The sequence below is a fragment of the Variovorax sp. GW821-FHT09D05 genome (assembly GCF_059416325.1).
Genome location: NZ_JBWKOZ010000006.1, coordinates 112,688 through 169,881, shown reverse-complemented (window position 1 = coordinate 169,881; position 57,194 = coordinate 112,688). Strand labels below are relative to the sequence as shown.

Here is a 57,194-nt window from a genome sequence, read left to right as displayed (position 1 = left end):
GCTCTCCGGGCACGGCGTGAAGCGCGTGGTGGTCTGCGGCTATTCGTCGGAGTTCTGCGTCGACACGACAGTGCGCCGCGCTGCCGCCCTCGGCTACCACGTGGTGCTCGCGGCCGATGCGCACACTTCGCACGACAAGCCGCACGCCACGGGCGCGAAGATCCGCGAGCATCACAACGCCACGCTGTCGGACATCACGAGCTTCGGCGTGCCGATCCGCGCCGTGGCCAGCGCGGAAGTCGCCTTCGGCGACTGAACGCAGCCTGCACGAACCGCGCGCGGCACGGGCGTGCGCCCGCAGGCGAAAGAGCCTGCATCGAATGGATGCCTGAATGCTCACACCCTGCGTGACACGGCAACCTTGTGCAGGAGCTCGATCAAGATCAATTGCTCGCCCTTGGAGAGGTTGCCGAGCACATGCTGCTCGCCTTCGATCACCAACCGTGTAGCGCTGCTGGCAAGCGTTGCGCCGGTCGGGGTGGTGCGAAGGTACTGGGCCCTTCGATCCGTTGCGTGCGGGGTGCGGCGGATCAACTCTCGCCTCTCCAGCCGTTCGAGCCATGCCGCGATGTTGGGCGCCGTGACCGCGAGTGCCTTTGCCAGGCGGGCGGCCGACACGTCGGGATTTTCATGAATCAGGCACAGCACCGTGAACTCGACGGGGCGAAGGTCGAAAGGTGTGCCTACTCGCTCGGCGAACACTGCGTCGGTGACGATCGTCGCCTGCGCGAGCTGATAGCCGAGCACGTGATGCAGGGACGCTTCGACCAGCCGGCCGGCTGGTGTGGCATCTACCGGATTGCTTCTGTTCTTGGGCATTCCGGGCATTGTCGTTCTGCCTCCAAGTGATTCACTGCCTGATCTAACTGGCTCGGGGGATCGTCGCGGGAGTGCAAACTGCTTAATGGAAAACCATAACTGGTTATCTTTGATAGTTAAGTAGATTAACTATAGGCGCTGCATCCAGGCGTCGAAGGAGACATTCTTGAAGACCCCCGCATCCCTGATCTTTGTCGCTTCATTGCTGACCGCCTGCGGCGGAGGAAATGGTGGTGGCGGCTTCGTCGGCTCGTTCCCGACGACTGGCACGTCGACGAGCGCCCCGCCGGCCGGCAACGGCAATCCCGTGACTCCTCCCGACAATCCGCTGCCGCCTGTCGAGACACTGCCGGTGCTCGGCGCGGCCACCGGTGCGGCGCTCATCGATTGCGCCTCGCTCGCCGGCTTCACCTTTGCCAACACGACGATCACTGCAGCCAATGCGATTGCCGCCGGCACCCTGAGCGTCGCCGGCAAGCCGGTGGGGGCGCATTGCCAGGTGCGCGGATCGATGTATCAGCGCACAAGCCCGGTCGACGGCCAGAGCTATGCGATCGGCTTCGAGATGCGCTTACCGGTGAACTGGAACGGGCGGTATTTCTATCAGGCCAACGGGGGGCTCGACGGCAGCGTCGGCACAGCCACCGGGCCGGTGGGCGGAGGCGGCGTTCTGGACAACGCCCTGAACAAGGGCTTCGCCGTGATCAGCTCCGACGCGGGGCACCAGGCGCCCACGCCGTTCTTCGGCATCGATCCACAGGCTCGTCTCGACTACGGCTACCAGGCGGTCGGCAAGCTCACGCCGATGGCGAAGGCGTTGATCGCGTCGGCCTATGGAAAGGGACCGGACCGCTCCTACATCGGCGGCTGCTCCAACGGCGGGCGCCACACGATGGTTGCCATGTCACGCTATGCGGACGACTACGACGGCTTCCTGGTGGGCGACCCCGGTTTCCGGCTTCCCCTTGCGGCCTCCGCAAACATCGTCGGTGCCCAGAACTACAACGCCCTGGCAACCACCCCGGGCGATCCGGGCACGGGCTTCACGCTCGCCGAACGCACCCTGGTCTCCAATGCGGTCCTTGCCAAGTGCGACGCCCTCGACGGCACCACCGACGGCATCGTCCAGGACACCGGCGCATGCCAGGCGGCTTTCTCGCTCGACCGCGACGTTCCCACCTGCAGCGGCTCGCGCGATGGCACTTGCCTCTCGGCCGACCAGAAGCTTCGCATCGCGCAGCTCTTCGCGGGTGCGCTCGACGGCGGCGGAAAGAAGTTCTATGCGAGCTTTCCGTTCGACGCGGGCCTGAACACCACCGGCTGGTCATCGTGGAAGTTCTCGAATTCATTGAACCTCGACTCGGGTGCGGTCGCCTTCGTCTGGCAGGTGCCGCCCGAGAACCCGACCGGCTTCAATGGTCCCAATTTCACGCTCACGGCCAACATCGATTCGATCCTCTCGAAGATCACGTCGACCGACGGGCTCTACACCGAGAACTCGCTTTCGTTCATGACGCCGCCGAACCCTACGGATCTGAGTCGCTTGAAGAAGCGCGGCGCCAAGGTCATGGCCTACCATGGAACGAGCGACCCCATCTTCTCGAGCGACGATACGCAGCACTGGTATGACCAGCTGACGGCGGCCAACGGCGGCGATGCGTCCAACTTCGCACGGTTCTATCGGGTGCCCGGAATGAACCACTGCGCCGGCGGCCCGACCACCGATCAGTTCGACATGCTCGCACCGCTCGTCAATTGGGTGGAGAAGGGCGAGGCCGCCGATTCCGTCGTCGCCTCGGCGCGCGGTGCGGGCAACGCAGGCGGCGTGAACGGGGATGTTCCCTCCGGCTGGTCGCCCACCCGCAGCCGGCCGCTCTGCGCCTACCCGAAGGTTGCGCGCTACAAGGGCACGGGCGATATCGAGAAGGCCGAGAGTTTCAGCTGCCAATGAAAGGCTTCGCGCCTGGTAGCACTCGGCCGCGAGCGAACTGCGTGGCTATACTGCGCCCGTCACGCCGAATGAGGCGTGATCGGGTTTAGCAGCCCGAAGCAACCTCTGCGACGCAAGCCGCAGTTTCCCCGCAGGACCTGCGGCTTTTTCGTTCGCGCCCCCAGTTTTGGCGGCTCGGATGGGAGGGCTCGCGCCCTGCCGGTTTCTCGCAAGAGGTTGCCCGGTCTGCTAACCCGTCCGAGCTGCCGCCTCGTTTAGCAGCGGGTGTGGCGGTTTTTGCAAATCGCAACCTCTGGAGGTCGCCCGTGACCAAGTCTGCTCGCGTGCTCAAGCACGCGCCGAAAACCGATACCGCCTCAACGCCGAAGTCGGTTCATCCCCATTCAAATGCCGAGTCGGTTGCCCTGCAAGCAGGCGACGACGTCGAGGGCATTCGCCAAGTGCACAGCGCCTACGTATGCCTCGAAAAGCTCGTCGTTCCGATGCAGGTGAATGAGCGCGAGGAGATCTATCCAACCCGATCCGAATTCGGCGCACTGTTCCGCCTGGTCAATGAGGAGCTGCAACGGCGGATCGACGCTGCGGACAGCACGATCGGCTCCTTGCGCGACGCTTTGAGCAAGCAAGTCTGCGAACCTGATCGATGAGTGGCTGGGGGCAAGCGCCGGTCAATCCGCCCCAGGCCGCCACACCCGCGCCAGTGCGGCCATCTTGCCCCTGAATCCCAGCCGGTCGTTCGACAGCGCATCGATGAAATCCGACAGCCGCTGCGACTTCACCATCGTGTAGATCGTCAGCCACGTCGTCGCGACGAACACCACGCCGAACCACACTGCCTTGCGCCACAGCGGCGCGTCGGCCTCAGCCAGCAGGTTCATGCCGAGGAAGCCGGTGGTGATGGTGCCGATGAGGCCGAACAGCGTGACCACCGTGAGCCGCACGACAGTGCTGGCCTGCCTGCGCAGGCTGTCGGCGTCGAGATACGTGTTCATGTCGGCGATGCGTGCCTTGACTTCGTCGTAGAGTGGGTCGAGCCCGAGGTGCGTGGCGCACATGTGCGAGAGCGCGCGCACCTGCGCCTGCTCTGAAATTTCGTGGAACCAGTAGCGGTGCGTGAAGCGCAGAAAGCGCTCGAAGCTTGCGCGGATGGCGCGCTTGAACTGCTTCACGCTCGGCGTGCTGCGGATGTCCAGCCGCTTGAGCGCCTCCACCAACTGATCGGAGAACATCAGCAGCGAGGCCTTCTGGAAATGCGCAATGAGGAACAGCAGGAAGTGCTGGTGCCTGAACTGCGCGAGCACGCCGCGGTCGCGGCAGCAGAAGAATTCGGAGTTCGCATCGCCCACCACGATGAGCGCATGGCCGTTGCACAGGTAGCGCGTGTTGGGCGCTGCTCCTGCGTTCACCCAGAAGCGGTCGTAGCAGTACTTGTGCTCGAAGTCCGCTAGGTGATGCTCGGCGTAGGGCAGGTGGGCGTCGGTGGCGCCTGCGCCGGTGACCAGCGCGAGCCGCACGAAGTCGTCGCGCGTGAGGCGGCGCGGGTCGTCCAGCGAGAGATAAGCCATGACCGGCATGCGGTAGTACTCGATCTGCCGGTAGCGCAGCACGCCGGGGTCTTCCGAATGGTCGCTTACCAGCGGCTGCATCAGGTAGGCCCAATGGGCGGAGATGCGTGGCGCCCGATGCTGCGCCACATGCGAGAGAAAGGCCTCGCGTTGCTGCGCGTCGGAACTCGCGAGCACATGGCCGTCGGCGGCCAGCCATTCGACGCTGGCCATGCAGTGCAGTGCCGAGCCGTCGGGTTCCCAGCCGGAAGGGTAGGCGCGGCCGAAGCGGTAGAGGATGTCTTGCGCCTGCGCAAGGCTCAGGTTGTTCGCACCGACTTCGAGGTTGAGCAGCACCACGTCGATGTCGAAGAAGAAGTACAGGTCGCAATGGATCACATCGAGCGTGACCGGCGCGTCGCCTGGCTGCGCCACCAGGCGCACGGCCGCAATGTCGTGGCGGCGGAAGATGCGCATCGGCGAATCGCCGTCGCCGCCCATGCCATCGCCACGCGAACGGCCTTCGCCGTACAGGAAGCGCTGCACGTACGGCAGGAAGCTCACGAACTCGTTGTAGTGCCGCTCGTGAAAGCGGCTGCTGTCGCCGGTGTATTCGTCGACCTCTTCGCGCCATGGCGAGGCATCACCCATCTCGCGCAGCACGTGCCAGGGCCCGTGATGGTGCGCGGGGCTGGCGTGCGGCGCAGGCATCAGCCGCAAGGGCCAGAGAAGGGCCTGGCGGAAATGCTGCACGGTGGGGGCGCCCGTGGGGGGCGTGTGTGCCTCTGTGGGCATGGTGGCCGCGGGTGGGTTCAGCATGGACTTCAGTGTAGGCAGAAGGTGAGACAAAACGACCACCTAGGGGAATCCCTATATGAGCCTGAAACCGGTTTCATATAAGCTGCAAGCCTTGCTTTCGGGGCACGCACGCGCCCACCCGGCGCGCATTCGGGTCCGCCCACCATGAACTACCAGTTTCAATTCGACGCCGTCTTTGCCGCCTGGCCGCTGCTGCTCAAGGGCACGTGGATCACGGTCCAGCTCTCGCTCATTGCCACGGTGCTGGGCCTGGTGGTGGCCATCTTCTGTGCCTGGGGCAAGACCTCGGGGCCGGGCTGGCTGCGCTTTCTGGTCAATGCCTACATCGAGGTGATCCGCAACACGCCGTTCCTCGTGCAGCTGTTCTTTTTCTTCTTCGCGCTGCCGGCCATCGGGCTGCGCTGGTCGCCGCAGACGGCCGCGCTGGTGGCCATGGTGGTGAACCTGGGTGCCTACGCCACGGAAATCATCCGCGCGGGCATCGAGTCGATTCCCAAGGGGCAGATCGAGGCGGGCAGGGCGCTGAACCTCAAGCCTTGGGAAATCTTCCGCTTCGTCATCATCAAGCCCGCGCTGAAGGCCATCTACCCGGCGCTCACGAGCCAGTTCATCCTGCTGATGCTGAGTTCGGCGGTGGTGTCGGTCATCTCGGCCGACGACCTGACCTCGGTGGCCGCCAACCTGCAGTCGCAGACTTTCCGCAGCTTCGAGATCTACATCGTCGTGGCCGCCATCTATCTCGCGCTGGCGCTGGCCTTCTCGGCCATGTTCAAGCTGATCTACAAGCGCACGCTCAACTACCCGGACCGCCGGTAAGAGACGACGGACGGAGACATCAACATGCGCACCTTCGGCTTTCCCGAATTCCTTTTCATCCTCGAAGCGGCCAAGTGGACGCTGGCGCTGTCGGCCATCGCCTTTGTGGGCGGCGCGATCCTGGGGCTCATCATTGCGCTGATGCGCACGTCCGAATCGACCTGGGCGCGGGCCGTATCGACCACCTTCATCCAGATCTTCCAGGGCACGCCGCTGCTGTTGCAGCTGTTCCTGGTGTTCTTCGGCGCGCCGGTGCTGGGGCTGGACATCAACCCGTGGGTTGCCGCCGGCGTAGCGCTCATCCTGAACAGCGCGGCCTTCCTCGGCGAGATTTGGCGCGGCTGCATCGAGGCCATTCCGCGCGGACAGTGGGAAGCGGCCGAGGCGCTGAGCCTGAAGTACAGCTCGCGCATGCGCGACGTGGTGCTGCCGCAGGCCTTCAAGATCGCGCTGGCGCCCACGGTGGGCTACGTGGTGCAGATCATCAAGGGCACCTCGCTCGCGGCCATCATCGGTTTTGTCGAAGTGACGCGTGCGGGGCAGATCGTCAACAACGCCACCTTCCAGCCGCTCATCGTGTTCTCGGTGGTGGCAGCCATCTACTTTGCCATCTGCTGGCCGCTTTCATTGCTGGCCGCGCGCATGGAGCGCCGCCGCGCCCGCGCTCTCGCGCGCTGACCCTTTCCGTTGTTCTTTTTCTTTCTCGTCGCTTCCTTCCCTTATTCAGGAGACACATCCAATGACCGTCATCACCTCCCGCCGCGCAGCGCTCGCAGCCCTCGGCCTCGGCGCCGCCCTCACCGTGTTCGCACCCTTCGCCTCGGCGCAAACCGTGGCCGACATCAAGAAGAAGGGCGAGATCACCATCGGCATGCTGGTCGACTTTCCGCCCTACGGCACGACCGACGCGAAGAACCAGCCCGACGGCTACGACGCCGACGTGGCCAAGCTGCTGGCCAAGGACTGGGGCGTCAAGGCCAACATCGTGCCGGTGACGGGCCCGAACCGCATTCCCTTCCTGCTGACCAACAAGGTCGACCTGCTGGTGGCTTCGCTGGCCGTCACGCCCGAGCGCGCGAAGCAGGTGCAGTTCTCGCAGCCCTACGCTGCCGCCACCATCGTGCTGTACGGCGCGACCAAGACCTCCATCAAGGCGGCAGGCGACCTGAAGGGCCTGCGCGTGGGCGTGGCTCGCGCTTCGACGCAAGACGTGGCCGTGACCAAGGCCGCACCGGAAGGCACCGAAATCCGCCGCTTCGACGACGATGCATCGGCCATGCAGGCGCTGATCTCGGGCCAGGTCGATGCCATCGGCTGCTCGGTGACCGTGGCAGCGCAGATCGCCAAGCGCGTACCCGCCAACACCTTCGAAAACAAGTTCACGCTGGTGCAGCAGTCGATGGGCATCGCGATGCGTCCGGGCCAGGAAGAGCTGCACAAGGCGGTGAACGAGTTCGTGCAGAAGAACACCGCCAACGGCGAGCTCAACAAGCTGTATCAGAAGTGGCTGCAGGCCGACCTGCCCAAAATGCAATAAGCAACCCCCGAGGCTGAAGGAATCCTGGCATGACGACGGAATCGATCATCCGCATGGAAGCGGTCAACAAGTGGTACGGTGAATTCCAGGTGTTGACCGGCATCGACCTGTCGGTGCGCCAGGGCGAGCGCATCGTGATCTGCGGGCCTTCGGGCTCGGGCAAGTCCACGCTCATCCGCTGCATCAACCGGCTCGAGACGGTGCAGAAGGGCCGCATCGTGGTCGACGGCATCGACCTCACGGCCGGCGGCAAGAACATCGACGCGGTGCGTGCCGAGGTCGGCATGGTGTTCCAGCAGTTCAACCTGTTCCCGCACCTCACCATCCTCGAGAACTGCACGCTCGCGCCGATGCGTTCGCGCGGCATGACGAAGGCGCAAGCCGAAGAGGTAGCCATGAAGTACCTCACGCGCGTGCGTATTCCGGAGCAGGCTGGCAAGTATCCGAGCCAGCTCTCGGGCGGGCAGCAGCAGCGTGTGGCGATTGCTCGCGCGCTGTGCATGACGCCCAAGATCATGCTGTTCGACGAGCCCACTTCGGCGCTCGACCCCGAGATGGTCAAGGAAGTGCTCGACACCATGATCGGCCTGGCCGAAGACGGCATGACCATGCTGTGCGTGACGCACGAAATGGGCTTTGCCCGCAGCGTCGCCGACCGCGTGATCTTCATGGCCGAAGGCAAGATCGTCGAGCAGGCGCCGCCCGAAGAGTTCTTCGGCAACCCGAAGGACGAGCGCACCCGCCAGTTCCTCGGCCAGATTCTCAGCTCCCACCAAGCCCACTGAATGTCCTTCTCCGTTCTGATTTCTCTGTCGTCCTTCGGCGCGGCCGAGGTGGGGCGGCATGGCCAGCTCTGGTGTTCGCAGCTGGCACGCACGGCGGGCGCCGATTCGGTCGAAGTGCGCGGCGAGATGCTGCGCGACGCCGATGCTGAGTTGCCTGCACTGAACGGGCTCGCCTCCGTGTATTCCAGCCCCGAGGGCCTTTGGGCCCAGGGCGGCTGGCTCGACAGCGCCGCGCTCAAGCGCGGCATCGCTGCCGCCACGCGCGTGGGCGCGAAGCGGCTGAAGATGTCCATCGGCGACTTCCAGGCTTCTTCTCACGGCTCACTCTGGGGCCTGAAGGTGGAGCTTGCCGAAACCCGCGTCGAGCTGCTCATCGAGAACGACCAGACCGTGCACGCCGGCACGCTGCCCGCGCTGCAGACCTTCTTCGACGTGGCCGACCGCGCCGGCGTGCCGCTGGGCATGACCTTCGACATGGGCAACTGGCACTGGCTCGGCGAGTGCCCGCTGCAGGCGGCGCAGGCGCTCGGCCACCGCGTGCGCTACGTGCATTGCAAGGGCGCGCAGCGCCTGCCGCACAAATGGGTGGCGGTGCCGCTGGGTGACTCCGTCGCGCCATGGCGCTCGGTGCTGCGTGCGCTGCCTGCCGACGTGCCGCACGCCATCGAATACCCGCTCGTGGGTGACGACCTGCTGGCCGTTACCCGCGCGCAGATCGACTTCATCCGCGCCGCGCGGGCGTAGGAACAAACACATGACAGAACCAACCGCCTTCGACGTCGCACTCTTCGGCGAAGCCATGCTGCTGCTCGTGGCTGACCGCCCCGGTCCGCTGGAAAACGCAGAGGCGTTCCACAAGCGCACTGCCGGCGCCGAGACCAACGTGGCCATCGGCCTTTCGCGCCTGGGGCTCAAGGTGGGCTGGGCCAGCCGGCTCGGCACCGATTCGATGGGCCGCGCGCTGCTGGCCGCGATGCGCGCCGAAGGCATCGACTGCTCGCACGTGATCACCGACGCGACGCAGCGCACCGGCTTCCAGTTCAAGGGCCGCGTCACCGACGGCAGCGACCCGCCGATCGAATACCACCGCAAGGGCTCGGCCGCGAGCCACATGGGCCCGGCCGACGTCGACGAAGCCTGGCTGCGTTCGGCGCGCCACCTGCATGCCACCGGCGTGTTCGCCGCCATCTCCGACACCAGCCTGCAGGCTGCGCTCAAGACCATGGACGTGATGCGCGCCGCTGGCCGCACCATCTCGTTCGACACCAACCTGCGCCCCACGCTGTGGTCGTCCACCGAGACCATGCGCCACTGGATCAACGAACTCGCCTCGCGCGCCGACTGGGTACTGCCCGGCATCGAAGAGGGCCTGCTCCTCACCGGCCACGACAAGCCCGAAGACGTGGCGAAGTTCTATCGCGATCGCGGCGCGAAGCTGGTGGTCGTCAAGCTCGGCGCCGAGGGCGCCTACTACGACAGCGATGTGGCCGGCACCGGCCGTGTCGACGGCTTCCCGGTGAAGGAAGTGATCGACACCGTGGGCGCGGGCGACGGCTTCGCGGCCGGCGTGGTGAGCGCGCTGCTCGAAGGCAAGAGCGTGCCCGAGGCAGTGCGCCGTGGCGCATGGATCGGCGCGCGTGCAGTGCAGGTGCTGGGCGACACCGAAGGCCTGCCGACGCGGGCGCAACTCGAAGAAGCGGGGCTCTGAACACCATGACGAATGTGTCGAAGAAGAACGTGCTCGTCTTCCGGCCGTTGCCCGAAGACCAGTTGGCGCGCCTGCAAGCCGTGCACCACGTGGTCGTGGCCGATCCGCGCAAGGAACCCGAGGCCTTTGCCGCCGCGCTGCGCAGCGCGCACGGGCTGATCGGGTCGAGCCATACGGTCGATGCCGCGCTGCTCGACGGGGCGCCGCAGCTCCAGGTGATTTCGAGCGTGTCGGTCGGTGTCGACAACTATCCGCTGGCCGAGTTGCACAAGCGCGGCATCGTGCTGTGCCACACGCCCGACGTGCTCACCGAAACGGTGGCCGACACGGTGTTCGCGATCCTCATGGCCACGCAGCGCCGAGTGGTCGAACTCTCTACGCTCGTGCGCGAAGGCCACTGGACGAAGAACATCGGCGAAGAGCTCTTCGGCACCGACGTGCATGGCAAGACGCTGGGCATTCTCGGCTTCGGCCGCATCGGGCAGGCCGTGGCGCGCCGTGGTGCGCTGGGCTTCGGCATGCCGGTGCTGTATCACGCACGTCGCCCGGTCGACCTGGCCACGCAGGCGCCCGAATTGCAAGGCCGCGCCACGCACACGCCGCTGGGCGACCTGCTCGCGCGCGCCGACATCGTGCTCGCGATGCTGCCGCTGACCGACGCGACGCGCGGCATGATCGACGCCGCCTTCTTCGCGCGCATGAAGCCCGGTGCAGCCTTCATCAACGGTGGCCGTGGCGCCACCGTGAACGAAGACGCGCTGCTCTACGCACTCGACCACGGCACACTGCGCGCCGCCGGCCTCGACGTGTTCGCGAAAGAGCCGCTGCCGGCCGATTCGCCGCTGCGTACGCACCAGCGCGTGACGCCGCTGCCGCACATCGGCTCGGCCACCCACGAGACGCGACACGCCATGGCCGAGCTCGCCACGACGAACCTGCTGCAAGTGCTGGCTGGCGAGAAGCCGACTGCGCCGTACGACACGGCGAACGCATGAGCACGAGCCGGTTTTTCTCCCTCCCCCGCAGGGGGAGGGAGGGAGCAAAACCATGAAGCCGACCGGCCGCGCCACCATCGCCGACGTCGCCGAAGCCGCCGGCGTCTCCAAGGCCACCGTCTCGCGCTTCCTCAATCACCGCGAGCGGCTCCTGAGCCCCGACATCGCCGCGCGCGTCGAAGTCGCCATCGCGGCGCTGGCCTATTCGCCGAGCCCGATGGCGCAGGCGTTGAGCCATGGCCGCTCACGGCTCATCGGGCTGATCGTGGCGGACATCACCAATCCGTACTCGGTGGCGGTGCTGCGCGGCGCCGAGAAGGCCTGCCAGGACGCCGGCTACCTCGTGATGCTGTTCAACCTCGGCAACGAGAGCGAACGCGAGCGCGAGGCCATCGACGCGCTGGCGGGCTACCAGGTCGACGGCTTCATTCTCAACACGCTGGGCCGCGGCAGCAATGTGGTCGACGCGGTCACGCTGCACGGCAAGCCGGCGGTGCTGGTCGACCGGCGCCACACCGGCATGCACACCGACTTCGTCTCGCTCGACAACCACGCCGCGATGCAGGCCACCTGCGGTCATCTGGTCGAAGGCGGGTATCGCGAGCTGCTCTACGTCACCGAGCCGCAAAAGGGCGTGAGCTCGCGGCGCGAACGCACGGCCGCCTTCGGTGCCTGCGTGGCCGCGCACGAGCCGCGCGTGGCGGGCGAGGTGTTCGAGTGCGTCGAGGGCGAGAGCGATGCGCTCGACGAGGCCTTGCGCGCCCTGCGCCAGCGCGCCAAGCGCGGCCGCCGGGCCGCGGTGGTCGCGGGCAATGCCGTGGTCACGCTGCGCATCGCGCAGGCCATGGCGCGGCTGGGTTGGCAGTTTGGCGCCGACCTCGGCTTTGTCGGCTTCGACGATCCCGAATGGGCCTCGCTCATCGGCCCCGGCCTGAGCACCGTGGCACAGCCTACCGACGCCATCGGCCGCACGGCCGCTACCTGCCTGATCGAGCGGCTGCGTGGGCTGGATGCGGCGCCGCGCCAGTTGCTGCTGCCTGGAGAGTTGGTGGTGCGGGGTTCGTCGCAGGCGCTCTAGCGTCCTGCTGCGCGCGGTCGAAGGTGATCGGCCCGCGCATCCAGTCGGCCGCGCGTTCGGCAATCATGATCGTCGGCGCGTTGGTGTTGCCGCCGATCAGCGTGGGCATGATCGAGGCATCGACCACGCGCAGGTTCTCGATGCCGTGCACGCGCAGCTTTGCATCGACCACCGCCATCGCATCCGTGCCCATCTTGCAGGTGCCCACGGGGTGGTAGATGGTGTCGGCGCGCGCGCGAATGTGCTGAACGAGTTCTTCGTCGGTGTGCGCGTCGGCCGTGTAGAGCTCGCGGTGGCGGTACTTTTCGAGCGCCGGCGCGCGCAAGATCTCGCGCATCTTCTTCACGCCTTGCAGCAGCAGCGCCATGTCCTCGGGGTCTGACAGAAAGCGCGGATCGATGCGCGGCGGCGAGCCTGGGCTGGCATCGTTCAGGCGCACATCGCCGCGGCCCTTGGGGCGCAGCACGCACACGTGGCACGAGAAGCCGAAGCCCGCGTGCAGCTTGCGTGCATGGTCGTCGGTGATCGCGATCACGAAGTGCAGTTGCAGGTCGGGCCGCCGCAGTTCGGGCGACGACTTGATGAAGGCGCCGCCCTCGGCGAACGGCGTCGCGATCATGCCCTTGCCGCTCTTGCGCCACTCGGCAATCGCCTTCACCAGGTGCAGGCCACCTACCACGCCGATGCCGAACAGGTCGGTGTGCTTCGAGGTGTAGGCGAGGATGAAGTCGGTGTGGTCCTGCAGGTTCTGGCCGACGCCCGGCAGCGCATGCTGCACGGCAATGCCGTGGCGGCCCACCTCGGCCGGGTCGCCGATGCCCGAGAGCATCAGCAACTGCGGCGAGTTGAATGCGCCGCCGCACAGCGCCACCTCGCGCCGCGCGTGAAGGGTCTCGATGCTGCCGTCTTTGCGCCGCACCTCCACACCGGTGGCGCGCCGGTCTTCGAGCACCACGCGCAGGGCCTGCGTGTCGGTCAGCACCGTGAGGTTGGGGCGCTGGTTCATCACCGGATGAAGATAGGCAGCCGCCGCCGAGCAGCGCTCGCCGTTGCGCGCGCCATCGTGGAACTGCGTGACCTGGTAGAGGCCCGCGCCTTCCTGTTCGGCGCCATTGAAGTCGTCGTTGCGCGGAATGCCGCACTCCGCCGCGGCCCGTACGAAGTCTTCGGCAATGGGGCGCGGGCTCTGTTGCTCCGAGACCTGCAGCGGCCCGTCGGCACCGTGCAGTGCGCTCGCGCCGCGCTGGTTGCCCTCGGCGCGCTTGAAGTAGGGCAGCACCGAGTCGAACGACCACCCGGTGCAGCCCGCGCGCTCCCAGTCGTCGTAGTCGTCGCGATGGCCGCGCACGTAGAGCATGGCGTTGATCGCGCTGGAGCCGCCCAGGCAGCGTCCGCGTGGCTGGTAGCCTTTGCGCCCGTTCAGGCCGGGCTGCGGCACGGTCTGGTAGGCGTAGTTGTTGATGCGCGGGCGGCCCGGCAGCATCGCTACCGTGGCGGCAGGCGCCCGCACCAGGATGCCGCGGCCGTCGCCGCCGGCCTCGACCAGGCAGACCTTCACGGCGGGGTCTTCGCTCAGCCGCGAGGCCAGCGTGGCGCCGCCGGAGCCGCCACCCACGATGACGTAGTCGAATTCCATGGCGCTTCTTCCTTTTGTTCTGTGCTGCCTGCGTCCGCGCGGACGGATTCGACTTTAGGAATGAACGTGCAATCAGGGCTTGGCGTTTTCCCTTGTCTCCGAAGTCAGGTCGAGGTCATGCCGAGGTCGTGCAGATACCCCTCCAGCTCTTCGATGTGGGCGGAGTCGACGATGGCGCCGACATAGCCGTCCGGGCGCACCAGCACCCAGTCGCCCGACGCGAGCCCATAGGCTTCGCGGAAATGGCCGCCATGGTCGCGCAGATCGCCTCTTTCGCCGAAGGTGTGGATGTGCAGGCCTGGGCGCGGTGCCACGTCGCGACGCTCGACCTCGCAGCCCAGCAGCGTCCAATGCGCGCCCTTGAACAGCTCGAACAGGCGCGTCGGTTGCCCGGCGGCGCCGGTGACCGGCGCATCGGGCGCGCGGTCACCCGCACGCAGGCCGTCAACGCGCGCCGGCTTTTCCATCGCGAGGGACGATTCGGCGTACCCGAGGTCGAGCTGATGCACTTCCCGCCCGCGCCGCATCTCGCCGCGCTTCGCTTCGCCGAGCAACTTCGTGGCAAGCCCGAGCATGTCCGCGGCAATCGGGCGGCGCTCTTCCTCGTAGCTGTCGAGCACGGTACCGGGTGCGCCGGCGGCAACTGCCGCCAGCTTCCAGCCAAGGTTGTAGGCGTCCTGCACGCTGGTGTTGAGCCCCTGGCCGCCGGTGGGGGGATGGACGTGTGCGGCGTCGCCGACCAGCAGCACGCGACCTGCCCGGTAGCGATCGGCCAGACGCGCGTTCATGTTGAAGGCCGAGGCCCACGAGACCGAGTGGATACGGATGTCGTCACGGCCGGTGCGTTCGGCAACCATCGCGGCCAGTCCCTGCGCGCAGAGGTCGATGTCGCCCTCCAGCGGTATCGGTGCCTGCAGCTGGAACAGCTCCGTTCCGGCGAGCGGGCACAGGGACATCTGTGCATTCATCTCGCCTTCGTTGAAGCGGTGCCATGCTTCGCGCCCCAACCCTGACAGGACGACGTCGGCCACCACGGCACGCACGCCCAGCGTCTTGCCCGGAAAGCCGATGTCCAGCGAATGCCGCACGAAGCTGCGGCCACCGTCGGCGCCGACGAGAAAGCGCACGCGCAGCGTTTCTTCACCCGCCGCGCTGGCCAGCCGTGCCGTCACGCCGTCCTGGTCCTGCTCGAAGCCGATCAGTTCGCAGCCGAACGCGGGTCGATGCCCGAGCTCGGTCAGGCGCTCGCGCATCACGCCCTCGGTCAGGAACTGCGGGACCATCAAAGGAGAGCCATAGGGTTCAGAAGGTGTCGGTGCTTCGTGCGCCATCACCAGCGAATCGGCATGGCTGCCGTCAGCGCGGTATTCCCGCGAGGGCGGATACAGGCCGCCGGCCGCGACGATCCGCTCGAGGATGCCCAGATCCTCGAAGACCTCCTGCGTTCGCGGCTGGATGCCCTTGCCGCGCGAGCCCCGGAAAGGCGTGTCCATCTTCTCGATCAGGCGGAAGGAAACACCTCGCCGCGCCAGGTCGATGGCGAGCGTGAGGCCGGCTGCGCCGGCGCCGCAGATCAGGACGTCGGCGGAAAACTGCTGTGTCATGGCAAACTCCAATATGTGTAATATGCACTCAATAGGAGCGGATGCTATGCCAAAGAAAATAAATGTGCAAGATACACATATGTCCGCGCAACTGCGGGCGCTGCACGGTGCGCTGCTGACCGTTGTGAGCGTCATGAATCGCCCGCAGCGCGACGAGGCGATGGTGCGCGAAGCGGGCATCTCGCTCGACCGCGCCTTGTTTCCGCTGCTGGTGGGCATCGAACGCGTAGGACCGATCGGCGTGGTCGAACTCGCCGACCGTGTCGGGCGCGACTACACCACGGTCAGCCGGCAGGTCGCGAAGTTGGAGAGTCTTGGCCTGGTGGAGCGCCAGGGCGGCGTTCACGACCGGCGCGTGCGCGAAGCGATCGTGACGCCGAAGGGCAAGGTCATGACCGATGCCGTGGATACGGCAAGGGAACGGCTGGGGCGCGCCATATTTGCCAAGTGGGAACAGCAGGATTTCGAGGAGCTGGTGCGGCTTCTGCAGAAGTTTGCGGTCGATATCGAGGCGGGCCCTGCAGGCGAGCGTTGATCGGGTTGAGGGGCGCTGCCTCGCTGACCTTTGAACACATGGCGCGCGACCGGGGCCTCATCGGGTTTCCTCTGCCGCTGCAGACAGGCGATTGACAGCCACCGGCGCGACACTGTCGCAACCGGTCCATCCCGCAAGACAAGGAAGCCAGGAACATGGAAGAGACAACAACAACAACGACCCCCGCCATCTCGCGCCGCGGCCTGCTGCGCCTTTCCCTTGGCGGCACCGCCATGGCCTCGCTGCCCGGCATCGGCTGGGCCGCCACCGGCGCCGCCGCGCCGGCCTTTGCCGACGGCCTGCCGCGCAGCCGGCCCGAGGCGCAGGGCATCTCGTCGGCGTCGATCCTCGCCTTTCTCGACGATGCCGAGCGCGGCGCGTTCGAGCTGCACAGCTTCATGCTGTGGCGCAACGGCCATGTGGTGGCCGAGGGCTGGTGGGACCCCTACAAGCCCGAGCGCCGGCACATGACGCATTCGCTGACCAAGAGCGTCACCGTGTGCGCGGTCGGCATGGCCATTGCCGACGGCAAGTTCGGACTCGACGACAAGGTCGTGTCCTTCTTTCCCGAGCACCTGCCGCCCACGGTCAGCGCCAACCTCGCGGCAATGACCGTGCGCGACCTGCTGACCATGCGCACCGGGCACGAGTCGATGGTGTCGGGCTCGGTGTGGCGACCCATTCGCACAAGCTGGATTGCTGAGTTCTTCAAGATCCCCGTGGTCTACACGCCGGGCAGCAAGTTCGTCTACACCAGCGCGGCTACTTACATGCTGTCGGCCATCGTGACGAAGACCACCGGGCAGTCGACGGCCGACTACCTCAAGCCGCGTTTCTTCGAGCCGCTGGGCATCACCGGCTACGAGTGGGACGTGGGCCCCGAGGGCATTTCGCCAGGCGCCAACGGCCTGAGCTGGAAGACGGTCGACTCGCTCAAGCTCGGCATCCTGCATGCGCAGAACGGGCAGTGGAACGGCAAGCAGATCCTTACGAAGGCCTGGGTCGATTCGGTGCACGCACCGCACACCAAGGACCGCTACGGCTACCAGTGGTGGCTGGGCCAGCACGGCGCGTACAACGCCGATGGTCTGTTCGGGCAGTATTCAGTGGTGTTCCCCGAGCAGAACGCAGTGCTCGCGCTCAACTCAGCGCTGCCGCCCAAGGCCGGGTTCAACGCAGGCATCCTGTATAAGCACTTTCCCGCGGCATTCGGCGCTACTGCCGTGGCCAGCGAGAAGGACTATGCCGCGCTCAAGGCCCGCACGCGCACGCTGCAACTGCTGCCGCCGGTGAAGCCGACCAGCTCGCCCGTTGCCGCGAACGTGTCGGGCCAGCGCTTCGACTTTGCTGAGAACCCGGAGAAGATCAAGTCGATGCGGCTCGACTTCTCTTCCGCGGAGTCGTGCGTCTTCACCATGGAAGACGACCGCGGCACGCACAAGGTGCAGGTCGGCTTGCGCAAGCCCTTCGAAGGCGACACCACCATCACCGGCAACAAGCTGCACCACGAGTACCAGCCCGAGGTGATGCGCGTGGTGGCCAGCGGCGAGTGGCGCGACGCGCGCACCTTCGTCATGACGTGGACCTTCGTCGAGTCGGCCTTCCGCGACACCGTGGAGTGCCGCTTCTCCGGACCGTACATGCGCTTCGACCGCAGCGTCAATGTGAACTCCAGCGCAACCGAAATGCCTACGCTCACAGGGACGCGCGCGAAGACTTAGCCCACACTTTTTGAGAGGCGCTTTTACCGGCGCTTCACTTCCCGGACAAATTGACGGGCGTGGTTCGTGGCTCAATGTCCGTCATGCACATGCTTTCGGACGCCACGATCTTCACGCAGGTGCGCTTCTGGGTGCTGGTGCTTTGCTCGCTGGTGTGCCCGGCCGCGATCTTCGTCACGCTGTTCGTGCGGCGCGAGTTCTCCAAGAAGGCCGTGCTTGCCTTCGGCCTGCTGCTGATCCTGCTCGCGGGCGTGGACATCTTCGTGCTGCGAGCGCTCTCGCTGGAGGCGCAGGCCACGCCTTCGCTGGCTGACGACATCGTCTTCTCGTCCGAGCTGTCGATTGCGCTTTACATCATTCCTGCTGCGTTCGGCACCTTCGGGCTCAACATGGTTTCGCATGTGCTCATGCATTACCTGAAGCAGAAAGAGGCGCGCTTCGAGGCCCACCGGCAACAGGTTCGGCCGCTGCCTGTCGTCAACGTGGCGCAGCGGAATCGTCCGAGGGCACTGGGCGGGCGACGGACAAGGCCGGTGCCCGCATTGCGTCGCCAGCGTGTGGGGGCGCACGTCGTCGCCCCGCGGCTGGACGCCTGAGCGTTCCCTTCGCCCGCGGCGCAAACTATCGGTTTCCCGAGGACGGTGCAAGCCGCAACGGCGCATGCACCGCAATGTCATTGGGAGCGCGCAAGGAGAACTATTTTTTAGTTCGCCCGTTGCGAAAAACGGTGCTTGGTGCGCTCGCCCCTCACTCGCAGCATTCGCCTCGCTGGCCCTCCGGATGTCCGTCTGCTGCGGGAAGGGGACGGCATGGCATCATCGTGCGCCTCTCCCACTCGCATGCCCATGTCCGCAGATTCCTTTGTCCGCCGCGTCCGCAGCCAGCTCGACCAGTTGTCCGCAACCGAGCGGCAGCTTGCCGATTTCGTCCTGGAGTTTCCGGGCGAGCTGGCCAGCTATGCGGGCAACGAGCTGGCGGAACTGGCGGGGGTGTCGCCTTCGACGGTGAGCCGCTTCATCCGTCGCATCGGCTACGAGAACTACGAAGAGGCCCGGCGCCAGGTTCGAGAGGAAAAGCAGACGGGTTCGCCGCTGTTCCAGAACGCGACCGAGGCGTCGAAGCGCGGCCACCTTGTCGCCACGCATTTCCAGCAGTCTCAGGCCAACCTGGCCAGCACCTTCGACCGGCTCAACGACAGGCAGATGGCCGGCATCGTGAAGGCGATCATCGGCGCGGGGCAGGTGCTGATCTTCGGCAGCCGCAGCAGCCATGCCTTTGCCCTTTACCTGCGTTGGCAGATCGTGCAGGTGGTGCCGCGCGTCACCGCCATTCCGGGGCCCGGCGAGACGTTGGCCGAGCACCTGGCTGGCCTGACCGGGCGCGACTGTGTGATCGTCTTCGGCACGCGACGGCAGACGCGGCAGATGGACATCCTGCTCGCGGGCGCCAGCAAGGCCGGCGCGAAGATCGTCTACATCAGCGACAAGGCCTCGCCGGACTTCGCTGGGGCCACCTGGTCGCTGCAGTGCGATTGCCGGGGGCCGGGGCTTCTGGACAATCACACTGCCGTGATGGGCATCTGCGACCTGATCGCCACGATGGTGATCGAAGCCTCGGGCTCCGCCGGTCGCAAGCGTCTGGCCGCGATCGAGCTCGAGCACGAGGAAAACGGCGAGCTTTGAGCGGCAGCGGCGCTCGACTGGCCTGACCTGGTCGGAGTGCACTGAAAAGACGCACGACCGTAGTGCGCATCTGCCCATCCAAGGTGCATCCGCAGAGACTGCAACAGGTCTCGGATGCGCCCGCCTGTGACGGTCATTCCACGCTTTCCCCCTCTGAAAAGTACCCCTGCGGCACGTGGCTTACGTGCGTCACGCGCAGGCGGGCATGTCGCTTGCATAGGGATGTTTCGCATGAAATTAAGATTTCACAAAAACAAACTAGGTGAAATCGATATGTCATGCCGATGGAGTCGCCGATAGCATGCGAAGCGATTCCGGACTGCGCCGAGCAAAGCACTTCATACCTTTCTCAAGGGGTTTCCTATGGCTGGACCTGCACTCTCTTCCGGACCCGACTCGCCCCGGGTCGCCGAACTCGACAGAGCGCTCGACAAGATCGGCGTCACGCGATCGCACCACACGATCATCTTTTTGATCCTCATCGGCTGCCTGTTCGACAGCTTCGAGCAGAATGCCGTGGGTATCGTGGGACCGATGCTGCGCGAGCAGTGGGGGCTCAGCGCTTCCGACATCGGCTTGCTGAACACCGTCACCTTCGCCTGCGCGGCGGTGGGGCGGATCATCTCGGGCTTCATTGCCGACCGCTACGGCCGGCGCGTGATGCTGTCGATCGACCTGCTGCTGTTCACCCTCGGCGCAGGCATCTGCGCGATGGCGCCCAACCTGGCGGTGATGGCGCTGGGCCGCGCGGTCGTGGGTTTCGGGCTGGGCGGCGAGATCGCGATCGCCGTCACCATGCTGGCCGAGTTCTGCTCGACCAAGTTCCGCGGCACCGCTGTCGGGCTGGTGAACGTCGGCGCGGGTGGGCTCGGCAACTTCCTGGCGCCGGGCTTCGGCCTGCTGGTGTTCTGGATGTTCCCGGGCGACAACGCATGGCGCTGGCTGTTCGCCTGCCTGATGGTGCCGGCGCTACTCGGTGCTTTCTATCGCCGCTACATTCCTGAGACGCCGCGCTTCCTCATGTCGCAGGGCAAGGTGAAGGAAGTCAATGCGGTGTTGTCGCGACTGGCGTCGGGCAGGCTTTCGAAGAAGAACGTGCCGCAGCATCAGTACATCACCGACGATGGGCTGGCCGCGCCGAATGCCCGCATCAAGGTACGCGTGACCGAGATCTTTCGCGGCGCACTGGCGCGGCGGACCATTCCGCTGTGCATCACGATCTGGATGACCTACGGCGCGCAGATCTCGGTGCTCACGCTGATGCCGACCATCCTTGTTGCCCTGGGCTACAGCATGTCGAAGAGTCTGCTCTTCACGATGGTGATGCAGGGCGGGAGCCTGCTGGGGGCCATCGCAGCCTCGCTGCTGGGTTTTCACTTTCCGCGCAAGCGCGTGCTGACGGCCGGCGCCGTGTGCGCCTGCCTGGCGGCGTTGACCATCGGCTTCGTTGCCAAGAGCATCGTGGTGATCCTGATTGCCGGCGCGGTGTTCCAGTTCTTCGTGCTGCTGCTCAACACGACGATCTGGATCTTTGCGCCCGAGCTGTACCCGACCCGGGTGCGAGCCTTCGGCACGGCCTTCATTCTTGCCACTGGCACAGCGGCAGGCGCGCTGATGCCGCTGGTGGCGGGCCGGCTCTTCGATGCCTTCGGCCTGGTCGGCGTGTTCGGCCTTGCGGCCGGTATGTACGCGGTCTTCGTGGTCAGCGTGCAGAGCGTGCCCGAGACCTATGGCCAGTCGCCCGATGCGTTGCCGCTGCCGGGTGAAAGCCCCGGCGACGACGCTGCCCCGACCACGAAGATCGTGCAGCCGGGTTGAATTTTCAGAGAGTCCTCACGCATGCAAGAAATCCTGCTCATCAACCCCAACTCGTCGTCGTCGACCACCGCAATGATGGCGAAGATCGCCAGCAGCGAGGCACCTGCCGGATGCCGCGTGACAGGCATCACCGCGGCCGGCGGGCCGCCCATGATCGTCAATGAAGACGAGCTGAATGCGGCTGCGACGGAGGTGTTGAAAGCCTGGCGTTCCGTTGCCGGCGGAAGGTGGAATGGCGTGATTGTCAGCGCCTTCGGCGATCCGGGCATCGAGTTGCTGCGCCGTGAAGCAAGCGTGCCGGTGGTCGGCATCGCCGAAGCATCGATGCTCGCGGCCAGCGAGGGTCGTCGCCGCTTCGGCATTGCCACGGTCACGCCCGAACTGGTGTCGCCCATCGAGGGCAGGGCGGCCGCGCTGGGACTGCGCGCTCTCTACACCGGCATCCGCCTGACGCAAGGCGACCCGCGCGCGCTGGCAGCCGATCCGCAGGCGCTGGAAGAAGCGCTGGCAAAGGCCGTGCAGTGCTGCATCGACGAAGACGGCGCCCAGGCGGTGATCATCGGCGGCGGTCCGCTGGGGCAGGCCGCACTGGCGCTGGCCCCACGGTTCGACGTGCCGGTGATCGCGCCCATCTCGGCCGCCATGCGACTGCTGTGTTCGCGGTTCGCAGCAACCCGGGGAGCATGAGGAATGAGCACCGTGGACGTGTTCATCACAGTGTCGAACTGGAAGCGCGAGTAGCCGCTTCTGGCTGCACGATCCGCAGCCACGGCCATCGCGCCTGGTAGTCCGCCGCCTTCTTGAGGAACAACTCGCGCATCGGGAGCAGCGGGTTCATGCGCAGAATGCCCGCTGCCAGGTCGTCCAGCCCGTCGGGCGCATAGAGCGTTCCGTCGGCCAGGTCGATGCCGACGCGGGTGCATGCGATGAGGTAGCGGTCGATCCCGTCGCGCGCGGACCCGAGCCGGGGGTAGGGCGACTTGAAGCGCTGCTCATACCAGAGGTGAACGCGCGCCTGGTTCTTGACCTCCACGCTCACGCCCAGGTCGGCCACCGCTTTCTGCACGCGCTGGATCACGATGTCTTCGGCTTCCCACGACAGGTCGGTGTCGTCGAAGTAGAAGACGTCGTAGTCCTTCACGCCCCAGCCGGGCGGTTTGTCGGAAAGACGGTTCCACGTCGCCTGGAACAGGCAGCCGGCGGTCAGGAAGCCCTGGCGAAGCCCGAGGCCGGGCAGGCGTGAAAGCAGCGCGGCGTTGACCGGGTCCTGCATGGCTTGCCCGATCAAGCCGGTGGGTGTCAATGGCATGGTGTCGACGCAATGCAAAGAGGCCTGACGACCATCGCCGTCAGGCCTCGAATCGTGGAGATGCGAAAGAAGCGGATCAGCCGACTTCAGCAATCAGCTCGATTTCCACGCAAGCCCCCATCGGCACCTGTGCCACGCCGAAGGCGCTGCGTGCATGCGCGCCCTTTTCAGGCCCGAAGACTTCGGCGAAGAACTCGCTCGCGCCGTTGGTCACCAGATGCTGTTCGGTGAAGGTGCCGACCGAGTTGACCAGGCTCATCACCTTGACGATGCGCTTGACCTTGTTGAGGTCGCCCACGGCCGCGTGCAGCGTGCCGAGCAGGTCGATGGCGATGGCGCGTGCAGCCTGCTTGCCTTCTTCGGTGCTGATGTTGGCGCCGAGCTGGCCGGCCCAGACCTTGCCGTCCTTCTTCGCGATATGGCCCGAGAGAAACACGAGGTTGCCGGTCTGCACGAAGGGCACGTAGGCGGCCGCGGGGGCGGAGACCGGGGGCAGGGTGATGCCGAGGCTGGAAAGTTTGTCGTAAACGCTCATGGAGACTCCTTGTCTTGGGAAGGCGATTGTGTCCGGGTTTGCGGCAGGCCCTCGATCACTTCCCCCACTGGCTGCACGGTCACGCCGACCCGCAGCGTGTGCCTTGCGCCGCCATGGAGTACGCCGCGCATCGGCGATACGTCGGAGTAGTCGCGGCCGATGGCGAGCGTGACGTAGTCTTCGCCCGGCTGGCGGCCGTTGGTGGGGTCGAAGTCGGCCCATCCGCCTTGACTGCCGACGCCCTCGGGGCCGTCGCCGGGCAGGTACACCGACACCCAGGCGTGCGAGGCGTCGGCGCCCACCAGCCGGGGCTGGCCGGGTGGCGGCTGTGTCAGCAGGTAGCCGCTCACGTAGCGCGCGGGCAGGCCCATGGTGCGGAAGCACGCGATCATGATGTGGGCGAAGTCCTGGCACACGCCTTTGCGCTGCGCGAGGGCCTCGACGGCGGGGGTGTTGATCTCGGTGCTGTCGGCGTCGTACGCGAAGTCTTCGTACATGCGCTCGGTGAGGTCCATCGCCACGTCGAAGGTGGGGCGGCCGGGCACGAAGCTGGCGCGCGCATAGGCCGTGAAGTCGTCGTGGCGCGGCACGTAGGGCGACGGAAAGACGAACTCCGAGGCCGCGTCGAAGGTGGCGTCCTTGCGGAAGCGGAAGCGTTCGCGCACGCTCTCCCAGGGCAGCTCGCGCGCCACGGTGCTCGAGAGCACGGGCACCGAGGTTTCGACCACGCTCTCGGCCGTGACGACGAGCCGGTCGTGCGTGGCCTCCAGCGCGAAGAAGGCACGCGTGTTGCCGTACAGGTCGGCCACCTCGCTGCGCTGCGCGGGCGGGGGCTCAATGGCGAGCTTGTGACTCACGAGCCGCTGCGAGTCGGTGGCCAGCGGCTTCAGGTGGGCGAGGTGCTGCGCCGTCTCGACCGGCGGCGCGTACTCGTAGCGCGTTTCGTGGGTGACGTGTAGCAGCATGATGGGTTGGCCTACTTCGACTCGGCGCCGAAATGCGAAGCGTAGATCTTGGCGTAGGTGCCGTCGGCCCGGATGCCTTCGAGGCCTTGGTTGATCTTGGCGAGCAGTTCGGTGTTGCCCTTCTTCACGGCAATGCCGTACTTCTCGACCGGGAAGTTCGCATCGCTCACCGTCTTGAAGCCGCCTGCAGTGTTGTTGGCGATGTAGTGCACGACCACGCCGTTGTCGGCCACCACGGCCTGCACGCCGCCGGCTTCGAGTTCCTTGAGCGCGAGCGGCGTCGATTCGAAGCGCTTGATGGCGGTGCTCGACTTGCCCAGCAGCTTGCCCACGACCTCGTCGCCCGTGGTGCCGTTCTGCACGCCGACCTTCAGGGTCTTGATGTCATCGAACTTCGTGACGGGCGAGTCGTTCTTCACGGCGATCAGCTGCCTGGCGTCGAAATACGACTGCGAGAAATCCATCGTCTGGCGGCGCTCGTCGGTGATGGTGATGGCCGACACCAGCAGGTCGCGGTCGCCCTGGTCGAGCGCGTTGAAGATGCCTTCCCACGGCGTGTTGACGAACTTCACCTCGATGCCGGCTTTCTGCGCGACCGCTTTCACCACGTCGATGTCGAAGCCCACGATCTCGCCCTTGTCGTTCTGCGATTCGAAGGGCGTGTAGGCGGCGTCGGTGCCGACCACCAGCACCCGGGCGGCGGCAGGTGGAGGCGGTGCGCTGGTTGCGGCGGGCGCGGCAGGCTCCTGCTTGCTGCAGGCCGCGATGACGAGCGCCGCGAGCAGGCCGGCGGCGGTGAGTGCGAAGCGGCGGTTGATGGCGATGCCTGACATGGATATGCCTCCTTGGAACTGTCTTTGTCTGGGAATCAAGCTCCGACCGAGCGCAGCGATTCGGATGTCAGCGTGAAGTAGCGTGTGCCGATCGCGTCGGACACATGGTAGGCGGCCGTCTCGCAGTTGGCGAGCAGCTCGACGAGGGCCGGGTAGTTGGCTTCGGGCCCCGCGGCGCAGAGGTGTTCGAGCGTCCAGCCGGCCGGGTCGGGCAGTTCGTACGACAGCGCGGTCAGCTTGCCGGGCGCGCTGCCGGCCAGCCGTGCAATGCGCCCGCGCAGGGTCTGCGTGACCCATGCGAGCGAGCGCGGGTTCTCGGCGTCGAGCACCAGCAGATCGACCATGGTGGCGACGTCGCGGCGCTGCTGGTAGCGGGCGTGGAAGGTGATGGTGCTGTCGAACAGCGCCACCATTGCCTCGAAGCCGCTCACTTCGTGCACGGCGCCGTTGTCGAAGCCGGCCTCCAGCGCATTCGACAAGAAGCCCAGTCGCTCGATGTGGCGGCCGATGGACAGCAGCCGCCAGGCGTCGTCGCGCGTCATGCGGTCGGTCTGCGCGCCGGTCATGGCGGCCAGCGCTGTGCTGGCGGATTCGAGGGCGCGCAACGCGGCACTGCTGGCAAAGCTGCCCTCGCCGGCCTGCTCGGCCGCGCGGCGCAGGAAGTCGGTCTCGGCGCGCACGATCTGGTTCCAGTTGTCCTGCGACAGGCGCTCGCGCACGGCGGCGGCCGCTTGCCGGATGCACATCAGGCTGAAACCCACGCTGCCGCCGCGCTCCACATCGCCCAGTTCGGCGATGAGCGCGCGTTCGAACACGCGGCGCGATTGCGGCGCGCTCGGCACTTCGGCCGGCACCAGTGCATTTCGCAGCGCCATGCGGTGCAGCCATTCGAGCAACGGGCGCGAGGACTGGTCTTCGCTGCCCAGCAAGTTGAGCGTGAGGCGCGCAAGGCGCACGGCGTTCTCGGCACGCTCGGTGTAGCGGCCGAGCCAGAACATGTTCTCCGCGGCGCGGCTGGTAACGGGCGCGCGGTGCCGTGCGAGCGAGGCCGGCGTGGCGTGCGGCTGCAGCAGCGTGGTGCGGTCGACCTCGCCGTGGGTCTGCACCCACACGTCGGCGCTGCTGCCGCCACGTTGCATCGACGCGATCTGCGCATCGGGCCCCGCAAGCCGGGCCAGGCCGCCGGGCAGCACGCGCCACGACTGCGCGCCGTCGCTCACCGCGAACACGCGCAGCAGCACAGCGCGCGGCGCGATGTGGCCCGGGCCCATGTCGTTGGCCCAGGTGGGCATCTGCGACAGCGGCTGATAGCCCTGCACTGTGTGCACGTCGCCTTCTCGCACGATGCGGCCGGCCCATTCGTCGAGCTCGCGCCGGCCGAGCTGGCTGCCGAGCACGGCGTCGAAGCTGGCGCGGCCGTCGAAGCCGGGGTAGGTGGGCTTGATGGCGCAGTCGGCCAGCTGCGGCAGCACCGATTCGAGCGCGGCGCGCTCGCCGCACCACCAGGTGGGCAGCGCGGGCAGCTTGAGTTTTTCGCCGATCAGGCGGCGCGCCAGCCCCGGCAAGAAGCCGAGCAGCGCGGGCGATTCGAGGAACGCCGAGCCCGGCATGTTGGCCACCAGCACGTTGCCGGCACGAATGGCCTGCAGCAGGCCGGGCACGCCGAGCGTGGAATCGGGGCGCAGCTCCAGCGGGTCGAGGAACTGGTCGTCGAGCCGCTTGATGAGGCCGTGCACCGGGCGCAGGCCCTGCAGCGTCTTGAGGTAGAGCCGCTGGTCGCGCACCGTGAGGTCGCTGCCTTCGACCAGCGTGATGCCCAGGTAGCGCGCGAGATACGCGTGCTCGAAGTAGGTTTCGTTGTACGGGCCGGGCGTGAGCAGCGCGATGTGCGGCGGCACGCCGGCCGGGCACATGCGCTGCAGGCCTTCCATCATGGCGCTGTAGGTGGCGGCCAGGCGTTGCACGTGCAGCGCCTCGAAGGCCTGAGGAAACTGCCGCGTGATGGCGAGGCGGTTTTCGAGCAGGTAACCCAGGCCCGAAGGCGCCTGCGTGCGCTGCGAAACCACCCACCAGTTGCCGTCGGGGCCGCGCGCGAGGTCGAAGGCTGTGATGTGCAGCCAGGTGTCGCCCGGCGGCTTCACGCCGTGCAGCGCGCGCAGGTAGCCGGGGTGGCCGCGCACCAGCGCCGGGGGAATGAGCCCCTCGGCCAGCAGCTGCTGCGGGCCGTAGACGTCGGCCATCACGCGGTCGAGCACGCGCACGCGCTGCAGCACGCCAGCCTCGATCTGGCTCCAGCTTTCGGGCGAGACGATCAGCGGGAACAGGTCGAGCGACCACGGCCGCTGCGGGCCGTTGGCGTCGGCGTACACGTTGTAGGTGACGCCGTTGTCGCGGATCTGCCGTTCAAGGCTGGCCGCGCGTCGGGGCAGGTCGTTGAAGCCGCCCGGGCCGAGCTGTTCGAAGAAGGCGTTCCAGGCGGGCGTGAGCGGCGGTTGTTCGCCGGAGGGGCCCTGTGTCTGCGTCTGGGATTGGGACTGCGACTGCCCGGCCGCCGGTGGTCGTTCGACCGCGGCGTCGTACAGCAGCGGGGCGGGCGCAGGGGCTGGCGCAGCCCCCGGCACCGGCCGTACAGGCGCTACCGCGGTGGCCTGCCCACGCAGTTCATCGAAATGGCCGGGCAGGGCCGGCGGGGCGAGCGCCGACGCCAGGGCCGCTGGAAACTCCAGTGCCTGGGCGTCGAACAGGGATTCGTTCAAAGGTTCCACAGGAGGGGGATTGTCACACTGCCTTCACGGGTATCCGTTTGGGCAGCGTGCTAAATGTCCCCTTATCGCCGCAGATCCAGCGTGAACGGGAATTCGCGGCTGCCCGGCAGCTCGATGGTTGCCGGGGGCGTGCGCATGAGTCCGGGTGTATGGCCGGTGCGGGTGAAGCGCGAGTGGCGGCGGCTTTCCGCCTCGTAGGCGTTGACCGGGAAGGTGTCGTAATTGCGCCCGCCCGGGTGGGCGACGAAGTACTGGCAGCCGCCAAGGGAGCGCTTCATCCAGGTGTCGACCAGGTCGAAGGTCAGCGGCGCGTGGGCCGGGATGCTCGGGTGCAGGGCCGAAGGCGGGTTCCAGGCCTTGTAGCGCACGCCGGCCACGAACTCGCCGACCACGCCGGTGGGCTGCAGCGGCAGCACCTTGCCGTTGACGGTGATGACGTGGCGGCTCTCGTTCAGGCCGGTCACGCGCACCTCGATGCGTTCGAGCGACGAATCAACGTAGCGCACCGTGCCGCCGGCCGAACCTTCCTCGCCCATCACGTGCCAGGGTTCAAGCGCGTTGCGCAGCGAGAGCTCCACGCCCATCGCCTGCATCTGGCCCACCAGCGGGAAGCGGAACTCGAAGTGCGGCGCGAACCAGTCGGCATCGAAGGCGAAGCCGGCCTGGCGCATCTCGCTGATGACGTCGTCGAAGTCCATCTTGACGAAGGTCGGCAGCAGGAAGCGGTCGTGCAGCTCGGTGCCCCAGCGGGTAACGGGCGCCTTGTAGGGCTCGTCCCAGAAGCGGGCGACCAGCGCGCGAATGAGCAGCTGCTGCGCGATGCTCATGCGCGCATGCGGCGGCATTTCAAAAGCGCGCAGCTCCAGCAGGCCGAGGCGGCCGGTGCTCGAGTCGGGCGAGTAGAGCTTGTCGATGCAGAACTCGCTGCGGTGCGTGTTGCCCGACACGTCGATCAGGATGTTGCGCAGCGTGCGGTCGACCAGCCAGGCCGGCATGTTCTGGCCATAGATCTCGCGGTTCTTCGCGATTTCCTTCAGGGCGATTTCCAGCTCGTAGACCTGGTCGTTGCGGGCCTCGTCCACGCGCGGCGCCTGGCTCGTCGGGCCGATGAACATGCCCGAGAACAGATAGCTCAGCGACGGATGGTTGTGCCAGTAGAGCAGCAGGCTGGCCAGCAGCTCGGGCCGGCGCAGGAAGGGGCTGTCGGCGGGCGTGGCGCCGCCCATCACGAAGTGGTTGCCGCCGCCGGTGCCGGTGTGGCGGCCGTCGGTCATGAACTTCTCGGCCGACAGGCGGGTTTCGAACGCGGCGTTGTAGAGAAACTCGGTGTGGTCGACCAGTTCCTTCCAGTTGTGGGCCGGGTGGATGTTGACTTCGATCACGCCCGGGTCGGGCGTGACGGCCAGCATCTTCAGGCGCGGGTCGCGCGGCGGCGGATAGCCTTCCATCACGATGCGCACGCCCAGGTCGCGCGCGGTGGCCTCGACCGCCGCAACCAGGTCGAGGTAATCCTCCAGGCGCGCGAGCGGCGGCATGAAGACGTAGAGCACGCCCGAGGCACTGCCCTTCTTCTCGGCCGAGGGGCCGTTGGCCCGGCGCGGGTCGCGCACTTCGACGCACAGCGCGGTGCGCGTGACCCAGTGGGCCGATTCGCCGCGCAGCGGCTGGCGCGTGGTCGATTTGTCGTCCGCATCGTCAGTTGCTGCTGCAGCCGATGCATCGCCTTCGCCGGCACTGCCCGGCGCCTGCATGCGTAGCGAGGCGGGCACGACGGGCGGTGCGCCGAAGGCATAGGGCACTGCGCCGAGGTCGGCCCCTGTGCCGGTTGTGCCTACGGCATAGCGCGCGCGGTAGTCGGCCGCGCTCGGCAGGGCGCCGCGCGGCGCGGTCGGGTCGCGTTCGATCAGGTAGGGGTAGTCGCCCTTGCTGGCCCACGGCTGCGAGTCGAGCGGCAGGCGGTAGCCCATGGGCGAGTCACCCGGGATCAGGTAGAGCCGGTCGTCGCGCAGGAACCAGGGGCCGGTCTTCCAGGCCGGGCCGGCGAGCGCGGGGGCGTCGCCGTTCGCATTGCCGGGCTCGATGGGCAGCATGTAGCCGATCACCGCGTCGAGCTTCTGCGTGAACACGCGGCGCAGGCGCACACGTTCGAGTTCGTCGTCGAGCTTCGATTCGAAGGGGTCGACGTTCACCGGCAGGCGGCGTTCGCGCCAGAGGTAGTAGTAGATGTCTTCGTAGCCTGGCTGGATGTAGCGCTCGGTCAGGCCGAGCTTGTGGGCCAGCACGGTGGTGAAGCGGCGCGCGTCCTCGCTCGTGTAGTGCGTGGGAAAGCGCTCGTCGGCAAACAGCTCGGGGTCGTGCCACAGCGTCTGGCCGTCGGCGCGCCAGAAGATCGACAGCGCCCAGCGCGGCAGTTGCTCGCCCGGGTACCACTTGCCCTGGCCGAAATGCAGGAAGCCGCCCTTGCCGTACTCGGCGCGCAGCTTGTGCACGAGCTCGGTGGCGTAGCCGCGCTTCGTGGGGCCGAGGGCGTCGGTGTTCCATTCGGGCGCGTCGCGGTCGCTGGTGGCCACGTAGGTCGGCTCGCCGCCCATGGTGAGGCGCACGTCGCCGGCCTTCAGGCGCGCGTCGACAGCGTCGCCCAGGGCCAGCACTTCGGACCACTGCTCTTCGGTGTAGGGCTTGGTGACGCGCGGCGATTCGTAGATGCGCGTGACCTTCATCTCATGGCCGAACTCGACCTCGGATTCGTCGACGCCGCCCTCGATGGGCGCCGCGCTCGAAGGCGTGGGCGTGCAGGCCAGCGGAATGTGGCCTTCGCCGGCCAGCAGGCCCGAGGTGGCGTCGAGGCCGATCCAGCCTGCGCCCGGCAGGAACACTTCGCACCAGGCGTGCAGGTCGGTGAAGTCGACCGTGGTGCCGCTAGGGCCGTCGAGCGCCTTCACGTCGGGCGTGAGCTGGATCAGGTAGCCCGAGACGAAACGCGCGGCCAGCCCGCAGTGGCGCAGCAGTTGCACCAGCAGCCAGCCCGAGTCGCGGCAAGAGCCGCTGCCGCTGGTGAGCGTTTCTTCCGGCGTCTGCACACCGGGCTCCATGCGGATCAGGTAATTGACGTCTTGCTGCACCTGCTGGTTGATGCCGACCAGGAAGTCGATGGTGCGCTGCTCCTTGCGATCGATCTTGTCGAGGTAGGCCTGCAGCAGCGGCGTGGGCGCTTCGGTGACGAGGTAGGGGGCGAGCTCTTCGGCCTGCGAGGCCGTGTACTTGAAAGGAAAGTTCTCGGCCTGCGGCTCGAGGAAGAAGTCGAAGGGGTTGTAGACCGCCATCTCGACCACGAGGTCGACCGTGACCTTGAACTCGCGCGTCTTCTCGGGGAACACGAGCCGCGCCTGGTAGTTGGCGAACGGGTCCTGCATCCAGTTGACGAAGTGCTCGGCCGGCTCGACCCGCAGCGAATACGAGATGACGTTGCTGCGGCAATGCGGCGCGGGACGCAAGCGCACGACCTGTGGGCCCAACTGCACCAGGCGGTCGTATTTGTAGTGGGTGACGTGGTGGAGAGCGGCGTGAATGGACATGCGTTTTTGTGTGCAGTACTGCGAGATTGCATCGAAAAGATGTCTCTTGTGAGACGCATACTAGCCCAGATGCCAAGCAATTAACGCGCCACTGAGCGTGACTTTGGGGAGGGTTTGCATCATGGGTTCGGGAGTTTTTCGTTGACGCCGTTTCGTGCGTCTGGCGGTGCCATGGGTGGAGCGGGGGCGTTCGTGGCGCTGGGTGGCTCGCTGCTGGGAGCCGTCTTGCAACTGCAGCAGGCGGTGCTTTGGCCGGCGTGGGCCTACGCCGGCTTGCTGTTCGTGGCAGTGGCCGGCCTGTGTTGGCGACGCATGCCGGGCAGGGGCCTGATGCTCATCGCCTTGCTATGCGGCGCGATGGCCGGCGCAGGGCTCGCGGGATGGCGCGCGGCGGTCTATGCGAGCGGCGCGCTTGACCCGGCGCTCGAAGGGCGCGACCTGCATGTCACGGGCGTGGTGTCGGAGATGCCCCAGCGAAACGAAGCTGGAACGCAGTTCCGCTTGGATGTCGAGTCCGCGGGTTGGGCTGATCCGGATGCGCAGGGGCGGCCCGCGGTGCCCGATCGCATTGCACTCGGCTGGTATGCCGAAGGCTCGAGCCTGTGGAGCCGTGCTTCCGAAAGCCGCACGCCCTTGGCCAGCACAGTCGGCTCCCTGCACGCCGGCGAGCGATGGCGGCTGACGGTGCGTCTGAAGGCGCCGCACGGCAGCCGCAATCCCCATGGCTTCGACAGCGAACTCTGGATGTGGGAGCAGGGCCTGCATGCCAGCGGCTATGTGCGAACCGGCGCGCGCGATGCGGCGCCAATGCTGGTGGCAAGCACGTGGCGGCACCCCATCGAGCGCGCACGCGAAGCCGTGCGCGATGCCGTCTTCGAGCGCGTGCCCGACCGCGCCCAGGCCGGCGTGATCGCGGCCCTGGTCACCGGCGACCAGAGCGCCATCGACCGCTCGGGCTGGGACGTGTTCCGCGCCACGGGCGTGGCACACCTGATGTCGATCTCCGGCCTCCACGTCACGATGTTTGCCTGGCTGGCCGCGCACATCGTCGGCCTGCTCTGGCGGCGCAGCGCGCGGCTGATGCTGCGCTTGCCGGCGCAGCAGGCAGCGTTGATAGGCGGCGTGCTACTGGCCACGCTCTACGCGCTCTTCAGCGGCTGGGGCGTGCCCTCGCAGCGCACTGTGTGGATGCTGGCGACGGTCGCGCTGCTGCGCCTCACGGGCCGGCGCTGGCCTTGGCCGCATGTGTGGCTGCTGACGGCGGCCGTGGTGGTCGCGCTCGATCCGTGGGCCTTGATGCAGGCCGGCTTCTGGCTGAGCTTCGTGGCGGTGGGCGTGCTGTTCGCCACGGACGCCGCGGTGCCGGGCGAGCGGAAGACCGGCGCCGCTTCCCGCCTGTTGCTGTTCTTTCGCGAGCAATGGGTCATCACGCTGGCAATCACGCCGCTGAGCCTGCTGCTGTTCCAGCAGGTGTCGCTGATCGGCCTGCTGGCCAATGCGGTGGCGATCCCCTGGGTCACGCTCGTGATCACGCCGTTGGCCATGCTGGGCGTGGCCGTGGCGCCGCTGTGGGACCTCGCAGCCCGGGCCGTGCAGGTGCTGGCGCTGCTGCTGCAATGGCTGGCCGGGCTGCCGTATGCGACGCTGTCGATGGCCGCGCCGCCTTTGTGGATGGCCGCTTGCGGCGTGGCCGGCGGTGCATTGCTGGCCATGCGGCTGTCCTGGTCGCTGCGCAGCCTCGGCATTCCGCTGCTGCTGCCAGTGTTGCTGTGGCAGGCGCCCCGGCCGGCGGCCGGCGAATTCGAGCTGCTCGCTGCCGACATCGGCCAGGGCAACGCGGTGCTCGTGCGCACCGCCACGCACAGCCTGCTCTACGACGCCGGCCCGCGCTACAGCCTTGAAAGCGATGCCGGCCATCGCGTGCTCGTGCCGCTGCTGCGGGCCTACGGCGAGCGCCTCGACACGCTGGTGCTGAGCCACCGCGACACCGATCACACCGGCGGTGCGCCCGCGGTGCTCGCGATGCAGCCGCGGGCCGAGCTGCTGAGTTCCCTCGAAGCCACGCATCCGCTGCAGGCGACGCTGGCGGCACGGCGTTGCGAGGCGGGGCAGACCTGGACCTGGGACGGCGTGCGCTTCGAGGTGCTGCATCCGTTCGACACCGACTACCGCGGCTTCACCAAACCCAATGCCGTGTCATGCGTGCTGCGCATCGGCAACGGGCGCGCGGCGGCGCTGCTGGCCGGCGACATCGAGCGGCTGCAGGAGGCCGCGCTCGTCGTTCGCACGCCGCAGCTGCTGCGCGCCGACGTGCTGCTGGCGCCGCACCACGGCAGCAAGACTTCGTCGAGCCCGGCCTTCCTCGATGCGGTGCAGCCGGGCATTGCCTTTGTCCAGGCGGGGTATCGCAACCGCTTCGGCCATCCGGCGCAGGAGGTGGCGGCGCGCTACCGGGACCGCGGCGTGCGGCTGGTCGAAAACACCCGCTGCGGCGCCGCGCACTGGACCAGCACACGCCCCGCCGACGTGGCCTGCGAGCGCGAGCGCCATGCGCGGTACTGGCAGCACAGCCCTGAAATCGTGAATTAATTGTCAAAAGTAGTCCGAAAGGCCACTTGTCAGCGTGCTCGTACTGGCGTCCCATGCGTTGTATCGTTTGGCTACAACTCAGAAGAGGGGACAGCATGAGCAACCGTCAAGGCCTTCGGTGGGACCTGTTTTCCGGGCATACGCCGTGACGGCCGCTGTTCCGGCCATCACCAGCACGAGCGCCGCGGCAGCACCCGGCGCGCGGCTCAAGATGCACCGCGAAGGCCCGGTGCTGGTGCTGACGCTGAGCAACCCCGCGGCGCGCAATGCGCTCAATCCGTCGGTCTACCGCGCGGCCGCCAAGGCGATGCGCGCCACCTCGGGTTTTCGCACCGTGCGTGCCATCGTGTTGTGCGGGGAGGGCGATCATTTCAGCGGCGGCGGCGACCTGCGACGCCTGGCCCGGCAACGCAAGCTGCCGGCCGCCGAGCAGCATGGCCACATCGATGCGCTGCACGAATGGATCATGGCGATCCAGGAGGCTCCCCAGCCCGTCATTGCCGCCGTCGAGGGCGCGGCCATGGGCGGAGGCTTTTCGCTGTGCCTGGCCTGCGACCTGATCGTGGCCGCGGAAGACGCGAAGTTCGCCATGTCCTATGTGAATGTGGGCCTCACGCCCGACGGCGGCGGCACCGATTCGCTGGTGCGCGCGTTGCCGCCGCAGGCTGCCATCGAAATGCTGCTCGACGGCACGCCCAGCACCGCGAAGCGGCTGCACGAACTGGGCGTGGTCAACAAGGTCGTGCCGCATGGGGAGGCCGGCGCCACCGCGCTCGCCTGGGCGCAGCAGCTCGCGCGCGGCCCGTTCGAGGTGCAGGCGCGCATCAAGCAGCTCGTGTATTCGGCGCGTGGGCGCAGCCGGCGTGAGCAGCTCGACGCCGAGCGCGAATCCTTCCTGGCCAGCCTCTACAGCGACGAGAGCGGGGAGCGCATCAAGGGATTTCTCTCGCCCCGCAAGAAGCTGACGGCCAGCGAGGAAGGGCCTGAGCGCTGAGCGAAGAAAAAGTCTTCCGGCCCGTCTCCGGCCTTGGCATAAGGGGTTCTACTGGCCCTGAACTTGCTAAGCTATAGCTCAAGGAGATTGGTCGTTCCATGCACAAATTTGACGAGATGTATGAGCAGTTGCCCTATGCGGGGGCTGCAATCCGACAGCACTACAAGCGCTACGACCAATGGCTCGCGAAGCAACCCGGTGAGGTGATGCGTTCGCGGCGCGAAGAGGCGGAATTGATTTTCCGCCGGGTCGGCATCACCTTCGCGGTGTATGGCGCCAAGGACGAGGACGGCTCCGGCACCGAGCGGCTCATCCCGTTCGACCTGCTGCCTCGCATCATTCCCGCCCACGAGTGGGACAGCATGGAAAAAGGGCTGGTGCAGCGCGTCACGGCGCTCAACCGCTTTCTTCACGATGTCTACCATGACCAGGAAATCATCAAGGCCGGCATCATCCCGGCCGAGCAGATCCTGAACAACGCCCAGTTCCGCCCCGAGATGATGGGCGTGAACGTGCCGCACAACGTCTACTCGAACATCTCGGGCATCGACATCGTTCGTGCCCCCGATGCCGACGGCAACGGCGAGTACTACGTGCTCGAAGACAACCTGCGCGTGCCCAGCGGCGTGAGCTACATGCTCGAAAACCGCAAGATGATGATGCGGCTCTTCCCCGAGCTGTTCAACCAGAACCGCATCGCACCGGTCGCGCACTACCCCGACCTGCTGCTCGAAACCCTGCGCGCCAGTGCGCCGCCGGCCACGGCCGAGCCCACGGTGGTGGTGCTCACGCCCGGCATGTACAACAGCGCCTACTTCGAGCATGCCTTCCTCGCCCAGCAGATGGGCGTGGAACTGGTCGAGGGCCAGGACCTGTTCGTCAAGGACAACTTCGTCTACATGCGCACTACGCGCGGACCGCGCCGCGTCGATGTCATCTACCGCCGCGTGGACGACGACTTCCTCGACCCCGAGGTGTTCCGCCCCACGTCCACGCTCGGTACCGCCGGCCTGATGCGCGCCTACCGCGAAGGCAACGTCGTCATCTGCAATGCAGTGGGCACCGGCGTGGCCGACGACAAGTCGATCTACCCCTACGTGCCGAAGATGGTCGAGTTCTACCTCGGCGAAAAGCCGATCCTGAAGAACGTGCCCACCTACATGTGCCGCAACAAGGACGAGCTGCAATACACGCTCGACAACATGAAGGACCTGGTCGTCAAGGAAGTGCACGGCGCCGGCGGCTACGGCATGCTGATCGGCCCGGCCGCCACGCAGGCCGAGATCGAAGATTTCAAGAAGGCCGTGATCGCCAAGCCCGACGGCTACATCGCCCAGCCCACCCTGAGCCTGTCGACCTCGCCCACCTTCGTCGACGCCGGCATCGCGCCGCGCCACATCGACCTGCGCCCCTTCGTGCTCTCGGGCAGCGAGGTGCAGATGGTGCCCGGCGGCCTCACGCGCGTGGCGTTGAAGGAAGGCTCGCTGGTGGTCAACTCGTCGCAGGGCGGCGGCACCAAGGACACCTGGATTCTCGAAGCCGACCGCGCACCCAAGCCCAAGGCGGCGCCCGCGCAGTCGCAAAGCCAATCGTAGTAGGAGCACAACCGATGCTGTCTCGCACCGCCGACCATCTCTACTGGATGTCCCGCTACACCGAGCGCGCCGAGAACACGGCGCGCATGCTGGACGTCAACTACCAGACCTCCCTGCTGCCGCAGTCCGCCGAAGTGGCCAAGTACGGCTGGCAGGGCGTGCTCTCCATCAGCGAGCTGCTGCCCTGGTACAACAAGAAGTACGACCAGATCACGCCCCACGACGTGATGGAGTTCATGGTCAAGGACGAGAGCAACGCCTCTTCGATCGTCTCCTGCCTGAAGGCCGCTCGCGAGAACGCGCGTGCCGTGCGCGGCGCGCTCACCACCGAAGCCTGGGAAACGCAGAACACCACCTGGCTTGAAGTCAACCGCATGCTCCGCGCAGGCGATTTCGAGCGCGACCCCGGCCAGTTCTTCGAATGGGTCAAGTTCCGCTCGCACCTGTCGCGCGGCGTCACGCTGGGCACCATGCTGCAGGACGAGGCCTTCTACTTCTCGCGCCTGGGCACCTTCCTGGAACGCGCCGACAACACCGCGCGGCTGGTGGACGTGAAGTTCCATGCGCTCAACAGCGAGTTCTTCGGCGCCGCCACCGAGGAAGACCAAGAGTACGACTTCTATCACTGGAGCGCGATCCTGCGCAGCGTTTCGGCCTTCGAGGTCTACCGCAAGGTGTACCGCGACGTGATCAAGCCCGAGCGCGTGGCCGAGTTGCTGATTCTTCGCGCCGACATGCCGCGCTCGCTGCACGCGAGCCTGGTCGAGGTGGTGAACAACCTCGCGAAGGTGCAGAACGAGCAGAGCGCCGAAACCCAGCGCCGCGCCGGCAAGCTGCTGGCCGATCTGCAATACGCGCGGGTCGACGAGATCCTTGCGACCGGCCTGCATGCCTACCTCACGCAGTTCCTCGACCGCGTGAACGAGCTGGGCGGGCGCATCAGCCAGGACTTCCTGGTTCCCGCGCACTGAGCGGTAGAGAGCCGGTGCGCCGCTGGCGCCCGGCTCAGAGCTTGTGCGTCGACAGCAGGATGCTGGTCTCGGTGCTCGAGATGCCTTCGATCTGCCGGATGGCATTGAGCACTTTGTCGAAGGCTTCTAGCGAGTCGGCGCGCAGTTCGGCCATCAGGTCCCAGCGGCCGTTGGTCGAGTGCAGGGCGACGACGTTGGGGTGACCGCGCAGCACTTGGCTCACGCGCTCGGCGCGGTGCCCTTCGATCTCGATGCTCATGATCGCGCGGATGCGGTGCGCCTCCGCTTCGGGCTTCAGCCGCACGGTGTAGCCGACGATGGTTCCGTCGTTCTCCAGTTTTGCAATCCGGTTCTGCACGGTCGCCCGGGCCACGCGGAGCTTCTGGGCCAGGGCCACCACCGGCATGCGCGCGTCGTCGCGCAGCAGGGCAATGAGTTGTCGGTCGATGTCGTCCATTGCCATTTGTCAAATTGCTAATCAGATCGAGCGAAATGTAAGGTTCAAGGGCTAACTTGACAAGTTGGAGGGTTCAGTCTGACACGTCTCCCCGGAACAATCGAAAGACGGCTGCGCGATGCGGCCGGACCGTTCAGGAGACCCCCATGACCCGCTTCATCGACGTTCCCGCCATGTCCCGCCTCGTGCAGGAGATCGGCGTGGCCCCCTTCATCGGCGCATTGGCCGACACCATCCGGGAAGACTTCATCCGCTGGCCTGATTTCGACAAATCGGCCCGTGTGGCGAACCACTCGGACATCGGCGTCATCGAACTGATGCCTGTGTCGAACGCCTCGCGCTATGCCTTCAAGTACGTCAACGGCCATCCGGCCAACACCAGCCGCGGCCTCTACACGGTGATGGCCTTCGGCGTGCTCGCCGATGTCGAAACCGGCTACCCCGTGCTGTTGTCTGAACTGACCCTTGCCACTGCGCTGCGCACCAGCGCGACCTCGCTGATGGCGGCGCGCGCATTGGCGCGGCCCGGCGCGCGGCGCATGGCGCTCATCGGCAACGGCGCGCAGAGCGAATTCCAGGCATTGGCTTTTCACTGCCACTTGGGCATCGAGGAAATTGCCGTGTACGACATCGACGCCCGGGCCACCGACAAGCTGGTGCGCAACCTCTCGGCCTTTTCGTCGCTCAAGATCATTCGTGCCGACTCCACGGCGCAGGCCGTGCACGGCGCCGACATCGTGACGACCGTGACTGCCGACAAGGCCTGCGCCACCATCATCACGCCGGACATGATCGGGCCGGGCATGCACCTGAACGCCGTCGGCGGCGATTGCCCCGGCAAGACCGAGCTGCATGCCGACGTGCTGCGCGGCGCGCGCGTGTTCGTCGAATACGAGCCGCAGACGCGCATCGAGGGCGACATCCAGCAGTTGCCGAAAGACTCTCCCGTGGTCGACCTGTGGCGCGTGCTGGCCGGCACGGCAACGGGGCGCGAAAGCGCTGAACAAGTCACGGTGTTCGATTCGGTCGGCTTCGCGCTGGAGGACTACGCCACCTTGCGCTATGTGCACGAACAGGCCGAGCGTCGCAACCTCGGCGTGGACGTCGAGCTGGTGCCCCGGGCCGATGACCCGAAGGACCTGTTCCGCCACACTCGCAGCGGCGCCTCGCGCGCTGTCATCCGAAGGGTGGCTTGATGATGCCGGCCGCGATCCGCTCCGTTCAGGCGCCGGCCGCCGTGGTCATGGTCCGCCCGCACAGGTTCACGCCGAATCCGGAGACTGCTGCCGACAACGCGTTCCAGACCGCAGCCGCCAAGGAGGCCGCGCAAGCCGTGGCCGACGCTGCCTATCGCGAGGTAACGGCAGCCGTCGAGCAGCTCGAAGCCGAAGGCGTGCGCGTGCATCTGTTCGAAGACCGGGGCGAGCACGACACGCCGGACTCGGTCTTTCCCAACAACTGGTTCTCCACCCACCCGGGCGGGCACGTTGCCATCTACCCGATGCATTCGCCGAGCCGCCGCCGCGAGCGGCGCAGCGACGTGATCGAGATGCTCAAGGCCAACTACCGGGTGCAGGACGTCATCGACTATTCCGGCCTCGAGCACGACGGCCTGTTCCTGGAGGGCACCGGTGCGATGGTGCTCGACCACCTGGCGCGCGTGGCCTACACGGCTCGCTCGAACCGGGCCGATCCGGTGGCGCTGGAGCGTTTCAGCACGCACTTCAATTTCGAGCCGATGCTGGTGGATACGGCCGATGAAGCCGGCCGGCCGATCTATCACACCAATGTGCTGATGTGCGTGGCCACGGCCTTCGCGTTGGTCGGCTTCGACATGATCCCGGATGCGCATCGTGCGGCCGAGGTGCGCGCCCGGCTGGAGGAATCGGGGCGCGAGGTCATTGCACTCACCGCAGGGCAGATCGCCGAGTTCGCAGGCAATGCAATCGAGCTGTCAGGCCGCGATGGCCGCGTGCTCGCGCTGTCGCAGCGCGCCTGCAACAGCCTGAACAGCCAGCAGAAGGCTGTCATCGAACGGTCCGCGCGGCTGGTTCCGCTGCCGGTTCCGACGATCGAGATGGCGGGCGGATCGGTGCGCTGCATGATCGCCGGCATTCATCTGTCGCCCCGGCACGGCTAGCGCGAAAACGATTCGACCGCCACCGGAATCGTGGGCGCCTGCCAGCGGTAGGCATCCTGCAGCACATCGCGTTCCGGCTTCTGCCCGTTCCACTGGATGTGGAGCAGGTCCATCAGCGTCCAGCCCGACCAGTCTGCGCGAAACGGGTGCTGCTGCGCCGCGGCCGACGGCAGCGGTTGCTGGTTGCGCCACACGACAGCCGGAATGCGATAGCCCGAGGCGGTCGCCGGGCTGTGCCCCGCGCGGTCGCTGACGTGGCCTACTTCCTGGCCATGGTCCGACAGGTACATCCACGCGCGGTAGTCGCCCGGCTTGCCCGCGCTGCGCGTCTGCTGCAGCAGCTCGGACACCACGAAGTCGTGATACAGCAGCGCGGCGTCGTATTCCTGGCGGAAGCGGCGCACCCAGGCCGAGCGGCCGTCTTTCACGAGGCCGTTCTCGACCGCATCCACATCGTCGTCGAAGGGGTTGGCGTTGGCCGGAAAGCGCAGGCTGTAGTGCGGATGCGCGCCCATCAGATGGACCACGATCAGCTTGCGGTCGGTGCTCGTATCGGCCAGCGCCTCCTGCACGCAGTCGAGGATCTCGCCGTCCAGCGAGGCGCTGGCGCGGCCGGGCGTGCGGTTGACCATGTCGACCACGTCGGCGAGGCGCGCATGCTGCTGCTCGATGGCGAGGTCGTCATGGTTGCTGATCCACCAGACCTTGTAGCCGGCAGCACGCGCCAGCGCCAGCAGGTGCGGCGGGTTCTCGCTCTCGGGCAGGCCGAAGTGGAACATGTTGCGCAGCGCGGGCAGGGTGCTTGCGTCGACGGACCAGGCGTTCTTCAGCACCGCCATCTGGTCGCCGGTCTGCGCCTTGTGCGCCAGCAGGCGGGGCGTGGTCGGGCGGCCGTAGCCGTACAGCGCCATGTTGTCGCGGTTGATGCTGTCGGTGATGACCAGCACCACCGTGGAAGGGCCGGTCTGCGAAATCACGGGTGCGATGCCTTTGGCTTGCGCCATCAGGCGGTCGCGCTGCTTCTGCTGGTCGGCCCAGGCGGTGCGCAGCGTGTGAACGGAATTTGCCCACTGTGTCCAGAAGACTGCGGGATGCAGCCGGCGCCAGGGTTTGCTTGCGTAGGCTACGCATGCGACGAGAAGCAGCAGCGCGATCAGCGCCACGACCCATCGAACAGGCCGGGCTGATGTAGTCGCCGCATCGGCTGCAGCGCCGCGCTGCGCGAACATGCCCACGAGCACGCCTGCTACCACCAGCGCGGCACACCACACCGCAGCCGAGCGCCAATGCATCCACAGGTATTCGGAGCCCTCGCGCGCATTGGTGTTGGCCGCTGCGCCCAGCACCATGGCACCGTCGGGCGCGGCCTGGTAGGCGTCGAGCAGATAGGCGCGCACCGCGCCGTCGAGTGCGAAGCCCATGGCCCAGAGCCAGACCAGCAGCGTGCGTATGCGCCGCATCCGAGCGCTGCGCAGCGGCCACGCAAGCCACAGCACCATCGGCATTGCCAGCACCGCGAGCTGCGCCATGCGGCGGCCGTCATGGCCGAGCGCGATGAGCGCCAGCAGCGTCGCGCCCACCACGCCGCAGGCGAGCAGCGCGTTGCGCGATGGAGAGACTTCGTTGGTTGGAGTGGTCAAGCAGGCAGCGCGGCAAGTCGGGGCGGCCGAATTCTGCCCCGGGGCTCGTGCAGCGGACCTCAGTGCCCCGATGGTGGCGAGGTCTTTTGGATCGTCAGGTCGCAGTGGCCTGGCGCACCGCACGCTCCCAGCGCGCCATCGATTCCTCGGCCTGCGCGCGGCCCATGGTCGGCATGAAGCGGCGCTCGATCTTCCACAGCTTCGAGAGTTGGCGCGCGTCGGTGTAGACCCCGGTCGACAAGCCTGCGAGGTACGCAGCGCCCAGCGCGGTGGTCTCGATCACTTCGGGCCGCACCACCGGAATGCCCAGCAGGTCGGCCTGGAACTGCATGAGCAGGTCGTTCACGCTCGCGCCGCCGTCCACGCGCAGCTCGGCCACGGGCTTGCCGCCGGCGGCCACTGCGTCGCGGCTCATGGCTTGCAGCAGCGCGGCGCTCTGGTAGGCGATGCTTTCCAACGCGGCGCGCGCAATGTGCGCAACCGTGGTGCCGCGCGTGAGGCCGGTGATGGTGCCTCGCGCATCAGCATCCCAGTAGGGCGCGCCGAGGCCGGTGAAGGCCGGCACCATCATCACTCCGCCGGCATCGGGCACGCTCTCGGCCAGCGACTGCACTTCGGCGCTGCCCTTGATGGCCTTGAGCCCGTCGCGCAGCCACTGCACCACGGCACCGCCGACGAACACGCTGCCTTCCATGGCGTACTGCGGCGTTACATCGGTCTGCGCGGCGCTGGTCACGAGCAGGCCGTTGTGCGAGGGCTGGAACGCGCCGCCGGTGTGCATCAACAGGAAGCAGCCGGTGCCGTAGGTGTTCTTGGCCATGCCGGCTTCGAAGCAGGCCTGGCCGAAAAGGGCGCTCTGCTGGTCGCCGGCCACGCCGCCGATGGGCAGCGTGTGGCCCAGCAGCGCCGCATCGGTGTCTGCGAAGTGCGAGCTCGAGGGCTGCACCTTGGGCATCAGCGCGGCGGGAATGTCGAGTGCCTTCAGCAGGTCGGCATCCCACTCGTTGCTGTGCACGTTGAAGAGCATGGTGCGCGAGGCGTTGCTCACGTCGGTCACGTGTACCTTGCCGCCGGTGAGCTGCCACATGAGCCAGCTGTCGACGGTGCCGAAGGCGAGTTCGCCGCGCTCGGCCTGCGCACGCGCGCCGGGTACGTTGTCGAGCAGCCAGCGCAGCTTGGTGCCGGAGAAGTACGCGTCGATCACCAGCCCGGTCTTCTCGCGGATGGTGTCGGTCATGCCCTCGTCGCGCAGCCTGGCGCACAAGGGCTCGGCGCGGCGGTCCTGCCAGACGATGGCGTGGTGCACTGGCTGGCCCGTGGCGCGGTTCCACAGCACGGTGGTTTCGCGCTGGTTGGTGATGCCGATGGCGTGGATGTCGGTGGGCTTGAGCTTCGCCTTGGCGAGCACTTCGCGCGCGGTGGCGAGCTGGCTGCGCCAGATTTCCATCGGGTCATGCTCGACCCAGCCCGGCTGCGGGTAGATCTGCGTCAGCTCTTTCTGCGCGATGGCGACGATGTGGCCTTCGCGGTCGAACACGATGCTGCGGGAGCTCGAAGTGCCCTGGTCGAGGGCGAGCAGGTAGGTGGTCATTCGTTCGTGTTCTTTCTTGTCAGTTCTCGCGCGCGATCTCGAGGCGCACCTGGGCGGTGTGCAGCAGGTCGGCGAATGGCGCCGGCGGCTCGGCATCGGTGAACAGCCGGTCGATCTGCGAGAGCGTGCCGAGCTGAATCATTGCCGGCCGGTTGAACTTGCTCGCATCCGCTGCGAGCCATACCTCGCGCGCCTGCGCGATGATGGTCTGCGCCACCTTCACCTCGCGCAGGTCGAAGTCGCGCAGCGATCCGTCGGCCTCGATGCTCGACACGCCGATCAGTGCGATGTCGACCTTGAACTGGCGGATGAAGTCGATGGTTGCCTCGCCCACGATGGCGCGGTCGCGTTGGCGCACCGAGCCGCCCGCCACGATCACTTCGCACGAGGTGTTGCCGCTCAGGATGGTGGCCACGTTCAGGTTGTTGGTGATCACGCGCAGGCCCGTGTGGCGCAGCAGCGCCTTGGCGATGGCCTCGGTGGTGGTGCCGATGTTGAGGATCAGCGAGCAGTCGTTGGGCACCAGCTCCGCCACACGGCGGGCGATGCGCGCCTTGCCTTCGGCGTGCAGGGTCTCGCGCTGCTGGTAGCCGATGTTTTCCGTGGTCGAGCTGGGCACGCGCACGCCGCCGTGAAAGCGCGTGAGCAGGCCTTCGTCAGCCAGCCGCTGCACGTCGCGCCGCACGGTCTGCAGGGTGACGCCGAGCATGTCGGCCAGTTGCTCGACGGTGACGGAGCCGCGCGCGCGCACGGTGTCCAGGAGGTTGATCTGGCGCGGGTTGGAGTTCACAGGGGCGTCGTGGAAAGCAGGAAGACTGCGACCGAGGGTACAGAGCGCGCCACTTTAAAGCGAAAGAAAACGAAGCCATCTAAGGGAAAACTCGTAGGAAAATCGCGCCAAAAGGAATCCAAATGAAAAGACGCGAAAATACAATGGCCGCCGTTAGTGACCAAAGTCACGCTTCAACGGACCCAATTTCTGTGAGCGATTTCTCTTCCATTTCGCCCGCGCCGGCCGCCGACTGCGACGTGCTCATCGTCGGCGGCGGCATCAACGGCTGCGGCATCGCGCGCGACCTCGCGGGCCGCGGCTGGCGCGTGGTGCTGTGCGAAAAGGACGATCTCGCCTCGCACACATCGTCTTCCTCCACTAAGCTGATCCACGGCGGGCTGCGCTACCTCGAGTACTACGAGTTCTCGCTGGTGCGCAAGGCGCTGCAGGAGCGCGAGGTGCTGCTCAAGAGCGCGCCGCACATCATGTGGCCGCTGCGCTTCGTGATGCCGCACGACCCGTCGATGCGCCCGGCCTGGATGATCCGCATCGGCCTGTTCATGTATGACCACCTTGCCAAACGCGAGGTGCTGCCGGCTTCGCACAGCGTCGATCTGCGCCGCCACGCCGCGGGCAAGCCGCTGAAGGACCAGTACAAGCGCGGCTTCATCTATTCGGACGGCTGGGTCGACGATGCGCGCCTCGTGGTGCTCAACGCGCTCGACGCGCAGGCGCGCGGCGCCGAAGTGCTGACCCGCACGCGCTGCGTGCACGCCCAGCGAGACGCCGACGGATGGACTGCCACGCTGCAAGGCGCCGACGGCAACAAGCGCACGCTGCGCGCCCGGGCGGTGGTCAATGCCGCGGGGCCGTGGGCCGAATCATTCCTGCGCGGCGTCGCGCAGTCGGCCAAGGGCGAGGCGCTGGCCACCAAGAGCCTGCGGCTCGTGAAGGGCAGCCACATCGTGGTGCCGCGCCTGTTCGAGCACGACCACGCCTACATCTTCCAGAACCCCGACAAGCGGATCATCTTCGCCATTCCCTACCAGGGCGAGTTCACGCTGATCGGCACCACCGACATCGAACTCACCGGCGACGACCCTGGCGCCGCGCGCATCGCGCAGGAAGAAATCGACTACCTCTGCACCCAGGCCAGCCGCTATTTCGAGAAGCCCATCGTGCCGGCCGACGTGGTGTGGACCTACTCGGGCGTGCGGCCGCTGCTGGATGACGACTCGGGCGACCCATCGGCCGTCACGCGCGACTACATGCTCGAATCGAACACCACCGCCGCGCCGCTGCTGTCGGTGTGGGGCGGCAAGATCACCACATTCCGCAAGCTGGCCGAGGACGCGGCCGACGAGGTGGGCAGGATGCTGGGCCAGTCGAGCTCGCAGCGCCCGGCCTGGACCGACGGCGCCTTTCTCGCGGGCGGCGACCTGTCGGCATGGATCGGCGCTGCGAAGCGGCCCGACGACGATTTCGAACGCTTCGTGTCGGCCGTGCAAACCAAATATCCGTGGCTCTACGGCCACCTGGCGCGCCGCCTCGCGCGGGGCTACGGCGCCCGCATCACGGAGTTGCTGGGCGAAGCGAAGTCCTTTGCCGACCTGGGCGACGAAGTGGCGCCCGGCCTGTACGAGCGCGAACTGCGCTTCCTGCAGGACCGCGAATGGGCCGTGAGCGCGGAAGACGTGCTCTGGCGGCGTTCCAAGCTGGGGCTGCACTACACGCCGGAAGAGCGCGAGCAGGTCGCGCGCTGGCTGCTGCAGCAGCAGGTCCGCGTCAAAAACAACTAGACCGAACACAAGGGAAAGAGCGCCAATGCAATTGACACTGGAGCGCGTCACCAAGAAGGTGGGTGCGCAGACATGGCTCTACGAGCAGAGCATCGCGCCCAGAAGCGGCGCGGTCACCGTGCTGCTGGGCGCAACGCAGGCCGGCAAGACCAGCCTCATGCGGCTGATGGCGGGGCTGGACACGCCCACCGAAGGCAAGGTGCTGGTCGACGGCAAGGACGTGACCGGCATGCCCGTGCGCGAACGCAATGTCGCGATGGTCTACCAGCAGTTCATCAACTATCCGTCGCTCAAGGTGTCGGACAACATTGCCTCGCCGCTCAAGCTGCGCGGTGAGTCGAACATCGATGCACGCGTAAAGGCGCTGGCCGACAAGCTGCACATCGGCATGTTCCTCGACCGCTATCCGGCCGAACTCTCGGGCGGCCAGCAGCAGCGCGTGGCGCTGGCGCGCGCGCTCGCCAAGAACGCACCGCTGATGCTGCTCGACGAGCCGCTGGTCAACCTCGACTACAAGCTGCGCGAAGGCCTGCGCGAAGAGCTCACGCAACTCTTCGCCACTGGCGATTCGACCGTGATCTACGCGACCACCGAGCCCGGCGAAGCGTTGCTGCTTGGCGGCTACACGGCCGTGATGGATGCCGGCGAGCTGCTGCAGTACGGCCCGACGGCCGAGGTCTTCCATGCGCCGCAGTCGCTGCGCGTGGCGCGTGCTTTCAGCGATCCGCCGATGAACCTGCTGGCCGGCACCGCGACCGCCGGCAAGGTGCAACTGGCCGGTGGTCCCGCGCTGGCTCTGGCTGTGCCTGAAAGCGTTGCAGGCGCCGTCACGGTCGGCCTGCGCGCGAGCGCACTGAACGTGGATGCGGGGCAGGGCGACATCGCCTTGCCCGGCAAGGTGGAGCTGGCCGAAATCTCGGGCTCCGACACCTTCGTGCACGTCGAGACAGCGGTGGGCGAACTGGTGGCACAGCTCACCGGTGTGCACCGCTTCGAGCTGGGCGCCTCGATCACGCTGTACTTCAGCGCGTCGCAAGCCTATGTGTTCGATGCCAGCGAAAAGCTGGCGCTGGCGCCGGCATGGCGCAAAGGAAACTAGTCATGGCACGCATTGACCTCGACCTGGCCCACGCCTACCGCCCCAACCCCACGCAGGACAGCGACTATGCGCTGCTGCCGCTGAAGATGAGCTTCCGCGACGGCGGGGCATATGCCTTGCTCGGCCCTTCGGGCTGCGGCAAGACGACCATGCTGAACATCATCTCGGGTCTGCTCGTGCCCTCGCAGGGCACGGTCACCTTCGATGGCCGCGACATGACGCGCGCCACGCCGCAGGAGCGCAACATTGCCCAGGTGTTCCAGTTCCCGGTGATCTACGACACCATGACCGTGGCCGAGAACCTCGCGTTCCCGCTGCGCAACCGCAAGGTGCCGGCCGACCAGATCAAGAAGCGCGTGGGCGAGATTGCCGAGATGCTCGACATGAGCGGGCAACTCAACCAGCGCGCCGCCGGCCTCGCGGCCGACGCCAAGCAGAAGATCTCCCTCGGGCGCGGGCTGGTGCGCAGCGACGTGTCGGCGGTGCTTTTCGACGAGCCGCTCACCGTGATCGACCCGCACCTGAAGTGGCAGCTGCGCCGCAAGCTCAAGCAGATTCACCGCGAGCTGAAGCTCACGCTCATCTACGTGACGCACGATCAGGTCGAGGCGCTCACCTTCGCCGAAGAGGTGGTGGTGATGACGCGCGGCAAGGCCGTGCAGGTGGGCAGCGCCGAAGCACTGTTCGAGCGGCCGGCCCACACCTTCGTCGGGCATTTCATCGGCTCGCCGGGCATGAACTTCCTGTCCGCGAAGAGCGCGAACGGCACCATCGAGGTTGCGGGCACGCCATTGGTGCCCACGCGCGAGTTGCCGCAGGGGCCTCTGAAGATCGGCATCCGCCCCGAGTACCTGCGCCTGTCCAACGCGGGCGCCGCCGGTGCGGTGCCGGCCGTGGTGAAGCAGGTGCAGGACGTGGGCACGCACGTGATGCTGAGCGTGGAGGCCGACGGCAGCGTGCTGAAGGTGCGGCTGCACTCCGACGACCAGCCGCCGGCAGCGGGAGGCACGGTGTGGGTGCGAGTACTGGATACGCACACCTGCTATTACAAAGACGAGGAACTGGTCGCATGAACGCAACCAACAAACCGATCAACCAGAAGGCTTGGTGGCTGGTGCTGCCAGTGCTCATCTGCGTTGCGTTCTCGGCCATCGTGCCGCTCATGACGGTGGTCAACTACTCGGTGCAGGACATCATCTCGCCCGAGCGCCGAGTCTTCGTCGGCACCGAGTGGTTCGCCTCGGTGATGCGCGACGACGAGCTGCATGAGGCGCTGTGGCGCCAGCTGGGCTTCTCGCTGTCTGTGCTGCTGGTCGAGATTCCGCTGGGCATCGGCCTGGCGCTGTCGATGCCGGCCAAGGGCTGGAAGTCTTCAGCGGTGCTGGTGGTGGTGGCGCTGTCGCTGCTGATTCCATGGAACGTGGTCGGCACCATCTGGCAGATCTATGGCCGTGCCGACATCGGCCTGCTGGGCCATGCGCTGCAGACGATGGGCATCGAATACAACTACACCGGCAGCGCCACAGACGCGTGGCTCACCGTGCTGGTGATGGATGTGTGGCACTGGACGCCGCTGGTGGCACTGCTGTGCTATGCGGGCCTGCGTTCGATTCCCGACGCCTACTACCAGGCTGCGCGCATCGACGGCGCGAGCAAGTTCGCGGTGTTCCGCTTCATCCAGCTGCCCAAGATGCGCGGCGTTCTGATGATCGCGGTGCTGCTGCGATTCATGGACAGCTTCATGATCTACACCGAGCCCTTCGTGCTGACGGGCGGTGGGCCGGGCAACGCAACCACCTTCCTGAGCCAATACCTCACGCAGAAGGCAGTGGGGCAGTTCGACCTGGGGCCTGCAGCGGCGTTTTCGCTGATCTATTTCCTCATCATCCTGCTGTTCTGCTTCGTGCTCTACAACTGGATGCAGCGGGTCGGTACGCAGGAAGCGGAGGTGGAGAAATGAACGAGAAGAGATTTCACAAGCGCAGCATCTTCCTGGTGCTGTACATCCTGTTCGCGCTGTTGCCCATCTACTGGATGATCAACATGAGCTTCAAGACGAACGAGGAGATCCTGTCGAGCTTCTCGTTCTTTCCGCAGCAGCTCACCTGGGCCAACTACGCGCGCATCTTCACCGACGAGTCGTGGTACTCGGGCTACATCAACAGCCTGATCTACGTGGCCATCAACACGGTGATCTCGCTCACCGTGGCGCTGCCCGCGGCCTATGCGTTCTCGCGCTATTCGTTCCTGGGTGACAAGCATGTGTTCTTCTGGCTGCTGACCAACCGCATGACGCCGCCCGCGGTGTTCCTGCTGCCGTTCTTCCAGCTGTACAGCACGGTCGGCCTGATGGACACGCACCTGGGCGTGGCGCTCGCGCATTTGCTGTTCAACGTGCCGCTGGCGGTGTGGATCCTGGAAGGTTTCATGAGCGGCATTCCGCGCGAGATCGACGAGACGGCGTACATCGACGGCTATTCGTTCCCGCGCTTCTTCCTCACTATCTTCCTGCCGCTCATCAAGGCCGGCGTGGGCGTGGCGGCGTTTTTCTGCTTCATGTTCAGCTGGGTTGAGCTGCTGCTCGCGCGCACGCTCACGAGCGTGAACGCCAAGCCCATCGTGGCGACGATGACGCGCACGGTGAGCGCCTCGGGCATGGACTGGGCAACACTGGCGGCTGCCGGGGTGCTGACCATCGTTCCGGGCGCCATCGTCATCTGGTTCGTGCGCCATTACATCGCGAAGGGTTTCGCGATGGGTCGTGTTTAAGGAGGCCGAGAGATGTTCGACTGGATGGTCTGGACCACCCCGGTGGCCGTGTTCTTCATCTGCATCGCGCTCATGCTGGTCGGCATGACGGTGTGGGAATTCAAGTCGCCCACCACGCTGCGGCGCGGCTGGCTGCCGATGGCCACCACGCGCGGCGACCGGCTCTTCATCGGGCTGCTGTCGGCGGCGTACCTGAACCTGATCTTCATCGGCCTGGCCGGCAAGTTCCAGGAGTGGTTCAGCCTGGAGGCCGAGCCTTCGATCTGGATCAGCTTCGTGCTGTCGATGGGCCTGCTAGCGCTCGTGATGCGCAAGGGCTGAGCGGGCACGGCTCTTAGCGTTCAACCAAATGCGTTCCGGCTCTCCGCCTCCCCGGAGCCGTGATCGAACACAACACCGGGGAAGCAACAACCGAGGAGACAACTTCATGAAGATGCGCTACACGGCATTGGCACTGGCTGCGGCGATGTTCGCCGCGCACGGTGCGGCAACGGCCGGCGAGGCTGAAGCCAAGAAATGGATCGACAGCGAGTTCCAGCCATCTACCTTGTCCAAGGACAAGCAGATGGAGGAAATGAAATGGTTCATCGATGCGGCCAAGAAGCTGCAGGCCAAGGGCGTCAAGGAGGTGTCCGTCGTCTCCGAAACCCTGACCACCCACGAGTACGAATCGAAGACGCTGGCCAAGGCCTTCGAGGAAATCACCGGCATCAAGGTCAAGCACGACCTGATCCAGGAAGGCGACGTGGTCGAGAAGCTGCAGACCTCGATGCAGTCGGGCAAGTCGATCTATGACGGCTGGGTGTCCGACTCCGACCTGATCGGCACGCACTACCGCTACGGCAAGATCATGTCGCTGACCGAGTACATGGGCGGCGCGGGCAAGGAGTTCACCAACCCCGGCCTCGACCTGAAGGACTTCATCGGCACCAGCTTCACCACTGCTCCCGACGGCCAGCTCTACCAGCTGCCCGACCAGCAGTTCGCCAACCTGTACTGGTTCCGCGCCGACCTGTTCGCGCGCAAGGACCTGCAGGACAAGTTCAAGGCCAAGTACGGCTACAACCTGGGCGTGCCGCTCAACTGGAGCGCCTACGAAGACATCGCCGAGTTCTTCAGCGTCGACGTGAAGACCATCGACGGCAAGCCGATCTACGGCCACATGGACTACGGCAAGAAGGATCCGTCGCTGGGCTGGCGCTTCACCGATGCGTGGCTGTCGATGGCCGGCTCCGCCGACAAGGGCATTCCCAACGGCATGCCGATCGACGAATGGGGCATTCGCGTGGCCGCCGACAAGTGCACGCCCACCGGCGCCTCGGTGTCGCGTGGCGGCGCCACCAACTCGCCGGCTGCCGTGTACGCGCTCACCAAGTACATCGACTGGATGAAGAAGTACGCGCCCAAGGAAGCCATGGGCATGACCTTCGGCGAATCCGGCCCCGTGCCGGCGCAGGGCCAGATCGCCCAGCAGATCTTCTGGTACACGGCCTTCACGGCCGACATGACCAAGAAGGGCCTGCCCGTGGTGAACGACGACGGCTCGCCGAAGTGGCGCATGGCCCCCGGCCCGAACGGTCCGTACTGGAAGCAGGGCATGCAGAACGGCTACCAGGACGTGGGTTCGTGGACCTTCTTCAAGGGCCATGACGCCAACAAGACGGCAGCAGCCTGGCTCTACGCGCAGTTCATCACTGCCAAGACCACCTCGCTGAAGAAGTCGATCACCGGCCTGACCTTCATCCGCGACAGCGACATCCGCTCGGACTACTTCACGCAGAACGCCAACAAGTACGGCGGCCTGATCGAGTTCTACCGCAGCCCGGCGCGCGTGGCCTGGACCCCGACCGGCACCAACGTGCCCGACTATCCGAAGCTCGCGCAGCTCTGGTGGAAGAACGTGGCCGAGGCCGTCACGGGCGAGAAGACCCCGCAGAAGGCAATGGACAACCTGGCCGACGAGATGGACAACGTGATGGCCCGCCTCGAGCGCGCCGGCATGGCCCATTGCGCGCCCAAGCTCAACCCCAAGGGCGACCCGGCCAAGTACCTGAGCGACGACCACGCCCCGTGGAAGAAGCTGGCCAACGAGAAGCCGAAGGGCGAGACCATCGACTACAACAAGCTGCTGACCGCCTGGAAGGAAGGCAAGGTGCGCTGAGCTTCCCTCGCGCACCACGACAGGGGCCGTGCCGCAAGGTGCGGCCCTTTTTTCTTGTTCTTTTTCCGCATCGCCGGCCATTTGACCGATTCGACCGTCTGATTGCCGCGACGCCATGACCATTGGCAGATGCGCTCGCTACAGGCATCGCGTACATTCGACGGCCCCCGAAACGCCACCGCCAGTGACTTCCAGCCCCTCCAGCCCCCCTCGAAGCGTCAAGCGCGTCCTCGTTCTTCGCTATTCGCAATCCGGCCAGCTCGACGAGGTTGCAGACCGGATCGTGGCGCCGCTGCGCGCCGATCCGTCGATCGAGGTGCACGAGGAAACGCTGCGCCCACTTGCGCCGTACCCCTTTCCCTGGCCCTTCCTGAGCTTCTTCGACGCTTTCCCGGAGTCGGCCCACATGAAGCCGCAGCCGCTGGCGCCGCTGTCGCTCACGGGCCAGGAAGACTTCGACCTCGTCATCCTGCCGTACCAGGTGTGGTTCCTGGCGCCTTCACAGCCCGTGGCGGCCTTCTTGAAGCACCCGGCGGCGGCGCGGCTGCTCAAGGGCAAGCCGGTGGTCACGGTCATCGCCTGCCGCAACATGTGGCTTCTGGCCCACGAAAAACTCAAGGGCATGCTCGACGACGTCGGCGCGCGGCTGATCGACAACGTGGTGCTGACCGACCCCGGCCCCACGCTCGCCACCTTCTTCACCACGCCGGCCTGGCTGATCTGGGGCCGCAAGCGCGGCTTCTGGGGCATGCCCGATGCGGGACTCAGTACCGAACAGATCGACGGTACAGGCCGCTTCGGCCGTGCCCTGCGCGATGCCCTGCACAACGACCTGGAGCGCGGCACGCAGCCGCTGCTGGCCGGCCTCGGGGCGGTGCAGGCCAATGCCAGGCTGCTCATCAGCGAGAAGGCCGGCACGCGCAGCTTCTACCTCTGGGGCAAGCTGATCATGGCCGCCGGCGGGCCCGGCGCGTGGCAGCGCAAGCCGCTGCTGCTGCTGTACGTGCTGTTTCTGCTGGTACTGATCATTACGGTGGTGCCCGTGAGCCTGAGCCTGCAGGCACTCTTGCGACCTTTGTTCAGAGGGTGGCTGACTAAAATGACAGCCCAATTCGAGTGCCCGTCGGGCTCTGCCACGGACCGCACCCCCCTCTATGACGACTGATGTCTTCCTGACCCGCACCGCCGCCTTTCTGCCCTTTTCCCCGGTCAGCAATGAAGACATCGAAGACGTCCTCGGTCGCATCGGCGGCAAGGCGTCCCGCGCGCGGCGGCTGATCCTGCGCAGCAACGGCATCCAGTCGCGCCACTACGCCATCGACCGCGCCACGGGCGAACTGGCGATGACCAACGCGCAGCTCACTGCATCCGCGATCCGCGCGCTTGGCGACGTGGGGCCGGTCGACTGCCTCGTCACCGGCACTTCGCTGCCCGACCAGCTCATGCCCAACCACGCGGTGATGGTGCACGGCGAACTCGGCTGGCCGCGGCTCGAAGTGGTGGCCTGCGCGGGCATCTGCCTGGCCGGCGCCACCGCGTTGAAGCATGCATGGCTCTCGGTGCGCGCGGGCGATGCCCGGCGCGCGGTGGCCACGGGTTCCGAGCTGGCCTCGGCCGTGATGCGCGGCTCGCGCTTCGAGGCCGAGCTCGAGCACAAGCTCGAAGCGCTGGAAGCGCGGCCCGAACTGGCCTTCGAGAAAGACTTTCTGCGCTGGATGCTGTCCGACGGCGCGGGTGCAGTGCTGCTGGAGCGCGAGCCACGCGGGCCGCTGTCGCTGCGCATCGACTGGATCGACCTGTCGTCCGCCGCGCACGAGCTGCCGGTGTGCATGTACGCTGGTGCCGAGAAGAATGCCGAAGGCGGCCTCGACGGCTGGGGGCGCAAGTCGCCCGAAGACTGGCAGCGCGAGTCGACCTTCGCCGTCAAGCAGGACGTGCGCCTGCTCAACGACAACATCGTGCGCGCCACGCTGGGCGAGCCGCTGGCGGCCATCATCGAGCGGCGCGGGCTGAAGACGGCGGACATCGACTGGTTTTTGCCGCACCTGTCATCGCAGTACTTCGTCGAGCCGGTGAGCCAGTGCCTCGAATCGCTGGGCCTGCCGATTCCGCGCGAGCGCTGGTTCAGCAATCTTGCGAGCAAGGGCAATACGGGTTCGGCGTCGCCTTACATCATGCTCGACGAGCTGTTCCGCTCGGGCCGCATCAAGCCCGGCCAGAAGCTGCTGATGTTCGTGCCCGAAAGTGGCCGCTTCTCCAGCGGCTTCATCTACATGGAAGCGGTGTAGCCATGGATCTCGACGCGGTACCGCAGGAGGGCAATGCGACCCTCGACGGCCACTCCAAGCTGATGTACGCCCGCGATGCGCAGGGCCGCGTCGTCACCACCACTTCGCGCGGCTGGGAGGCGGAAGAGATCGTCACCAGCCATGCGGTCGATGTGCTCGTCGAGCAGGCGCAGGCCGCGAAGGAGCGCGTGAAAGCGGGGCAGGCTTCGCCGCTCGAATACTGGATGTACGAGCGCCGCATGGACGTGGCGCTGCTCTCGCAGACCAGCGGCTTCTGGCAGTGGCGCGTGCGGCGCCACCTGCAGCCGCGCCATTTCGCCGCGCTGTCGCCGGCGCAGCTCGCACGCTACAGCGAAGCGCTGGGCTTGCCCGTTTCCACCTTGCAAGGCCTGCCGTGAACTTTCAACACCAACAGGCGGCGCATTGCGAAAGCGGCGTCATCTCCAGCCTGATGCGCCACCACGGCGCGCCGATGAGCGAGAGCATGGCGCTGGGCCTGTCGTCCGCGATTTCGTTCGCGTACCTGCCCTTCATCAAGCTGTCGGGCCTGCCGCTGATCTCGTACCGCATGCCGCCCAAGGCCATCATCAAGGGCCTGCTGGCGCCGATGGCCGCGCGCTTCCGCTTCGAGACCTTCCGCAGCGCCGAGGCAGGGCAGCAGAGGCTCGACGCGCTGCTGGCCGATGGCCAGCTGGTGGGGCTGCAAACGTCGGTGTACTGGCTGCCGTACTTTCCGCCGAACATGCGCTTTCACTTCAATGCGCACAACCTGCTGGTGTACGGCAAGGACGGCGACGACTACCTGATCAGCGACCCGGTGTTCGAGGAGCCCGTGCGTTGCGCGAGCAGCGACCTGGCACGTGCCCGCTTCGCCAAGGGCGTGCTGGCCCCGAAGGGACTCATGTACTACCCGCAGGCCATCGACCGCAAGGTCGTCGATGCGGCCTCGGTGGTCAAGGCCATCCGCAAGACAGTGCGCAACATGCTCGCGCCCATTCCCATCGTCGGTGTGCGCGGCATGCACACGCTGGCCAAGCGCATGCAGAAGCTGTCGCCGGCCGATCCGCGCAGCGTCGACTTCATCGGCCACGTGGTGCGCATGCAGGAAGAAATCGGCACGGGCGGGGCGGGCTTCCGCTTCATCTATGCGGGCTTTCTGCAGGAGGCGGCCCAGCTGCTCGACAAACCGCAGCTGCAGCAGATGTCCGAGCGGCTCATCGCCATCGGCGACGGCTGGCGTGCATTCGCGCTCAAGGCCGCGCGCATGGTGAAGGGGCGCGAGGCGGTCGACCCGGCTGCGCTGGCTGCGAAGCTGCGTGAGCAGGCGCAGCAGGAAGAAAGCTTTTTCCGCGACCTGAAGGCAGCCGTCGCCTGATGTTAGAGCTGCGCCAGCTCAGCTACCGCTACCCGCATGCCGACGCGCCCGCGCTGGCCGACGTATCGCTCGCAGTGCCAAGGGGCTGCGTACTGGGTTTGCTGGGACCGAACGGCGCAGGCAAGACCACGCTGATCTCGCATCTGTCGGGCGCGCTTGCCGTGCAGTCGGGCGAGATCCGCATCGATGGCCAGCCGCTGCAGCAGGTGCGCGCGAAGACGCCAACGCGCATTGCCGTGGCGCCACAGGAGCAGGCCTTCTATCCGATGCTGACCGTGGCCGAGAACCTTGCCTGCTTTGCCGCGGCTGGAGGCCTGTCGGGCGCGCGCAAGAAGGAGCGCATCGCGGCCTGTACGCAGTTTGCACAGCTGGAGCAGTTCGCTGGCGTGCGCGCCGAGCGGCTCTCGGGCGGACTCAAGCGCCGGCTCAACCTGGCCATTGCCCTGCTGCCCGAACCCGAGCTGATGCTGTTCGACGAACCCACCGTGGGTGTCGATCCGCAATCGCGCGCCTTCATCCTCGACGCCATCAAGAGCCTCGCGCAGCAGGGCGCGGCAGTGATCTACGCCTCGCACTACATGGAAGAGATCGAGGCGATCGCTGACCGTGTCGCCATCCTCGATCGCGGCCATGTGCTGCGCGAAGGCTCGCTCGACGAACTGCTGTCGAAGAACGCGATGCTGCTCACGCTGGCTGCTGACGGGCTAGATGCCGACATGCTCTCGCGCTTCGGCACGGTGGAGCAGGTGGGTGTGCACTGGCGCATTCACCTGAACGCCGGCAGCGGCCCGGGGCCTGTGCTGGCCGCGCTCGAAGCTGCGGGCATCGAAGTGCGCCATGCCGAGTTCGGCCGCCATGACCTCGAGCAGCTGTTCATGGCGCTCACCCATCGCTCGCTGCGCGACTGAACCCCATGCTCCTCGCGCTCATCAAGAAAGAACTGCTCGCCCTCGTGCGCGACATGCATGGCCTTGCCGCGCTGTTCCTGATGCCGATGGTCTTCATCGTGCTGATGTCGCTCACGCTGAAGGACATCTATCGCCCGCCACTGGCCGAGCTGACTTATGCCATCGACATGCGCGACACGGCCACGCCGGCCAAATGGCTGCAGCAGCTCTGGCAGCGCAGCCATGGTGCACCGCAGCCGCTGGGCAGCGACTGGCAGGCGCGGCTGCGCAACGGCTCGCTCAAGTACGTGATCGTGATGGAGCCGGGCCTGTCTGAAGAACTGGAATCTGCCGCGTTGTCGACCCAGGCGCGCATCCATCTGCTGACCGAGCCGGGCATCGACGCCAACCTGTTCAACGCGCTGCGTGCCGAACTCATCGGCGCATCGGGCGAGCTCAAGGCGCGCCTCGCGCTGGCGGTGCCCGGCACGGCCAGTCCTGCGCCAGAGGCCTCCATCGAGGCGATGGTGCATGCCGAGCGCTTCTCCACCGCCGGCCCGCGGCCGACCTCGGTGCAGCAGAACGTGCCGGCATGGCTGGTGTTCGGCATGTTCTTCGTGGTGGCCTCGCTCTCCAGCCTGTTCGTGCAGGAGCGCAGCTCGGGCGCGCTCGGCCGGCTGCAGAGCCTGGGCGTGTCGCGCACCATGCTGCTCGCGTCGAAGGCGTTGCCGTACCTGGGCGTGAATGCGCTGCAGGCTGTGCTGATGCTCGCGGCCGGCATCTGGTTCATGCCGCTGATCGGCGGTGATGCACTGTCGCTTGCGGGCATCCACTGGGGCGCGCTGCTGCTGTCGCTGGCGGCGGTGAGCCTGGCGGCGGTGAGCCTGTCGCTCGCGCTGGCTTGCCTGGTGCGCAGCCATGCGCAGGCCGCCACCATCGGGCCAATGGTCAATGTGCTGATGGCGGCGGCGGGCGGCATCATGGTGCCCAAGTTCGTCATGCCGGGCTTCATGCAGCGGCTGGTCGAGATCTCTCCG

General features: G+C 66.6%; 50 protein-coding genes (2 of these 50 running past the window's edge). 36 read left to right on the top strand and 14 right to left on the bottom strand.

The annotated features are described in order from the left end of the window. Positions 1-256, top strand: the 3' portion of a protein-coding gene (locus AC07O3_RS17720) for a cysteine hydrolase family protein (RefSeq protein WP_354338146.1). It extends 281 nt beyond the left edge of the window; only the last 256 of its 537 coding nucleotides appear in the window; its start codon lies off the left edge, out of view; the stop codon is at positions 254-256. An 80-nt stretch (positions 257-336) separates the two neighbouring features. Here the strand turns inward: AC07O3_RS17720 and AC07O3_RS17715 are convergent, their stop codons facing one another. Next, on the bottom strand, positions 337-819 hold the full coding sequence (locus AC07O3_RS17715; protein ID WP_177142362.1) for a MarR family winged helix-turn-helix transcriptional regulator: 483 nt from the start codon (positions 817-819) through the stop codon (positions 337-339). A 307-nt stretch (positions 820-1,126) separates the two neighbouring features. Here AC07O3_RS17715 and AC07O3_RS17710 point away from each other — a divergent pair, with 307 nt between their 5' ends. Both AC07O3_RS17710 and AC07O3_RS17705 read left to right on the top strand, forming a co-directional pair. Beyond that, a complete protein-coding gene (locus AC07O3_RS17710; RefSeq protein ID WP_495340068.1) occupies positions 1,127-2,770 on the top strand; it encodes a tannase/feruloyl esterase family alpha/beta hydrolase in 1,644 nt (547 codons plus the stop codon). A 305-nt stretch (positions 2,771-3,075) separates the two neighbouring features. Then, complete coding sequence (locus AC07O3_RS17705) at positions 3,076-3,417, top strand: hypothetical protein (RefSeq protein WP_256216928.1); 342 nt, start codon at positions 3,076-3,078, stop codon at positions 3,415-3,417. 21 nt (positions 3,418-3,438) lie between these two features. On the opposite strand, the gene AC07O3_RS17700 is transcribed toward AC07O3_RS17705, so the two are convergent. Continuing rightward, on the bottom strand, positions 3,439-5,133 hold the full coding sequence (locus AC07O3_RS17700; protein WP_440531959.1) for a hypothetical protein: 1,695 nt from the start codon (positions 5,131-5,133) through the stop codon (positions 3,439-3,441). Between the two features lie 144 nt (positions 5,134-5,277). Here AC07O3_RS17700 and AC07O3_RS17695 point away from each other — a divergent pair, with 144 nt between their 5' ends. The 8 genes from AC07O3_RS17695 (at position 5,278) to AC07O3_RS17660 (ending at position 12,052) form a co-directional block, all read left to right on the top strand. Next, entirely contained in the window at positions 5,278-5,949 is a 672-nt protein-coding gene (locus tag AC07O3_RS17695; protein ID WP_093050872.1) for an amino acid ABC transporter permease, read from the top strand. A gap of 24 nt (positions 5,950-5,973) precedes the next feature. Beyond that, on the top strand, positions 5,974-6,627 hold the full coding sequence (locus AC07O3_RS17690; protein WP_093050869.1) for an amino acid ABC transporter permease: 654 nt from the start codon (positions 5,974-5,976) through the stop codon (positions 6,625-6,627). Between the two features lie 61 nt (positions 6,628-6,688). Further along, entirely contained in the window at positions 6,689-7,486 is a 798-nt protein-coding gene (locus AC07O3_RS17685) for a transporter substrate-binding domain-containing protein (RefSeq protein ID WP_093050866.1), read from the top strand. 29 nt (positions 7,487-7,515) lie between these two features. Further along, positions 7,516-8,271, top strand: coding sequence for an amino acid ABC transporter ATP-binding protein (locus AC07O3_RS17680; protein ID WP_093050863.1), 756 nt, complete (start codon positions 7,516-7,518; stop codon positions 8,269-8,271). Then, a complete protein-coding gene (locus tag AC07O3_RS17675) occupies positions 8,272-9,015 on the top strand; it encodes a sugar phosphate isomerase/epimerase family protein (RefSeq protein WP_495339951.1) in 744 nt (247 codons plus the stop codon). Between the two features lie 10 nt (positions 9,016-9,025). After that, on the top strand, positions 9,026-9,979 hold the full coding sequence (locus AC07O3_RS17670) for a sugar kinase (RefSeq protein ID WP_097198786.1): 954 nt from the start codon (positions 9,026-9,028) through the stop codon (positions 9,977-9,979). Between the two features lie 5 nt (positions 9,980-9,984). After that, positions 9,985-10,974 carry a 2-hydroxyacid dehydrogenase gene (locus AC07O3_RS17665; protein ID WP_495339950.1) on the top strand — a complete coding sequence of 330 codons (990 nt, stop codon included), beginning with the start codon at positions 9,985-9,987 and terminating at the stop codon, positions 10,972-10,974. A 52-nt stretch (positions 10,975-11,026) separates the two neighbouring features. Beyond that, positions 11,027-12,052: a LacI family DNA-binding transcriptional regulator gene (locus AC07O3_RS17660; protein ID WP_093050851.1), complete on the top strand. Its 1,026-nt coding sequence runs from the start codon at positions 11,027-11,029 to the stop codon at positions 12,050-12,052. On the opposite strand, the gene AC07O3_RS17655 is transcribed toward AC07O3_RS17660, so the two are convergent. Both AC07O3_RS17655 and AC07O3_RS17650 read right to left on the bottom strand, forming a co-directional pair. Continuing rightward, positions 11,952-13,688 carry a GMC family oxidoreductase gene (locus AC07O3_RS17655; RefSeq protein ID WP_495339949.1) on the bottom strand — a complete coding sequence of 579 codons (1,737 nt, stop codon included), beginning with the start codon at positions 13,686-13,688 and terminating at the stop codon, positions 11,952-11,954. The genes AC07O3_RS17660 and AC07O3_RS17655 overlap by 101 nt on opposite strands. Positions 13,689-13,792: 104 nt before the next feature. Further along, a complete protein-coding gene (locus tag AC07O3_RS17650; protein WP_495339948.1) occupies positions 13,793-15,292 on the bottom strand; it encodes an FAD-dependent oxidoreductase in 1,500 nt (499 codons plus the stop codon). Positions 15,293-15,371: 79 nt separating this feature from the next. Here AC07O3_RS17650 and AC07O3_RS17645 point away from each other — a divergent pair, with 79 nt between their 5' ends. From AC07O3_RS17645 to AC07O3_RS17620, 6 genes are all read left to right on the top strand, one after another. Further along, entirely contained in the window at positions 15,372-15,827 is a 456-nt protein-coding gene (locus AC07O3_RS17645) for a MarR family winged helix-turn-helix transcriptional regulator (protein ID WP_495339947.1), read from the top strand. Between the two features lie 155 nt (positions 15,828-15,982). Next, positions 15,983-17,548, top strand: a complete 1,566-nt coding sequence (locus AC07O3_RS17640) for a serine hydrolase domain-containing protein (RefSeq protein ID WP_495339946.1) — start codon at positions 15,983-15,985, stop codon at positions 17,546-17,548. Between the two features lie 83 nt (positions 17,549-17,631). Beyond that, positions 17,632-18,144, top strand: coding sequence for a hypothetical protein (locus tag AC07O3_RS17635; protein ID WP_307616764.1), 513 nt, complete (start codon positions 17,632-17,634; stop codon positions 18,142-18,144). Positions 18,145-18,387: 243 nt separating this feature from the next. Continuing rightward, a complete protein-coding gene (locus AC07O3_RS17630; RefSeq protein WP_176928712.1) occupies positions 18,388-19,230 on the top strand; it encodes a MurR/RpiR family transcriptional regulator in 843 nt (280 codons plus the stop codon). Between the two features lie 363 nt (positions 19,231-19,593). Beyond that, positions 19,594-21,048: an MFS transporter gene (locus AC07O3_RS17625; protein WP_093050839.1), complete on the top strand. Its 1,455-nt coding sequence runs from the start codon at positions 19,594-19,596 to the stop codon at positions 21,046-21,048. A 21-nt stretch (positions 21,049-21,069) separates the two neighbouring features. Further along, the gene (locus AC07O3_RS17620) at positions 21,070-21,735 is read left to right on the top strand and encodes an aspartate/glutamate racemase family protein (protein WP_093050836.1); all 666 of its coding nucleotides are present in this window, start codon (positions 21,070-21,072) and stop codon (positions 21,733-21,735) included. Positions 21,736-21,760: 25 nt separating this feature from the next. On the opposite strand, the gene AC07O3_RS17615 is transcribed toward AC07O3_RS17620, so the two are convergent. The 6 genes from AC07O3_RS17615 to AC07O3_RS17590 form a co-directional block, all read right to left on the bottom strand. Beyond that, positions 21,761-22,357 carry a nucleotidyltransferase family protein gene (locus tag AC07O3_RS17615; RefSeq protein WP_093177157.1) on the bottom strand — a complete coding sequence of 199 codons (597 nt, stop codon included), beginning with the start codon at positions 22,355-22,357 and terminating at the stop codon, positions 21,761-21,763. Between the two features lie 76 nt (positions 22,358-22,433). Beyond that, positions 22,434-22,892 carry a RidA family protein gene (locus AC07O3_RS17610; RefSeq protein WP_093080114.1) on the bottom strand — a complete coding sequence of 153 codons (459 nt, stop codon included), beginning with the start codon at positions 22,890-22,892 and terminating at the stop codon, positions 22,434-22,436. After that, positions 22,889-23,857, bottom strand: coding sequence for a transglutaminase family protein (locus tag AC07O3_RS17605; RefSeq protein WP_495339945.1), 969 nt, complete (start codon positions 23,855-23,857; stop codon positions 22,889-22,891). Before AC07O3_RS17605 ends, AC07O3_RS17610 begins: the two co-directional genes overlap by 4 nt. Before the next feature lie 11 nt (positions 23,858-23,868). Continuing rightward, complete coding sequence (locus AC07O3_RS17600) at positions 23,869-24,690, bottom strand: basic amino acid ABC transporter substrate-binding protein (protein ID WP_495339944.1); 822 nt, start codon at positions 24,688-24,690, stop codon at positions 23,869-23,871. Between the two features lie 35 nt (positions 24,691-24,725). Continuing rightward, positions 24,726-27,455, bottom strand: coding sequence for a circularly permuted type 2 ATP-grasp protein (locus tag AC07O3_RS17595; protein ID WP_495339943.1), 2,730 nt, complete (start codon positions 27,453-27,455; stop codon positions 24,726-24,728). 62 nt (positions 27,456-27,517) lie between these two features. Further along, positions 27,518-31,030, bottom strand: a complete 3,513-nt coding sequence (locus tag AC07O3_RS17590) for a transglutaminase family protein (protein WP_093080121.1) — start codon at positions 31,028-31,030, stop codon at positions 27,518-27,520. Positions 31,031-31,201: 171 nt separating this feature from the next. Between AC07O3_RS17590 and AC07O3_RS17585 the strand changes: the two genes are divergently transcribed. The 4 genes from AC07O3_RS17585 (at position 31,202) to AC07O3_RS17570 (ending at position 37,179) form a co-directional block, all read left to right on the top strand. Continuing rightward, a complete protein-coding gene (locus tag AC07O3_RS17585; protein WP_495340067.1) occupies positions 31,202-33,619 on the top strand; it encodes a DNA internalization-related competence protein ComEC/Rec2 in 2,418 nt (805 codons plus the stop codon). A gap of 145 nt (positions 33,620-33,764) precedes the next feature. Continuing rightward, a complete protein-coding gene (locus tag AC07O3_RS17580; protein ID WP_093177167.1) occupies positions 33,765-34,613 on the top strand; it encodes an oxepin-CoA hydrolase, alternative type in 849 nt (282 codons plus the stop codon). Positions 34,614-34,711: 98 nt separating this feature from the next. Next, positions 34,712-36,208: a circularly permuted type 2 ATP-grasp protein gene (locus AC07O3_RS17575; protein WP_093050814.1), complete on the top strand. Its 1,497-nt coding sequence runs from the start codon at positions 34,712-34,714 to the stop codon at positions 36,206-36,208. A 14-nt stretch (positions 36,209-36,222) separates the two neighbouring features. Next, positions 36,223-37,179, top strand: a complete 957-nt coding sequence (locus tag AC07O3_RS17570; protein ID WP_093050811.1) for an alpha-E domain-containing protein — start codon at positions 36,223-36,225, stop codon at positions 37,177-37,179. 34 nt (positions 37,180-37,213) lie between these two features. On the opposite strand, the gene AC07O3_RS17565 is transcribed toward AC07O3_RS17570, so the two are convergent. Beyond that, positions 37,214-37,636 (bottom strand): Lrp/AsnC family transcriptional regulator, encoded by a 423-nt coding sequence (locus AC07O3_RS17565; protein ID WP_307616757.1) that lies wholly within the window; start codon positions 37,634-37,636, stop codon positions 37,214-37,216. 146 nt (positions 37,637-37,782) lie between these two features. Between AC07O3_RS17565 and ocd the strand changes: the two genes are divergently transcribed. Both ocd and ctlX read left to right on the top strand, forming a co-directional pair. Then, the gene (gene ocd / locus AC07O3_RS17560; RefSeq protein WP_495339942.1) at positions 37,783-38,832 is read left to right on the top strand and encodes an ornithine cyclodeaminase; all 1,050 of its coding nucleotides are present in this window, start codon (positions 37,783-37,785) and stop codon (positions 38,830-38,832) included. Positions 38,833-38,834: 2 nt separating this feature from the next. Continuing rightward, on the top strand, positions 38,835-39,776 hold the full coding sequence (ctlX, locus tag AC07O3_RS17555) for a citrulline utilization hydrolase CtlX (RefSeq protein ID WP_426389242.1): 942 nt from the start codon (positions 38,835-38,837) through the stop codon (positions 39,774-39,776). Here the strand turns inward: ctlX and AC07O3_RS17550 are convergent. The 3 genes from AC07O3_RS17550 to AC07O3_RS17540 form a co-directional block, all read right to left on the bottom strand. Further along, a complete protein-coding gene (locus AC07O3_RS17550; protein WP_093080135.1) occupies positions 39,773-41,416 on the bottom strand; it encodes a phosphoethanolamine transferase in 1,644 nt (547 codons plus the stop codon). The two genes, ctlX and AC07O3_RS17550, sit on opposite strands and share 4 nt — an antisense overlap. Positions 41,417-41,510: 94 nt before the next feature. Beyond that, entirely contained in the window at positions 41,511-43,007 is a 1,497-nt protein-coding gene (gene glpK, locus AC07O3_RS17545; protein WP_495339941.1) for a glycerol kinase GlpK, read from the bottom strand. Positions 43,008-43,026: 19 nt separating this feature from the next. Then, positions 43,027-43,797, bottom strand: coding sequence for a DeoR/GlpR family DNA-binding transcription regulator (locus tag AC07O3_RS17540; RefSeq protein WP_093050798.1), 771 nt, complete (start codon positions 43,795-43,797; stop codon positions 43,027-43,029). Positions 43,798-43,919: 122 nt separating this feature from the next. Here AC07O3_RS17540 and glpD point away from each other — a divergent pair, with 122 nt between their 5' ends. From glpD to AC07O3_RS17475, 13 genes are all read left to right on the top strand, one after another. Next, positions 43,920-45,578: a glycerol-3-phosphate dehydrogenase gene (gene glpD, locus AC07O3_RS17535; RefSeq protein WP_495339940.1), complete on the top strand. Its 1,659-nt coding sequence runs from the start codon at positions 43,920-43,922 to the stop codon at positions 45,576-45,578. Positions 45,579-45,603: 25 nt separating this feature from the next. Beyond that, positions 45,604-46,677: an ABC transporter ATP-binding protein gene (locus tag AC07O3_RS17530; RefSeq protein ID WP_093050792.1), complete on the top strand. Its 1,074-nt coding sequence runs from the start codon at positions 45,604-45,606 to the stop codon at positions 46,675-46,677. Between the two features lie 2 nt (positions 46,678-46,679). Next, the gene (locus AC07O3_RS17525) at positions 46,680-47,750 is read left to right on the top strand and encodes an ABC transporter ATP-binding protein (protein WP_495339939.1); all 1,071 of its coding nucleotides are present in this window, start codon (positions 46,680-46,682) and stop codon (positions 47,748-47,750) included. Next, entirely contained in the window at positions 47,747-48,637 is an 891-nt protein-coding gene (locus tag AC07O3_RS17520) for a carbohydrate ABC transporter permease (RefSeq protein ID WP_093050786.1), read from the top strand. Before AC07O3_RS17525 ends, AC07O3_RS17520 begins: the two co-directional genes overlap by 4 nt. Next, positions 48,634-49,446 carry a carbohydrate ABC transporter permease gene (locus AC07O3_RS17515; protein ID WP_019656045.1) on the top strand — a complete coding sequence of 271 codons (813 nt, stop codon included), beginning with the start codon at positions 48,634-48,636 and terminating at the stop codon, positions 49,444-49,446. Before AC07O3_RS17520 ends, AC07O3_RS17515 begins: the two co-directional genes overlap by 4 nt. Before the next feature lie 12 nt (positions 49,447-49,458). After that, entirely contained in the window at positions 49,459-49,767 is a 309-nt protein-coding gene (locus tag AC07O3_RS17510; protein WP_495339938.1) for a DUF2160 domain-containing protein, read from the top strand. A 106-nt stretch (positions 49,768-49,873) separates the two neighbouring features. Then, a complete protein-coding gene (locus AC07O3_RS17505) occupies positions 49,874-51,607 on the top strand; it encodes an ABC transporter substrate-binding protein (RefSeq protein ID WP_093050780.1) in 1,734 nt (577 codons plus the stop codon). A 184-nt stretch (positions 51,608-51,791) separates the two neighbouring features. Continuing rightward, positions 51,792-52,772: a dialkylresorcinol condensing enzyme gene (locus tag AC07O3_RS17500; RefSeq protein ID WP_495339937.1), complete on the top strand. Its 981-nt coding sequence runs from the start codon at positions 51,792-51,794 to the stop codon at positions 52,770-52,772. After that, a complete protein-coding gene (locus AC07O3_RS17495; RefSeq protein ID WP_093050772.1) occupies positions 52,762-53,895 on the top strand; it encodes a beta-ketoacyl-ACP synthase III in 1,134 nt (377 codons plus the stop codon). Before AC07O3_RS17500 ends, AC07O3_RS17495 begins: the two co-directional genes overlap by 11 nt. A 2-nt stretch (positions 53,896-53,897) precedes the next feature. Further along, complete coding sequence (locus AC07O3_RS17490; protein ID WP_093050769.1) at positions 53,898-54,293, top strand: DarG family dialkylresorcinol biosynthesis protein; 396 nt, start codon at positions 53,898-53,900, stop codon at positions 54,291-54,293. After that, positions 54,290-55,270 carry a BtrH-related acyltransferase DarH gene (darH, locus tag AC07O3_RS17485; RefSeq protein ID WP_093080158.1) on the top strand — a complete coding sequence of 327 codons (981 nt, stop codon included), beginning with the start codon at positions 54,290-54,292 and terminating at the stop codon, positions 55,268-55,270. Before AC07O3_RS17490 ends, darH begins: the two co-directional genes overlap by 4 nt. Beyond that, on the top strand, positions 55,270-56,178 hold the full coding sequence (locus AC07O3_RS17480; protein WP_495339936.1) for an ABC transporter ATP-binding protein: 909 nt from the start codon (positions 55,270-55,272) through the stop codon (positions 56,176-56,178). The genes darH and AC07O3_RS17480 overlap by 1 nt, the downstream gene beginning before the upstream one ends. 5 nt (positions 56,179-56,183) lie before the next feature. Next, positions 56,184-57,194, top strand: partial view of an ABC transporter permease gene (locus tag AC07O3_RS17475; RefSeq protein WP_495339935.1) — the 5' portion only. The gene runs 147 nt beyond the window's last position; 1,011 of the gene's 1,158 nt are visible here — the first part of the coding sequence; it begins with the start codon at positions 56,184-56,186; the stop codon falls past the right edge of the window.

Excerpts from the sequence above, each read along its gene's own strand:
- AC07O3_RS17525 (WP_495339939.1), top strand. The coding sequence starts at position 46,680 with ATGGCACGCATTGACCTCGACCTGGCCCACGCCTACCGCCCCAACCCC.
- AC07O3_RS17605 (WP_495339945.1), bottom strand. The coding sequence starts at position 23,857 with ATGCTGCTACACGTCACCCACGAAACGCGCTACGAGTACGCGCCGCCG.
- AC07O3_RS17495 (WP_093050772.1), top strand. The coding sequence starts at position 52,762 with ATGACGACTGATGTCTTCCTGACCCGCACCGCCGCCTTTCTGCCCTTT.
- AC07O3_RS17480 (WP_495339936.1), top strand. The coding sequence starts at position 55,270 with ATGTTAGAGCTGCGCCAGCTCAGCTACCGCTACCCGCATGCCGACGCG.
- AC07O3_RS17685 (WP_093050866.1), top strand. The coding sequence starts at position 6,689 with ATGACCGTCATCACCTCCCGCCGCGCAGCGCTCGCAGCCCTCGGCCTC.
- glpD (WP_495339940.1), top strand. The coding sequence starts at position 43,920 with ATGAAAAGACGCGAAAATACAATGGCCGCCGTTAGTGACCAAAGTCAC.
- AC07O3_RS17700 (WP_440531959.1), bottom strand. The coding sequence starts at position 5,133 with ATGCTGAACCCACCCGCGGCCACCATGCCCACAGAGGCACACACGCCC.
- AC07O3_RS17690 (WP_093050869.1), top strand. The coding sequence starts at position 5,974 with ATGCGCACCTTCGGCTTTCCCGAATTCCTTTTCATCCTCGAAGCGGCC.
- AC07O3_RS17680 (WP_093050863.1), top strand. The coding sequence starts at position 7,516 with ATGACGACGGAATCGATCATCCGCATGGAAGCGGTCAACAAGTGGTAC.
- AC07O3_RS17610 (WP_093080114.1), bottom strand. The coding sequence starts at position 22,892 with ATGAGCGTTTACGACAAACTTTCCAGCCTCGGCATCACCCTGCCCCCG.
- AC07O3_RS17715 (WP_177142362.1), bottom strand. The coding sequence starts at position 819 with ATGCCCAAGAACAGAAGCAATCCGGTAGATGCCACACCAGCCGGCCGG.
- ocd (WP_495339942.1), top strand. The coding sequence starts at position 37,783 with ATGACCCGCTTCATCGACGTTCCCGCCATGTCCCGCCTCGTGCAGGAG.
- AC07O3_RS17675 (WP_495339951.1), top strand. The coding sequence starts at position 8,272 with ATGTCCTTCTCCGTTCTGATTTCTCTGTCGTCCTTCGGCGCGGCCGAG.
- AC07O3_RS17575 (WP_093050814.1), top strand. The coding sequence starts at position 34,712 with ATGCACAAATTTGACGAGATGTATGAGCAGTTGCCCTATGCGGGGGCT.
- AC07O3_RS17565 (WP_307616757.1), bottom strand. The coding sequence starts at position 37,636 with ATGGACGACATCGACCGACAACTCATTGCCCTGCTGCGCGACGACGCG.
- AC07O3_RS17530 (WP_093050792.1), top strand. The coding sequence starts at position 45,604 with ATGCAATTGACACTGGAGCGCGTCACCAAGAAGGTGGGTGCGCAGACA.
- AC07O3_RS17520 (WP_093050786.1), top strand. The coding sequence starts at position 47,747 with ATGAACGCAACCAACAAACCGATCAACCAGAAGGCTTGGTGGCTGGTG.
- AC07O3_RS17590 (WP_093080121.1), bottom strand. The coding sequence starts at position 31,030 with ATGTCCATTCACGCCGCTCTCCACCACGTCACCCACTACAAATACGAC.
- AC07O3_RS17505 (WP_093050780.1), top strand. The coding sequence starts at position 49,874 with ATGAAGATGCGCTACACGGCATTGGCACTGGCTGCGGCGATGTTCGCC.
- AC07O3_RS17670 (WP_097198786.1), top strand. The coding sequence starts at position 9,026 with ATGACAGAACCAACCGCCTTCGACGTCGCACTCTTCGGCGAAGCCATG.
- glpK (WP_495339941.1), bottom strand. The coding sequence starts at position 43,007 with ATGACCACCTACCTGCTCGCCCTCGACCAGGGCACTTCGAGCTCCCGC.
- AC07O3_RS17640 (WP_495339946.1), top strand. The coding sequence starts at position 15,983 with ATGGAAGAGACAACAACAACAACGACCCCCGCCATCTCGCGCCGCGGC.
- AC07O3_RS17570 (WP_093050811.1), top strand. The coding sequence starts at position 36,223 with ATGCTGTCTCGCACCGCCGACCATCTCTACTGGATGTCCCGCTACACC.
- AC07O3_RS17510 (WP_495339938.1), top strand. The coding sequence starts at position 49,459 with ATGTTCGACTGGATGGTCTGGACCACCCCGGTGGCCGTGTTCTTCATC.
- AC07O3_RS17600 (WP_495339944.1), bottom strand. The coding sequence starts at position 24,690 with ATGTCAGGCATCGCCATCAACCGCCGCTTCGCACTCACCGCCGCCGGC.
- AC07O3_RS17660 (WP_093050851.1), top strand. The coding sequence starts at position 11,027 with ATGAAGCCGACCGGCCGCGCCACCATCGCCGACGTCGCCGAAGCCGCC.
- AC07O3_RS17650 (WP_495339948.1), bottom strand. The coding sequence starts at position 15,292 with ATGACACAGCAGTTTTCCGCCGACGTCCTGATCTGCGGCGCCGGCGCA.
- AC07O3_RS17585 (WP_495340067.1), top strand. The coding sequence starts at position 31,202 with ATGGGTGGAGCGGGGGCGTTCGTGGCGCTGGGTGGCTCGCTGCTGGGA.
- AC07O3_RS17620 (WP_093050836.1), top strand. The coding sequence starts at position 21,070 with ATGCAAGAAATCCTGCTCATCAACCCCAACTCGTCGTCGTCGACCACC.
- AC07O3_RS17630 (WP_176928712.1), top strand. The coding sequence starts at position 18,388 with ATGCCCATGTCCGCAGATTCCTTTGTCCGCCGCGTCCGCAGCCAGCTC.
- AC07O3_RS17665 (WP_495339950.1), top strand. The coding sequence starts at position 9,985 with ATGACGAATGTGTCGAAGAAGAACGTGCTCGTCTTCCGGCCGTTGCCC.
- ctlX (WP_426389242.1), top strand. The coding sequence starts at position 38,835 with ATGCCGGCCGCGATCCGCTCCGTTCAGGCGCCGGCCGCCGTGGTCATG.
- AC07O3_RS17615 (WP_093177157.1), bottom strand. The coding sequence starts at position 22,357 with ATGCCATTGACACCCACCGGCTTGATCGGGCAAGCCATGCAGGACCCG.
- AC07O3_RS17645 (WP_495339947.1), top strand. The coding sequence starts at position 15,372 with ATGTCCGCGCAACTGCGGGCGCTGCACGGTGCGCTGCTGACCGTTGTG.
- AC07O3_RS17625 (WP_093050839.1), top strand. The coding sequence starts at position 19,594 with ATGGCTGGACCTGCACTCTCTTCCGGACCCGACTCGCCCCGGGTCGCC.
- AC07O3_RS17635 (WP_307616764.1), top strand. The coding sequence starts at position 17,632 with ATGCACATGCTTTCGGACGCCACGATCTTCACGCAGGTGCGCTTCTGG.
- AC07O3_RS17655 (WP_495339949.1), bottom strand. The coding sequence starts at position 13,688 with ATGGAATTCGACTACGTCATCGTGGGTGGCGGCTCCGGCGGCGCCACG.
- AC07O3_RS17490 (WP_093050769.1), top strand. The coding sequence starts at position 53,898 with ATGGATCTCGACGCGGTACCGCAGGAGGGCAATGCGACCCTCGACGGC.
- AC07O3_RS17515 (WP_019656045.1), top strand. The coding sequence starts at position 48,634 with ATGAACGAGAAGAGATTTCACAAGCGCAGCATCTTCCTGGTGCTGTAC.
- AC07O3_RS17695 (WP_093050872.1), top strand. The coding sequence starts at position 5,278 with ATGAACTACCAGTTTCAATTCGACGCCGTCTTTGCCGCCTGGCCGCTG.